We start from the raw sequence: 56,059 nt of genomic DNA on the forward strand, positions 1-56,059 counted from the left end.
CCCTGCAGAACGACCTGTCGAACCAGCAGGTCGCCTACCAGGCCGCGGTCAACACGGTGAACGCGTTGCAGGGCCAGCGGCAGGCCTACGAGGAGTGGCTGGTCCTCAAGGCCGCGGAGGAGGAGCGCCTGCGCAAGGAGGCCGAGGAGGCCGCCCGGAAGGCCGCCGAGGAGGAGGCCGCCCGGCAGGCCGCGGCCGCCGCGGCCGCCGCTGCCGAGGCCGCCCGGGTCGCCGCCGAGCAGGAGGCCCAGCGTCAGGCCGCCGCCGCCGCGGCCGAGCAGGCCGCCGCCGCCGAGCGCCAGGCCGCCCGTAACGCCCAGGCCGCTGCCGCCGCCGCCGCGGCCCAGCGCAGTGCGGACGCCGCCGCCGCGTCGGCGGCCGCCGCGTCGGCCGCCGCCCCGCGGCCCGCCGCCGCCAAGCCCACCACCACCCAGCCCGCGCCGAGCACTCCGACGCCGGCGTACAGCGGCGACATCGGTCAGCAGGTCGTCGCCGCGGCCAAGAAATGGCTGGGCACCAAGTACGTCTGGGCGGGCGGCAACGCCAACGGTCCGACCGGTGGCGGGTTCGACTGCTCCGGTCTGATGCTCTACGCCTACGCCCAGGTCGGCATCAACATGCCGCACTACTCCGGCTACCAGTACTACGAGGGCTCACGGGTCGCGAAGTCCGACCTGCGGCCCGGCGACCTGGTGTTCTACGCCTACGACACGTCCGACCCCAAGACCATCCACCACGTCGCCATGTACATCGGCGACGGTCAGATGATCGAGGCGCCCTACACCGGGTCCTGGGTGCGGATCATGCCCCTGCGGACCAGCGACTACATCGGCGCGTCCCGCCCCTACGCGTGAGCCGACCGCGCTGAATGCCGACCGTCCGCCCTCCGGGGTCCCGGCCCCGGCGGCGGGCATCGTGCTCGCCGGCGGGGCCGGTCGGCGTCTCGGCGGGGTCGACAAGCCGGCGCTCGTCGTCGACGGCCGGCCGCTCCTGGACCGGGCGCTGGACGCGCTGGGCGGGACCGTACCGGCCGTGGTCGTCGGACCGGCCCGGCCGACCGCGCGGCCGGTGACGTTCACCGCCGAGGACCCGCCCGGGTCCGGGCCGGCCGCCGCCCTGCAGGCGGGGGTCGCAGCGCTCCCCGATCTGCCACCCGACGCGGTCGTCGGGGTGCTCGCGGCCGACCTGCCCGCGGTCACCGCCGCGACGCTGCGCCGCCTGACCGGTGCGCTGGCCGGGGCGGCGGACACCGACGGTGCCGTCCTCGTCGAGGACGCCCGCGAACAGCTGCTGCTGAGCGTGTGGCGGGTGGGTGCGCTGGCCGCGGCCTGCTCGCAGCGGCCGTCCTGGGCGGAGGCGTCGGTGCGCTCGCTGCTGGCGCCGCTGCGCCGGGTCGCCGTGTCGGCGGCGGACGACGAGGCCGCCGACATCGACACCCCGGAGCAGTGGGAGCGCTGGTCCCGGGGCTGACCCGGCCGGATCAGGTGTGTCGGGACCGTCACGTACCGTGGGCGCAGGCCTGTGGACCGCCGGCCCGCACTGTCCGGCCGCACGTCGCGGCCGCACCACGAAGGAGAGATGCCGGTGACCCCGGAATCCACCCACGGACACTCCGCCCCGGCTGCGGCGTCGCCGCCGGGATCGGACGCCGCCCTGCTCGAGCGGACCGTGTTCGAGGTCAAACGGGTCATCGTCGGCCAGGACCGGCTGGTGGAGCGCATCCTGGTCGGTCTGCTCGCCAAGGGCCATCTGCTCATCGAAGGTGTCCCCGGCGTCGCCAAGACCCTCGCGGTCGAGTCGTTCGCGCGGACCGTCGGCGGCACCTTCTCGCGCATCCAGTTCACCCCGGACCTCGTGCCGTCCGACCTGCTGGGCACCCGCATCTACCGGGCCGGCCGGGAGGAGTTCGACACCGAGCTGGGCCCGGTGGTGGCCAACTTCGTCCTCGCCGACGAGATCAACCGCGCCCCGGCGAAGGTCCAGTCGGCACTGCTGGAGGTGATGGCCGAGCGTCAGGTGTCCATCGGCGGCACCACCTACAAGATGCCCGACCCGTTCCTGGTGCTGGCCACCCAGAACCCCATCGAGAACGAGGGCGTCTACCCGCTGCCCGAGGCGCAGCGCGACCGCTTCCTGTTCAAGCTGCTCGTCGGCTACCCGGAGCCGGACGAGGAGCGGGAGATCATCTACCGGATGGGCGTCGCCCCGCCCACCGCCACCCAGGTGCTGCCGATCGCCGAGCTCAGCCGGCTGCAGGACGTGGCCGCGGACGTCTTCGTGCACCACGCGCTCGTCGACTACGTCGTCCGGCTGGTCTTCGCCACCCGGACCCCCGCCGAGCACGGCCTCACCGACGTGGCGTCGTGGCTGTCCTACGGGGCCTCGCCGCGGGCGAGCCTGGGCATGATCGCCGCCGCGCGGGCGCTGGCCCTGGTCCGCGGCCGCGACTTCGTCATCCCGCAGGACGTCCTCGACGTCGCCGCCGACGTGCTGCGCCACCGGCTGGTGCTGTCCTACGACGCCCTCGCCGACGGGGTGCAGGTCGAGACCATCCTCACCCGGCTGCTGCAGGCCATCCCGTTGCCGCAGGTCAGTCCGTTCGCGGTCGCGCACTGAGGTCGGCGGTCGTGGTCGAGGGGGCGGCAGTGGTCCGGGCGGGGGACACCCCACCCGGGGCGCCGCCGCGTTTCGCCGACCCGGTCCGGATCGACAGCGCGTTGGCCAACCTCGAGCTGACCGTCCGCCGCCGGCTCGACGGTCTGCTGCAGGGCAACCACCTGGGGCTGGTCCCGGGGCCGGGGTCCGAGCCGGGCGACGCCCGGCCCTACCACCCGGGCGACGACGTCCGGCGGATGGACTGGTCGGTCACCGCCCGCACCACCGAGGCGCACATCCGGCAGACCGTGGCCGACCGGGAGCTGGAGACCTGGATCGTCGCCGACCTCTCGGCGTCACTGGACTTCGGCTCCACCCGCTGCGAGAAGCGCGACCTGGTCATCGCCGCGACGGCGGCCGTCGCCCACCTCACCCAGGGCGGTGGCAACCGGGTCGGGGCGGTGCTCGCGACGGGTGGCGGCATCATCCGGGTGCCCGCCCGCGGGGGTCGCGCGCACCTGCAGTACCTGTTGCGCACCATCGCCGGCACCCCGCGGGCGTCGGTCGGCCGGCGCGGTGACCTGACGTCGGCCATCGAGCAGCTGCGCCGCCCGCCCCGACGTCGCGGGCTCGCCGTGGTGATCTCCGACTTCGTCGGCCCGGTCGACTGGCAGCGGTCGCTGCGGGCGCTGTCCGGCCGGCACGAACTGATCGGCGTCGAGGTGCTGGATCCGCTCGACCTGGCACTGCCCGACATCGGTCTGGCCACCCTGCTCGACCCGGAGAGCGGCCGCAGCCGCGAGGTGCGGACCACGTCCGCGCTGCGCCGCAGTTTCGCCGGCCAGGCCGCCGCCCACCGCGCCGAGGTGGCCACCGCGCTGCGCCGGTCCGGCGCCGGGCACCTGACGCTGCGCACCGACCGCGACTGGATCGCCGACGTGCTCCGCTTCGTGATGGGCCGCAAACGCGGCTGGACCGGCGCCACCGCCACCACCCCGCCGGTGGCCCACGAGGGGGAGGCCTGGTGACCTTCGCGCATCCGCTCTGGTTCCTGCTCGGGCTCGTCGTGGTCGGGTTGCTGGTGGGCTACCTGCTCGTCAACCGGCGGCGCCGGCGGTACCTGCTGCGCTTCGCCTCGCTGGATCTGCTCGACCGGGTGGCGCCCGCCCGCCCCGGCCGGCTCCGGCACGTGCCGACCGCCCTGATGCTGACCGCGATGGTGCTGCTCACGGTGGCCGTCACCGGCCCCACCGAAGAGGTCAGGGTCCCGCGCAACCGGGCCACCGTGGTGCTCGCGATCGACGTCTCGCTGTCGATGATGGCCACCGACGTCGCCCCGAGCCGGCTGGCTGCCGCCCAGGACGCCGCGACCCAGTTCGCCCGCGACCTCACCCCCGGGGTCAATCTCGGCATCATCTCCTTCTCCGGCATCGTCAACGTCCTGGTCTCGCCGACCACCGACCGTGCGGTCGCCGTGCAGGCCATCCAGGACCTCACGCTCGACGAGCGGACCGCCACCGGCGAGGCGATCACCTCGGCGCTGAAGAGCATCGAGACGTTCACCCGGACCATCGCCGGGGCCGAGGGTCCGCCGCCGGCCCGCATCGTGCTGATGTCGGACGGCAAGGAGACCACCGGCCGACCCGCCATGGAGGCCGCCCAGGCGGCCCGCGACGCGGGGGTGCCCATCTCGACGATCTCCTTCGGGACCACCTACGGCACCGTTGAGATCCAGGGCAGTGAGCAGCCGGTGGCCATCGACGAGGCCTCGATGCGCGACATCGCCGCGATCTCGGGCGGCGACTTCCACTCCGCGGCCACCGCGGAGGAGCTCCGCACGGTCTACGCCGAACTCGGCGAACAGATCGGCTACGAGCTCAAGGAGCAGGACAACTCCCGGCCCTGGCTGATCGCCGGCACCCTCCTGGTGCTGCTGGCCGCCGCCGCGTCGCTGGTCGTGACGCAGCGCATCCCCTGAACTGCCAGACTGCTGCGGTGAGTCGAGAGCACCACTACCGGCCGGCCGTCGAGTGGACCGGCAACCAGGGCAGCGGCACCAGCAACTACCGCGCGTTCAGCCGCAACCACACGGTCAGCGCCGAGCACAAGCCGGATCTGCTCGGCTCGTCCGACCCCGCGTTCCGCGGTGACGCCACCCGCTGGACCCCGGAGGACCTGCTGGTGGTGTCGGTGTCGCAGTGCCACATGCTCTGGTATTTGCACCTGTGCGCCGTGGCCGGCGTCGTGGTCACCGCCTATCGCGACGACCCGATCGGGGTGATGGTCGAGGACGACGAGGCCGTCGGCGGGGGCGGGCAGTTCGTCGGGATCACGTTGCGGCCCACCGTCACCGTCCGCGACCCGGAGATGGTCCCCACCGCCGAGGCGGTGCACGGCGACGTCGGCGCCCGCTGCTTCATCGCCCGGTCGCTGAACTTCCCGGTCGCCCACCAGCCACGGGTGAGCGCCGAGCCGGGCCGTTGATCCCGGCCGTACCGGTGCCCGGCGGCGAGCCGTCGGCGGCGGGCCGCGCGCGGCACTACCCTGAGAGGCCGCGCCGCACGGCACCACCCCTGGCGCGTGTCCGACCGACCGCACGACGACGGCCCGTGACCGCGATCCCGCGGCCGGCTACCCAGGAGGACCATCCGTGAGCGAGCAGACCGGCCGATCGGTCCTGGTGACCGGGGGCAACCGGGGCATCGGACTGGCCATCGCGAAGGAGCTGGTCGCCGCCGGCCACCGGGTCACGGTGACCTCGCGCAGTGGTGAGGCGCCGGACGGGCTGACCGCCGTCCGCTGCGACGTCACCGACGCCGCGTCCGTGGACGCCGCCTTCACCGAGGTGGAGGCGAACCAGGGCCCGGTCGAGGTGCTGGTGGCCAACGCCGGCATCACCGACGACACCCTGCTGCTGCGGATGTCGGAGGACCAGTTCACCGGCGTCGTCGACGCCAACCTGACCGGCTCCTACCGGGTGGCCAAGCGGGCCGCGAGCCAGATGCTGCGCAAGCGCTTCGGCCGGATCATCTTCATCTCCTCGGTCGTCGGCCTCTCCGGCGGCGCGGGCCAGGTCAACTACGCCGCGTCCAAGGCCGGCCTGGTCGGGGTGGCCCGCTCCATCGCCCGCGAGCTCGGGTCGCGCAACATCACCGCCAACGTGGTCGCCCCCGGCTTCGTCGACACCGACATGACCCGTGAGCTGTCAGCGACCCGCCGCGCCGACATCGTGAAGCAGGTGCCGCTGGGCCGCTACGCCCACACCGGCGAGATCGCCTCCGTGGTGGCCTTCCTCGCCTCCGACGGGGCCGCCTACATCACCGGCGCGGTGATCCCCGTCGACGGCGGCCTCGGCATGGGGCACTGACCGCACCCGCACGCCGCACCCCGACACCGAACCCACACACCGCACCGACGAAAGAAGCGCACTGACATGACCGGACTCCTCGAAGGCAAGAACGTGCTGATCACCGGGGTGATCACGGAGGCGTCGATGGCCTTCCACGCCGCGCGGATGGCGCAGGAACAGGGCGCCACCGTCGTGCTGACCGGCTTCGGCCGGCTGTCGCTGGTCGAGCGCATCGCCAAGCGGCTGCCGACCCCGGCGCCGGTCGTCGAGCTCGACGTCACCGACCCGGCGCAGGTCGAGTCGCTGGCCGCCCGTGTCGGTGAGCACGTCGACCGGCTGGACGGCGTCCTGCACGCCATCGGGTTCGCCCCCGCCTCGGCCCTGGGCAACAACTTCCTCAACACCCCGTGGGAGGACGTCTCCACCGCGGTCAACGCCTCGACCTTCTCGCTGAAGGCCCTGGCCGTCGGCTGCCTGCCGCTGATGACCGACGGCGGCAGCATCGTCGGTCTGGACTTCGACGCCCGCCAGGCCTGGCCGGCCTACGACTGGATGGGTGTGGCCAAGGCCGGCCTCGAGGCGTGCTCGCGCTACCTGGCCCGTGACCTCGGCGCACGCGGCATCCGGGTCAACCTGATCTCGGCCGGCCCGGTCCGCACCATGGCCGCGAAGTCCATCCCGGGCTTCGGCGACCTCGAGGCCGCGTGGACCTCGCGTGCTCCGCTGGGCTGGGACACCAGCGACCCGACCCCGGTCGCCAAGGCCGTGGTCGCGCTGCTGTCGGACTGGTTCCCGGCGACCAGCGGCTCGATGGTGATGGTCGACGGTGGCTTCCACTCACTCGGCTTCTCGGCCGGCGAGATCAACCAGGCGGTCTGACCCGAGGTTGCGGCCCGGGCGCGGGGCACTCAGTCGCGGACGGTGCGCCGTTCCGGGGCGGGTGCCCGCACCGCGGGCCGGGCCGCTCCCAGCACGTCGACCAGCTCGTTCACCGCGGCGAGCCGGCCGAACCGCACGGCGGAGGCCAGCGGCCGCAGGGCATCGTCCAGGGTGGCGAGCTGGTGCCGGGTCGCGGCGGCCGTCTGGTGGCCGGCGGCCACCTCCAGCAGCGCCTCCAGTGAGACGACCTTGGCCAGCAGCATCGAGCCGTGCCGGTGCGACGGTCCGGTGCCCCGGGGGACGCCGACCGCGCCGGCCCGCATCCGGTCGGCGATCCGGTCACGCACACCGTCGGCGTCGCGGGCGACGTCGAGGCGGGTGAGTTGCAGGGTGGCGGTACGGATGGCGGCGTCCAGATCCCGCTCGGCCTCGAACAGCGTCGGTGCACCGCTCGGCGCAGCCACCGCCGGCTCGGCGGGCGCACCGGGGCGGTCCACGGGGAACACCCGCCAGTGACCGTCGTCGGGGACGACCACGACCTGCTGCTCGGCGAGGACCACGCCGGCGCCCGCGTCCAGGGACGGCACCAGCGCGGGGGAGCGCGGCGGCAACCCGCGGACGTCGCCGGCCACCGGCAGTACGAGCTGCGGCCGGCCGCCGCGGCGGAGCAGATCCAGCAGGGCCACCGTGCCGGTGCCGGCCTCGCCGGGCCCGGGCAGGCCGGTCCGCTCACCGGTGACGGCGTCGGCGGCGCGTACGCCCGCGGTGCGGCCGGTGCCGGCGAGCTCGCCGAGGACCTCGTCGGGGGCGGTGGTGCCGGCGCGGAACGCCGCACCCCACAACGCCAACACGGTGGCGGCCCGCACTCCAGACATGGCGTCACGGTACGCGATCGGCCCGGTGCGGAACCGGGCGTTCCGGACGCCCGGACCCCGGGTGTGGCGGGCGCCACGTCGACGTCGGGCCGGTGGTCGGCGCCGACACCCGGAACCGGTTCCCACCTCCGCGAGCCGGGCGGCCGTAGCCTCGCCGGGTGTCCAACCCCCGCCGCCCGCTGCCCGGCCCCGATCCGCAACCGCGGTCCCGCGTCCGCACCGTCGACCTGAACGCGACCGCGCCGGCGCCGCGGCTGCGCGCCCGCACCGTCGACCTCGACGCTGCCGGGCGCTACGGCGGTGCCGCCGCCCCCCGGGCGCCGCGCACGGTGCCGACCGTTCCGGCCACGCCGGACGTCGTCGCCGAGGACATCGCGTCCGGGTTCTGCGGCGCGGTCACGGTGTGCACCGGGAGCACGGTGACCCTGGAGGACTTCAAGGGCCGTACCCGGACGTTCCCGCTGGACCCGGCGTCGTTCGCCATCGACGGTGAGGTGGTGACGCTGGTGCGGCCGGCTCCCGCCGCCGCCACCGGCCCGACGATCTCGGCGTCCGGATCGGTCACCGTCACGGGCCACACCGCCCGCACCGCCCGGGCGGCCCGGATCTGGGTCGAGGGCATCCACGACGCCGCGCTGGTCGAACGGGTGTGGGGTCACGACCTGCGGGTCGAGGGCATCGTCGTGGAGCCGATCGACGGGCTGGACAATCTCGCCGAGCGGCTGGACGAGTTCCGGCCCTCGCACCACCGGCGGGTCGGGGTGCTGTGCGACCACCTCGTCCCCGGGTCCAAGGAGTCGCGGATCGCCGACGCCATCGGCCGCCGTCCGGACGCCGCCGCCGTGCTGATCACCGGCCACCCCTACATCGACATCTGGCAGGCGGTCCGGCCCGCCGCCGTACGCATCCCCGAATGGCCGGACGTGCCCCGCGGTGAGGACTGGAAGCACGGCGTCTGCGCCCGGCTGGGCATCTCCGACCCGTCGGTGATGTGGGGCCGGGTCAACGGCTCGGTGAAGACCTTCCGCGACGTCCAGACCCCGTTGATCACCGCGGTCGAGCGACTCATCGACTTCGTCACCGCCGTCCCCGAATGACCGTTCCCTCCGCCTGCTGACCCGCGTTCCCGCTGGTCACGGAGTGGTCTCGGTATCGCCGCGACGGCCCGCGCGGCCACGGACGGGGGTGTGCGCTCTGGCAGGATGAGGCCATGCCCGGTTGGATCTGGCTCAGCGCCGCCGTCATCCTCTCCATCGCCGAGGCCCTCGGCGGGGAGTTCGTGCTGCTCATGCTGGGCGGCGGCGCGCTCATCACCGCGGGCACGTCGCTGTTCATGCCGGAGATCCTCTGGCTGCAGCTGCTGGTCTTCGCGATCTCCTCGGTCGCCCTGGTGATGGTGGCCCGGCCGGCCCTGCTCAAGCGCTTCCACACGCAGAACCAGATCAAGAGCGGCGTCGACGCGATCGTCGGCTCCAAGGCCACCGTGATCGCCACCGTCGACTCGCACGGCGGCCAGGTCAAGATCGGCGGCGAGATCTGGTCCGCCACCGGCGTGGACGGCCACCGGCCGCTCCCGCCGGGCACACCCGTCACGGTCGTGGAGGTCCGTGGCGCCACCGCGGTCGTCATCTGGGGCTGACACCCCCGTCGGAGCAGTCCCGTACGCAGTACGTCTTGGGGGTACGAGCAGTGGATCCACTCGCCATCATCGCCATCGTCGTGGCCGTCCTCGCGGTCGTCATCGTCCTGCGCTCGGTCAAGGTGATCCCGCAGGCGCAGGCCGCGGTCATCGAACGGCTGGGCCGCTACAACAAGACGAGCTCCGCCGGCCTGGTCTGGCTGATGCCGTTCCTGGACCGCATCCGCGCCCGCATCGACATGCGTGAGCAGGTCGTGTCGTTCCCGCCGCAGCCGGTCATCACCCAGGACAACCTGACGGTGTCCATCGACACCGTGGTGTACTTCCAGGTCAACGAGCCGCGGGCGGCGGTGTACGAGATCGCCAACTACATCGTGGCCGTGGAACAGCTGACCACCACCACGCTGCGCAACGTGGTCGGCGGCATGACGCTGGAGCAGACGTTGACCTCGCGCGACTCGATCAACGGGCAGCTGCGCGGCGTGCTCGACGAGGCCACCGGCAAGTGGGGCATCCGCGTCGCCCGGGTCGAGCTCAAGTCCATCGACCCGCCGCCGTCCATCCAGGACTCGATGGAGAAGCAGATGCGCGCCGACCGGGACAAGCGCGCCATCATCCTCACCGCCGAGGGCCAGCGGACCGCGGCGATCACCACCGCCGAGGGCCAGAAGCAGGCCGCGGTGCTGTCGGCCGAGGGACAGAAGCAGGCGGCCATCCTGTCCGCGGAGGGCGAGCGGCAGTCGGCGATCCTGCGCGCCGAGGGTGACCGGGCCGCCCGGTACCTGCAGGCCCAGGGCCAGGCCAAGGCCATCGAGAAGGTCTTCACCGCGGTCAAGAACGGCAAGCCGACCCCCGAGCTGCTGGCCTATCAGTACCTGCAGACGCTGCCGCAGCTCGCCCAGGGCGACAGCAACAAGGTGTGGATGATCCCGAGCGGCTTCGACAAGGCGCTCGAGCAGTTCGCCAAGGCGTTCGGCGACAAGGGCGAGGACGGTGTCTTCCGGTACGAGCCGAGCCCGGTCGAGGAGAAGACCACCCCCGCGGGCGCCATGGACGACGACGTCAAGGACTGGTTCGAGGGCGACTCGAGCTCCGACCTCGCCGAGATGGACCGGCAGCGGGCCGCCGAGGCCGCCGAGCAGGCCGCGGAGATGCTCGCCGCCGCCCAGCTCAGCGCCGCATCCCCGATCAGCCTGCCGTCGCTGAGCCACGACTCCCCACGCCCGGCACCGCAGCTCGCGTCCCGGCCGGAGCGCCGGGACGATCCGCTGTCCGCGCCGGGCCGAGCGCCGCAGGGGCCGCCGCCCGGTGACCAGCAGGGCCCCCGGCTCGGTCACCAGGCTCCGCCCGGGTACCAGCAGGGACCGCCGCCCGGCTACCCGCAGCAGCCGCCGTACCCGCCGTCCGGTCCCGACCAGCGCTGACCAGGGCCGGTCGATCCCGACCGCCCCGGTGGGAGTTCCGCCCGGACGCCGGGCCTAGAGTGTTGCCACGTCGTCCACCGAAGGAGATCCGATGAGGGGCAAGCGATTCGCGGCGTTGACGGTCGGGCTGCTGGTGGCGACGCTGGCCGCGTGCTCCGCCGGCTCCACCACCACACCGGGGACGTCGGGTCAGACCGCGGGACCGTCGACCACCGCGGCGCCCGGGTCGTCGACCGGTACCGGCCCCACGGGCTCCGATCCCACCGGCTCCGCGTCACCGGCCCCGGCCGGTGACGGCGCGCTGGCCATCGGCTTCGTCCTCGAGCCGACCAGCCTGGACTTCACCCAGACCGACGGCGCCCCCATCACCCAGGCGCTGCTGCTCAACGTCTACGAGACACTGGTCAAGACCGACCAGAACGGCGACATCGTGCCGCTGCTGGCGGAGAGCTACGACGTCTCCGACGACGGGCTGACGTACACCTTCCAGCTGCGCGACGGGGTGACGTTCTCCAACGGCACCCCGTTCACCGCCGAGGACGCGGTGTTCTCCATCGAGCGGGTCAAGACCGACTGGAAGCCGTCGGTCAAGGCCGGGATGGACGTGGTGGCCAGCGCCACCGCGACCTCGCCGACCGAACTGACCGTGGTGCTGAGTCAGCCGTCCCGATCGTGGTTGTTCGACATGACCACCCGGATCGGCGCGATGTTCTCCCGCACCGGCGTGGACGATCTGGCGAACACGCCGATCGGCACCGGCCCGTACACCCTGCAGGCATGGAACAAGGGCGACTCCATCGTCATGGAGCGCAACACCGCCTACTGGGGCACCCCGCCGCCCACCAAGACGGTGACCCTGAAGTACTTCGCCGACCCCAACGCCATGAACAACGCGCTGCTCACCGGCGGCATCCAGGTCGTGTCCACCGTGCAGACCCCCGAGGCCCTGGGCCAGTTCGCCGACACGTCGAAGTACCAGGTCATCGACGGCAGCAGCACCGGCGAGGTGCTGCTCTCCATGAACAACCGCACCGGGCCGCTGTCCGACCTCCGGGTGCGGCAGGCGATCTCCTACGCGCTGGACCGCGAGACGATCCTGGACGCCGCCTGGAGCGGCTACGGCACGCTCATCGGCACCCACGAGGCACCGACCGACCCGTGGTTCACCGACGTGGACACGTACCCCTACGACCCGCAGAAGGCCCGCGACCTGCTGGCCGAGGCCGGCCAGAGCGACCTGACGCTGCGGCTCACGCTGCCGCCGGTCGGGTACGCCGCCGCCGCCGCGCCGATCGTCATCTCCCAGCTCGCCGAGGTCGGCATCACCGTCCAGGACAGCGACGTCGACTTCGCCACCTGGATCAGCAACGTCTTCACCAACCACGACTTCGACCTGACGATCATCAACCACGTGGAGCCGCGGGACGCCCCGACGCTGTTCGGCAACCCCGACTACTACATCGGCTACGACAACGCCACGGTCCGCGACCTGTTCACCAAGGCCGACGGCGAGCTGACCGACGAGGCCGCGAACACCGACTACCAGCAGGCGCTGGACCAGATCGCCGCCGACGCCCCCGTGGTGTGGCTGTGGTCGTTCCCGAACCTGATCGTCGCCGACGCGGACGTGCAGGGCATCGTGCAGAACCAGATCAGCGCCGCCTTCGAGCTCGCCACCATCTCGCAGGGCTGATGGTCTGGTCCCTGCTCCGACGGGCGCTGATCTTCGTCGCCAGCGTCCTCGTGGCGTCGCTGCTGGTGTTCTGGGTGCTCGACAACGGCTGTGAACCGGCGCGCAACGCGCTGGGGGTCAGCGGCACCCCGGAGTCCGTGGCCGCGCTGTGCAGCGACATGGGACTGGACCGCCCGCTGGTGGTGCAGTACGTCGACTGGCTCGGCGGTGCCGTCCGCGGCGATTTCGGCGTGTCCTACGTCAGCAACGCCCCCATCGGACCCACGCTGTTCGACCAGCTCACGGTCACCCTGTGGCTGGTCGCCGGCAGCATGGTGGTGGCGCTGCTGATCGCGGTGCCGCTGGGCATGCTGTCCGCGCTGCGCAACGGCCGGCCGCTGGGCTACCTGTTGTCCGGCATCTCGCAGATCGGGGTGGCGGTACCGGCCTTCCTGGCCGCGATCCTGCTGGTGCTGGTGTTCGCGGTCCGGCTCGGCTGGCTGCCCGCCAACGGCTACGTCGTGCCGGCCGCCGACCCGGTCGACTTCCTGCGCCACATGGTGCTGCCGTGGATCTCGCTGGGTGTGGTGCAGGGGGCGGTGCTCGCCCGCTACGTCCGCAGCGCCGTGCTCGACGAACTCGGGCAGGACTACCTGCGCACCGCCCGGTCGAAGGGTCTGACCCCGTTCCGGGCGCTGCGCCGGCACGGGCTGCGCAACGCCTCCATCCCGGTGCTCACTGTCGTCGGGGTCAACCTGGTGACGGTGCTGGTCGGGGCGGTCATCATCGAGCGGATCTTCACCGTCCCCGGCATCGGCAAGGGCCTCGCCGACGCCGCCGAACGCCGTGACCTGCTCACCGTGCAGGCCATCGTGGTGACGCTGGTGCTGGTCGCGCTGCTGATCTCGTTCCTGGTCGACGTCGCCTACGCCCTCATCGACCCGCGGCTGCGGACCCGGGCCGGCGCATGACCGCGCCCGCACCGGTGGTCACCCCGGGCCCGGCGCGCCGCCGGTTCGGCCCGCTGATCGTGGTCGGCGCGGTACTCGTCGCGGCCATCGCGATCGCCGCGGTGGTGTCGTTCTTCTGGACGCCGTTCGACCTGCTGAACCTCGACTACCGCAACCGCAGCGCGGGCCCCGGGGTCAACGGCCACTGGCTGGGCACCGATCTGCGCGGCCGGGACATCGCCACCCGGCTGATGGTCGGTGCCCGGACGACGCTGTACGTCGGCATCGTCGCGGTCGGCATCGCCGCGGTCGTCGGCACCCCCATCGGCATCCTCGCCGGCATGGTCCGGCCCGGGGTGTCGGAGTTCGTGATGCGCGCCAACGACATCCTGCTGGCCTTCCCGGCGCTGCTGGTGGCGATCATCCTGGCCGCGAAGTACGGCGGATCCGTCACCACCGCGATGGTGGCCATCGGCGTGGCGTCCATCCCCGGTTTCGTGCGGGTCATCCGGGCGGGGACGATGCAGGTGATGAGCACCGACTACGTGCGTGCCGCCCGGGTCGCCGGACGCAGCGGACCGGCCATCGCCGTCCGGCACGTGCTGCCCAACGTCGGCGGCCTGATCATCGTGCAGGCGTCCTCGGCCTACGCGATCGCCGTCCTCGCCGAGGCCGGCCTGTCGTTCCTGGGGCTCGGGGCGCCGGCCAGCGTGCCGTCGTGGGGGCGGATGCTGTCGGAGGCGCAGTCCCAGCTGACGACCGCGCCGCTCACCGCGGTGTGGCCGGGCCTGGCCATCGCCCTGGCGGTACTGGGGTTCAACCTGCTCGGGGACGGCCTGCGGGACCGGCTCGACCCGCGGCTGCTGGGCCGCTGATGGGCACCCTGCTGAGCGTCTCCCGGCTCACCGTGACCGCCGGGATCGAACTGGTCCACGGCGTCGACCTGGAGCTGGCCGCCGGTGAGCGCGTCGGCATCATCGGCGCGTCCGGCTCGGGCAAGACGCTGACCTGCCTGGCCGTCGCCGGGTTGCTGCCGCCGGAACTGCGGGTCGCGGGCTCCATCCGGCTGGACGGCGTCGACCACGACCTCGTCGACGCCGGCGAGCGGCGGCTCGCGAAGCTCCGCGGCAGCCGGGTGGGAATGGTCTTCCAGGAGCCGATGACCGCGCTGAACCCCACGATGCGCATCGGCCGTCAGGTCGCCGAGGTGATGCGGCTGCACACCCCGGTCGGCCGCCGGGAAGCCGCCGCGGCGACGCTCACGCTGCTGGACGCCACCGGGCTGCCCGACCCCGCCCGGATCGCGCGCAGCTACCCCCACCAGCTGTCCGGCGGTCAGCGGCAGCGCATCATGCTGGCGATCGCGCTGGCGAACTCGCCGGACCTGCTGATCTGCGACGAACCGACCACCGCGCTGGACGTCACCGTCCAGGCCACCGTGCTGGCGCTGATCGACCGCCGGGTCCGCGAGGAGAACGCCGCCCTGCTGTTCATCTCGCACAACCTGGCCGTCGTCGCCGAGGTCTGCGACCGGGTGCTGGTGATGTTCGAGGGGCGGATCGTGGAGGCGGGCACCGTCGAACAGGTGCTCACCGACCCGCAGCACCCGCACACCCGGTCCCTGCTGGCCGACGCCGAACTGAGCGCGACGTGAGCAGCCCGGTCGTGCCGGCTCCTGGGGACGCGGTGGTGCTCGACGACGTCAGCCGGGTGTTCCGCCGTCGGGCGGCGCCGTTCCGGGCACCGTCGGAGACCCGGGCGCTGGATCACGTCTCGTTGACCGTCCCGCGGCGGTCGAGGTTCGGCATCGTCGGCGAGAGCGGCTCCGGCAAGACCACCCTGGTGCGGCTCGTCGCCGCCCTCGACCGGCCCACCGACGGCACCGTGACCGTCGACGGCACCGACATCACCGCGCTGCCGGAGAGCGGGCTGCGGCCGCTGCGGCGCCGGCTGCAGCTGGTGTTCCAGGACCCGATGGGCTCCCTGGACCCGCGGATGCGGATCGGCGACATCGTCGCCGAGCCGCTGCACGCCCAGGGTGCGTCCGGTGTCGACGGCCGTGTCCGGGAGGTCCTCGCCGAGGTCGGACTCGACGACGGGGTGCTGCGGCGCTATCCCCACCAGTTCTCCGGGGGCCAACGGCAGCGGATCTCCATCGCCCGGGCCATCGCTCCGCGGCCCAGCATCCTGCTGGCCGACGAGGCGGTGTCGGCGCTGGACGTGTCCAGCCGTGGCCAGGTCCTGGAGTTGCTGGACCGGCTCGCCGCCACCGAGGACTTCACGCTGATCTTCGTCTCGCACGACCTGTCGGTGATCCGGCGGGTCTGCGACCGGGTCGCCGTGCTCCGGCAGGGGCAGGTGGTCGAGACCGGGACGACCGCGCAGGTCTACGCCGACCCGCAGCATCCGTACACCCGCGAGCTGCTGGCGGCGGTGCCGACCCTGGACCGCGGGCTGGCGGCGGCCCGGCGGCGGCACCAGCCGTGAGCGCCCCACGGTCGTCGGGCAGGATCGCAGGCATGACCGCCGTGGACACCGCCGTGCTGGACCATCTCGACACCGACGCCGTCGTCGCGCTCACCCAGCAGCTGGTGCGCATCCGGTCGGTCAACGACCACGGTGCCACCGTGGTCGAGGCGCCGGTGGCCGACGTCGTCGCCGACCTGATGCGCGGCTTCGGCTGGCCGGTGACGGTGACCGAGGTGGCGCCGGGGCGGCCCAACGTGGTCGCCGTCGTCCAGGGGTCCGCACCCGGCCGGACGCTGATGTTCGAGGGCCACAGCGACGTCGTCACCCCGGGCGACGACACGGACTGGACGTTCGACCCGTTCGCCGGTGACATCGTCGACGGCCGGCTGCGCGGCCGGGGCGCGGCGGACATGAAGTCGGGGGTGGCGGCGATGATCCACGCCGCGCGGGCCGTCGAGCTGGCCGGGTTCACCGGCCGCCTCGTCGTCGGGGTGCTGGCCGACGAGGAGGGCATGATGCGCGGCGCCAAGCACTTCGCCGCCTCCCCGGCCGCGTACGGCGTGGACGGACCGATCGACGGGGTCATCGTCTGCGAACCCGAGGGCGGCGAGATCTGCCCGGTCACCAAGGGTGCGGTCCGCCTGCGCGTGGACATCCACGGCCGGATGGCCCACGGCGCCATGCCGCAGATGGGCCGCAACCCGGTGCCGGTGGTCGCCCGGCTCATCCTGGGGCTGGCCGAACTGGAACAGCAGCTCGGTGAGCGGTACCCGGCGCATCCCGACCTCGGGCCGTTCTACCTGACCCCGACCGTGCTCGCGGCCGGCAGCGCCGAGCAGGTCAACGTCATCCCGGCGCTGGCCTCGGTGTACCTGGACCTGCGCACCCTGCCCGGAATGGAGCACGAGGGCCTCGTCCAGGTCATCGGGTTGCTCGCCGACCAGGTCGCCGACGAGTCCGGGGTCACCGCGCGGGTCACCGTCATCGACGACCGCCCGCCGGTCGACACCGACCGGGACGCCCCCGTGGTGCAGGCCCTGGTCACCGCGCACGCGGCGGTCGGGGAGTCGCCCGTCGTCTTCGGCGGCGTGCCCGGCAGCACCGACGGCACCATCCTCACCCGGGACGCGGGCCTGGAGACCGTCGTCTACGGCCCCGGTGGCAAGTGGATCGCCCACCAGGCCGACGAGTACGCCGACGTGAGCGACATCCTCCGCTGCGCCCGCGTGTTCGCCGTCGCCGCGGCGGGATTCCTGGCGGCACCGTGAGTCGCACCGGCGGTCTGGCCGACGTCGTCGGGCTGCGGGTCGGGCACCGCACCGCCGCCGGGGACGGCTGGCTCACGGGCACCACCGTGGTGCTCGCCCCACCCGGCGGGATGGTGGCCGGGGTGGACATCCGCGGCGGCGCGCCCGGCACCCGGGAGACCGACCTGCTGGACCCGACGGCCACCGTCGACCGGGTGCACGCGCTCGTGCTGACCGGCGGGTCGGCCTACGGTCTCGCCGCGGCCGACGGGGTGACGGCCGAGCTGGGGGAGCGCGGGGTCGGGGTGCAGGTCGGGCCGGACCCCTCCTTCGTGGTGCCGATCGTGCCCGCGGCGGTGGTGTTCGACCTGGCCCGCGGGGGGGCGTTCGCGGCCCGTCCGGACGCCGGGTTCGGCCGTGACGCCGTCCGGGACGCGCTGGCCGCCGACCCGCGGGCGATGGCCGCGGAAGGATCGATCGGCGCCGGCACCGGCGCCTGCACCGGGCGGCTCAAGGGCGGCGTGGGACAGGCGTCGGCGGTGCTGCCCAGTGGCGCCACCGTGTCGGCACTGGTGGTGGCCAACGCCACCGGTCCGGCGTACGACCCGCGGACCGGCGAGCTGTGGGCGGCGCGGCTGTGGACCGATGCCGACGGCCCGGTGCCGGGGCGGCCCGTCGCCGCCGAACGGGACGTGCTGGCGGAGATCGCCGGCCGGATCGGTGCGGGGCTGGACACCACCCCCAGCGGCGCGCCGGCGGCGGTCGAGGTGATGGTCGCCGACCGGTCCGGCCCCACCTTCCCCGACGAGGAGTCGGCCGGGATCCGGCACACCACCCTCGGTGTGGTCGCCACCGACGCGGTCCTGACCAAGGCGCAGTGCACCAAGCTGGCCGCGATGGCCCACGACGGGCTCGCCCGGGCGGTGAACCCGGTGCACACGATGTTCGACGGCGACCTGTTCTTCGGCGTCAGCACCGGGACCGGACCGGAGCTGGACGCGCTGGGCCTGTTCAACCTGCTCACGGCCACCGCGGACGTCGTCACCCGGGCGCTGGGCCGTGCGGTGCTCGCCGCCGACCCCGTCACCACCCCGGGCGGCAGCTGGCCTTCCTACCGGGACCTGGCTCCGTCGGCCGTTCCCGCCGCGGGTTAGTCTGCGGCCATGACCGATGCCGCTCGGACCCCGACGTCCTACGCCGACCTGTTCTCGCTCACCGGACGGCACGCCGTCGTCGTCGGCGGCGGCAGCGGGATCGGCCGTGAGGTGGCCCGCGGGCTGGCCGCGGCCGGCGCCACGGTGACCGTCGCCGACGTGAACGCCGCCGCCGCCGCGCAGACCGCCGCGCTGATCGGTGACGCGGCCACCGCGACCGAACTGGACGTCGTGGACAAGGACGCGGTCGACGCGCTGGCCGCGGCGCGGCCCGCCGACATCGCGGTCACCACCGTCGGGGTCAACGTGCGCAAGAGGCTCGCCGACCTCACCGACGCCGACTACGACCGGGTGCTGGACGTCAACCTGCGCAGCGTCTTCCGCATCATCCAGGCGTTCGCGCCGGGGATGGCCGAGCGCCGCCGGGGCAGCGTGCTGGCGTTCGCGTCGATCCGGGCGCAGACGGTGGAGCCGGGGCAGGGCCTGTACGCCGCCACCAAGGCCGGCCTGATCCAGCTGCTGCGCACCGCGGCCGCGGAATACGGCCCCGACAACGTGCGCTTCAACGCGGTCGCCCCGGGCGTGGTCGCCACCGACCTGACCGGCCCGATCCGCGCCGACACCGCCTGGTCGGACGCCTACGCCCGCAAGGGGGCGCTGGCCCGGTGGGCCGACCCGTCGGAGATGGTCGGCGCCGCGGTGTTCCTCGCCTCCGACGCGGCGTCGTACATGACCGGCAGCGTGGTCACCGTGGACGGCGGCTGGACCGCCGTGGACGGCCGGTTCGACCCGTTCGCCCCGCGCTGACCCACCTGCCCCTGCCGGTCAGCCCGCGGCCGACAGCTCGGCGTCGCCCCGCCACACCTCGGCGACCTCGGCGAGGTCCAGGCCGAGCGCGTCGCAGAGCCCGACGACGGTGCCGAAGCTCGGGCTGGGGATGCGCCCCACCTCGATCTTGCGCAGCGTCTCCGGGGAGATCGCGGCGGCGCGGGCGACGGCGGCCGGTTCCCGGCCCGCCCGGGCCGCCCGGAGCAGTCCGCCGAGCCGCTGGCCGGCACGGACCTGGGCGGGTGAGAGCGGTTCGCGGACCATGCCCACCACGATAGCGGTATTGCTATACCGACGCTGGTACCGTGTGTCCGGTACAGAAATACCGGTGGAGGCGGCGACATGATCGAACTGAAGACCCGACGCGAGATCGACCAGATGGCGGTGACCGGGCGGTTCGTCGCCGAGGTGCTGTCGACGCTGTCCGCCCGCGCCGAGCCCGGGGTGAACCTGATGGACCTCGAGCAGCGGGCCCGCACGATGATCGCCGACCGGGGCGCCACGTCCTGCTACTGGGACTACGCCCCGGCCACGTTCGGCCGTGGGCCCTTCCGCAACGTCATCTGCCTGTCGGTGAACGACGCGGTGCTGCACGGCAAGCCGCACGACGCGGTGCTCGCCGACGGTGACGTGCTGAGCCTGGACCTCGCGGTGTCCATCGACGGCTGGGTGGCCGACTCGGCCGTCACGGTGATCGTCGGTGAGCCGCGGGAGGCCGCCGACGTCGCGCTGGTGGAGTCCACCCGCACCGCGCTCGCCGCCGGGATCGCCGCCGCCCAGGCGGGCGGTCACCTCGGCGACATCTCGGCGGCCATCGGTGCGGTGGCGAAGGCGACCGGCCACGGGGTCAACACGGAGTTCGGCGGCCACGGGCTGGGCCGGACGATGCACGAGGACCCGCACGTCTCCAACACCGGGAAGGCCGGCCGCGGCATGCGTCTGCGGCCCGGCCTCACGGTGGCTCTGGAGCCCTGGTGGTCGCGCGGATCCGACCGGCTGGCGGTGGACCCCGACGGCTGGACCCTGCGGTCCGCGGACGGATCGACGACGGCGCACTCCGAGCACACCATCGCGATCACCGACGACGGCCCCCGGGTGCTCACCGCCCTGGACTGACCGGTCAGCGCAGCAGCGCGAAGTCCGCGTCGTCGAGGACGTGGTCCAGGACCGACAGCCCCTCCTGGATCTCGTCCGCGGTGGCGGTCAGCGGCGGCGCGATGTGGATCCGGTTGCCGGCGATCAACGGCCACACGCCGGCGTCGCGGCAACCGGCCCCGATCGCGTTCATCGGCGCCGTCGCCGCGCCGGTGGCGTTGAAGGGCACGAGGGGCTCACGGGTCGCCTGGTCCCGCACCAGCTCGACCGCCCAGAAGGCGCCGACGCCGCGGACCTCACCGACGCACGGGTGCCGGTCGGCCAGCCGCTCCAGGCCGGGGCGGAGCACCTCGTCGGCGAGGTCGCGCACCGCCGCCAGGATCCCGTCGCGCTCGATGACCTCGATGGCGGCCAGCCCGACGGCGCAGGCCAGCGGGTGACCCGAGTAGGTCAGCCCACCGGGGTAGGCGCGGGTGCGGAACGAGTCCACCACCGCGGCGCTGATGATCACCCCGCCGAGCGGCACGTAGCCGCACGTGGAGCCCTTCGCGAAGGTGACCAGGTCGGGGACGACCGGGGTCGTGCTGCACGCCTGGTAGCCGAACCATTCACCGAGCCGGCCGAAGCCGACCATCACCTCGTCGGCAATCCACAGGATGCCGAACTCGTCGCAGAGTGCGCGCACCCCGGCGAGGTAGCCGGGCGGTGGGGGCAGCACCCCGGACCCACCCACCATCGACTCCAGGGTGACGGCGGCGATGCCGGACGGTCCCTCGAACTCGATGATCTGGCGCAGGTGGGCCAGGCAGCGCGCGGTCTCCTCCGCCGGGGTCGTCGCGCCGAACGCCGACCGGTAGAGGTACGGCCCGAGGAAGTGCACGGTGCCGGGGGTCCCGGGTTCGGCCCCCCAGCGGCGCGGATCGCCGGTGAGGCTCGCCGAGCCCGCGGTCGACCCGTGGTAGCTGCGGTAGGCCGACAGCACCTTGTGCCGCCCGGTGTGCAGCCGGGCCATCCGCACCGCGTGTTCCACGGCGTCGGTGCCGCCGTTGGTGAAGAAGACGTGACTGAATCCGGCGCCGGCCCGCTCGACGACGAGTTCGGCGAGCCGCCCGCGGACGTCGTTGGCGAAGGCCGGCTGCACGGTGGCGAGCCGGTGCGCCTGCGCGGTGATCGCGGCGATGAGGTCGGGGTGACCGTGACCGAGGTTGAGGTTGACCAGTTGCGAGCTGAAGTCCAGGTAGCGCCGGCCCGCGTAGTCGAAGAAGTAGGAGCCGGCACCGCCCGCGACGGGCAGCGGGTCGATGGCGTCCTGGGCGGACCAGGAGTGGAAGACGTGGCCCCGGTCGTTCCCCCGGGTGGCGGCATCGGCGGCCGGATCGGTCACCGGACCGGTGACCGGTGGCACCGCCAGCAGGTCCGTCGGTCGGTCGGTGGTCTGCGCCGGTGTCGGTGTCACCCGAACATGCTAATGGCGGCCGCCCCGACCGAGCAGTCGCCGGACGGGCGACGGGGCGACCACGGACGCAGCGTCGGGAGTGGCCGGCTCAGAAGACCCGGTGCGCGCCGCGGGCCACCTGGAACCCGTGGCCGCTGCCCAGGTCTGCGCAGGTCACGCCGTCCTCCGCGGCGTGACAGACGAGGTCCCCGGCACCGGCGTTGCTGCCGTAGGGCAGCACCACGGCGTTCGGATCGATGACCGTGTCGCTCACGCAACCGCCCACGACCGCGGTGCCGTTCCCGTCGAGGGTGGCGGTCCCCGCGACGAAGTCACCGCTGTCGCAGGGCACCGGGGCGAGGTCGGGGTAGTCGGCCTCGATGAGGTCGCAGCGGACACCGGCCGCCCCCTCGACGCCGTTGAGGCTGCAGAAGATGTTGCCGCTCGGCGCCTGGAAGACGAGATAGCCCTCCGGGCCCGGGGTGAGAACCACCGGACCGAGCAGCACGTCGGGCACGGTCGGGGTGTCGTCGGTCGACGGCGGTGGTTGCGTCGTGCCGGTCGGTGCCGGGGACGCGACCGTGGGGGACGACGTCGATGTCGGGTCGGCGGTGGTGGTCGTGCTGCGCGATGTCGTCGCGTCGGGGGTCTCCGGCGCCCGGGTCAGCGGGCCGTCCGCGCTCGGCGTGGACAGGGTGCGGCCGGTGGGCCCGACCGTGCCCGGCTGGGCGCTGCCGCGGCCGTCCACCGGGGTGGTGCAGCCGGCCAGCAGCGCGCACACCGCGATCGCGGTCACCAGCAGACGGTTGCGCACGATGCGCAGCGTAGCGAGCATCGGCGTCGTCGGCCGGACGGGCACGGCAGCCGTCGGCGGCGCCCGCGGACGGGGCACAATGCGGTCGTGAAGAGCTGGTGGCGGGCCGGAGTGGCCCTCGCGGTGGTGAGTACGGTCGCCGCGATCGCGATGCAGGCCGTGGCCGGGCAGTGGTTCCCGCCGCCGGTGTCGGTCAGTCAGTACGGGATCGGGCCGTGGGGATGGCTGTTCAGCGTCTTCGTGGTCACCATGAGCGCTGCGCCGTTGGTGCTGGAACGGTGTTCACCGCGGCCGTCGCCGGCCGTCCGGGGGTTCCTGTGGACGGGCCTGGCCGGCGCGTTGGTGATGGCCGTGGTGCGCACCGACACCGGCGGCGCGCAGGCCAGCTGGAACGCCAAGGTGCACATGATCGGGTCGATCTTCTGCCTGGCGTTCGTGCCGCTCGGCATGGTGACGGCGCTCTGGCTGCGCGGTGGCGCCGCCCGCGTCGTCGGTCTGCTGGAGATCGCCGTGGTCGAGGTGGCGATCGTGCTGCTCCTCGCGGCCGCGGCCGGGCTGGACACCGCCGGCCTGGGGCCGACGCGGTCCTGGGCGTTCTGGCAGGCCGTCGCCTCGGTGGTCTGTGTGCTGATGGTGGTGACGATGGCGGTGGCGCTGCGGCCACCCGGAGGCGGCCGGCGAGAGCTCCTCGAGGATCACACCCGGCCGGACGCGCCGGTCGGCGGTGATGCTTCTATACTGGTACAGGAAGATCCCGTGTCGACAAGGGCGTTGCGCGAGCACCACTGACCCACCCGACCCGAATCGAGGCGCCAGGTTGTCTGGCCGCACTGCCGCCGTTCCCGCTCCCACCGCGGGTGCCGGCTCCCGTCCCGCCGGCGCTCCGCTGGCGACCGCGAAGAACACCGCGCTGGCCATCCTCGCGATGGCCCTCGGTGGTTTCGCCATCGGCACCACCGAGTTCGCCTCGATGGGTCTGCTGCCCAACATCAGCCGGTCCCTCGGCGTCACCGAGGTCCAGACCGGCCATCTCATCACCGCCTACGCCCTCGGCGTGGTCGTCGGCGCACCGATCCTGGCCGTGCTCGGCAGCCGCATGCAGAAGCGCAACCTGCTGCTCGTCCTGATGGCGATCATCGTCGCGGGTCATCTGTTCTCCGCGTTCGCGCCCGGGTTCGGCAGTCTGTTCGCGGCCCGGTTCGTCTCCGGTCTGCCGCACGGCGCCTACTTCGGGGTGGCCTCGGTGCTGGCCGCGTCACTGGTGCCGGCCAACAAGCGGGGCAGTGCCGTCGCCGGGATCATGATGGGCCTGTCCGTGGCCAACATCGCCGGCGTCCCGCTGACCACCGCGATCGGCCAGGCGATGGGCTGGCGGACCGCGTATCTGCTGGTGGCCGTGCTCGGCCTGCTCACCGTGTTGCTGGTCCGCATCTTCGTGCCCGCGGTGCCCGTGGCCGAGGGCGCCGGCGTGAAGACCGAGCTGGGCGCGATGCGCAACGGCCGGATCTGGTTCATCCTGCTGCTGGGTGCCATCGGATTCGGCGGCATGTTCGCCGTCTACACCTTCATCTCGCCGATCATGACGAACCTGGCCGGGATCGCCGAGAGCGCGATGCCCTGGGTGCTGGCCGCGTTCGGCGTCGGGGGCACGGTGGGGATCGTCTTCGGCGGCCGGCTGGCCGACCGCAGCCCGACCCGCGGCATCCTGGTCGGCTTCGTGCTGACCATCCTGACGTTCGCGGCGTTCTCGGTGACCTCCACCTCCGTGTGGGCGTCCTTCGTCAACGTCTTCTTCCTCGGCTTCTCCGGGTCGCTGCTGATCCCGTCGGTGCAGACCCGGCTGATGATCATCGCGCAGGGCGCGGAGTCGCTCGCCGCGTCGATGAGCCACTCCGCCTTCAACCTCGCCAACGCGGTGGGGGCCTGGCTGGGCGGTGCGGTGATCGCCGCCGGCTGGGGCTACCTCGGACCGTCCCGCGTCGCGGTGCTGCTGGGCTCCCTGGGCCTGTCGATGTTCGTCGCGTCGCTGCTGGTCGACCGGCGCAGACGGGCCCACCGGGCACCGTCCGCCGCGCTGCCGGCGCTTTCGCCTGTGAATGCCGGGGTATCCCGGTAGGCGTTAAGGTGGGGCGCGAGTTCAGCGCCGAGCCGATCGCTTTTCCGTTGCACAGTCCGTCCCGAAACGTGGAGACGGCGAGTTCACCTTCGAGACCGCGAGGAATCTCCATGACCGTTCAGCCCGCCGCGCCCCGACCGGCCACCGCCGGCCGCCGTCGCCCGCACGTCGTGATCCTGGGCGGCGGCTTCGCCGGGCTCGGCGCCGTCCGTGCGCTGCGCAACGCCGACGTCGACGTGACCCTGGTCGACCAGCGCACGTACAACACGTTCCAGCCCCTGCTGTACCAGGTCGCCACCGCAGGCCTGAACGCCGGCGACGTCACCTTCTTCCTGCGTGCGACCCGGATGAAGCAGCTGAACCTGTCGTTCCGGCACGGCGAGGTCGACAGCATCGACAGCGACGGCAACTCCGTGCACTTCACCGACGGCAGCACGCTGGACTACGACTACCTGGTCATCTGCACCGGTGTCACCACCAACTACTTCAACACCCCCGGCGCCGAGGAGAACACCCTCGCGATCTACTCCCGCGCCCAGGCGCTGACGCTGCGGGACCGCATCTTCACCCAGCTCGAGCACGCGGCGGCGTCCGGTGAGTTCATCGGCTCGCCCGAGCTCACCATGGTCGTCGTGGGCGCAGGTGCCACCGGCGTGGAGACCGCCGGTGCGCTGGCCGAGATGCGCAACGACGCGATGGCCGTCGTGTACCCGGAGCTGGACCCGCGCCGTACGCACATCGTGCTGGTCGAGATGGGCGGCGTCGTGCTGCCGCCGTTCGACAACACGCTGCGGGAGTACGCCGCCAAGGAGCTGCGCGAGCGTGGTGTCGAGCTGCGGCTGAACACCTCGGTCAAGGAGGTCAGCGCCGAAGGTGTGACCCTCGGCAACGGCGAGTTCCTGCCCGCCCGCGTGGTCATCTGGGCCACCGGCGTCACCGCCCCCAAGGTGGTCGCGAAGTGGGGCGTGCCGCAGGGCCGCGGCGGTCGCATCACGGTCGACGCCGACATGCGCGTGCACGGGTTCACCAACATCTTCGCCGCCGGCGACGTCGCGGTCACCCCGGACGCGCTCCCGCAGCTGGCCCAGCCCGCGCTGCAGGGCGGCAAGCAGGCCGGCAAGAACATCAAGCACCTGGTCGCCGGTGAGCCCACCACCGACTTCCACTACAAGGACAAGGGCACGATGGCCACCATCGGCCGCCGCGCGGCGATCGCCGACATCGCCCTGCCGTTCGGCAAGTCGCTGAAGCTGACCGGCACCCTGGCCTGGCTGATCTGGCTGTACGTCCACATCGCCACCCTGCTGGGCAACCGCAACCGGATGGCCACCTTCGTCAACCTGGTGACCAAGTACCTGGCGCCGTCGCGGCGGACCAACCCGATCGTCGGCGACGTGCCGGTCTTCGACCGGGAAGCGGTCAAGAAGCAGTAGCACGGCCACGACAGGGCGGTGCCGTTCCCCGGAGCGGCACCGCCCTTTCGCGTCCTTCAGGCCGCCGGTGGCCGGTCCACCACGTCGAGGCCGCCGAGATCGGGCAGCACCAACCGGTTCCCGTCGAACTCGACCGGGATCGCCGCCACCACCGCGTCTGCGGGCACCGGCCCGTAGACGTGCGGGAAGAGCTCGCCCTCGGCGGGGTCCCAGCGCACCGGTGAGCCGGCCGCTTCGGTGGCGGCGATGTCGATCACCAGCAGCAGCAACGGTTCCGGGTCGTCGGCGTAGAACCGCTGCGCCACCATGGGCAGCTGGCCGGCGGTGCTGGTGTGGATGAAGCCTTCCTGGGCCAGCGTCCGGCCGCGGGTGGAGCGGTCGAACCAGCCGGTCAGCAGGGTCTGGTTCCACTCGTCGACGTGGGCCAGGTGCAGGATCCGGCCGGCGGTCCCGGTCATGGTCATCTCCTCGGGTCGGGCTGTCGATCCTGCCAGAGCCGGATTTCGCCGGCGGCGCCGGAGCTGGGAGGATGGCGACCCGTGACCGATCCCCGCACCACCCCGCTCGCCCCGCTGTCCGGAATCGACGCCGCCGCCGGACACGGCCGACGGGGCATCTACGACCTCGTCATCATGGCGTTCTGCGTCTTCCTGCTGCTGAGCAACATCGGCGCCACGAAGCTCATCGAGTTCGGCCCGATCCTCACCGACGGCGGCGCCATCCTGTTCCCCCTGACGTACATCCTCGGGGACGTCCTCACCGAGGTGTACGGGCTGCGCGGCGCGCGCCGGGCGATCATCGCCGGGTTCGCGGTCTCGATCCTGGCGTCGCTGACGTTCTGGCTCGTGCAGATCGCCCCCGCGGCCGCGGACTACCCCAACCAGGCCGCGTTCGAGGCGGTACTGGGCGTCGTGCCGCGGTTCGTGCTCGCCAGCATCTGCGGCTACCTGGTCGGGCAGTTCCTCAACGCCTGGGTGCTGGTGAAGATCAAGTCCCGCACCGGCGAGAAGGCGCTCTGGGCCCGACTTCTCGGGTCCACGGTGGTCGGCGAGTTCGCCGACACACTGGTCTTCGCCGCGGTCGCCTGGATCGGTGTGCTGGCCGCGCCGGAGTTCATCCAGTTCGTGCTCATCGGGTTCGTCTACAAGACCGCTGTCGAGGTCGTCATGCTGCCGGTCACCTACCGGGTCATCGCGGTCATCAAGCGGCAGGAAGGCATCGCGGTCCGCTGAGCCCGCCACCGCGGGCCGTCAGCGCGCCGGGTAGTACCGCCGCAGCGTCTCGGTGCGCAGCTCGTCGAACCACCCGCCGTCGATGCTCGCCCGGATGTCGTCGACCATCCGCACGATGAAGCGCTCGTTGTGGATGGTGGCCAGCGTGAAGCCGGTCATCTCCTTGGCCTTGAACAGATGGTGCAGGTACGCCCGGCTGTAGTGCGTGCAGGTGTAGCAGTCGCAGCCGTCGGCGAGCGGCCCGAAGTCGCGCTTGTAGCGGGCCCCGGTGAGGTTGTAGCGGCCGTCGGGGGAGTAGATCGCGGCGTTACGGGCCACCCGGGACGGCGACACGCAGTCGAAGGTGTCCACGCCGTGCTCGATGGCGGCGAACATGTCGTCCGGTTCGCTGATGCCCAGCAGGTGCCGGGGTTTGTCGCGGGGCAGCTCCTCGGCGACCCACGACACGATGGTCCCCAGGTGCTGCTTCTCCAGCGCCCCGCCGATACCGAAGCCGTCGAAGTCCATGGCCCCGAGATCACGGGCGGCCTTGCGCCGCAGGTCCTCGTACTGCGCGCCCTGCAGCACCCCGAACAGCGCCTGCGGCGGCCGGTGGGTGCGCTCGGCGGCGAGCCGCTGGTGTTCGGCGACGCAGCGCTCGGCCCAGCGCCGGGTGCGCTCCAGCGACTCCTCCTGGTACCCCCGGGTGTTCATCAGGGTGGTGAGCTCGTCGAAGGCGAAGATGATGTCGGCGCCCAGTCGGTGCTGGATCTGCATCGACACCTCGGGGGTGAAGCGGTGCACGTCCCCGTTGAGGTGGGACTTGAACGTCACGCCGTCCTCGTCGACGTGGGCCAGCCGGGTCTTGCCCTCGGCGATCACGTCGTCGGCCCGGGCCGTGGTCGAGTCCATCGACAGCACCTTCTTGAAGCCGGCGCCCAGCGAGAGCACCTGGAAGCCGCCGCTGTCGGTGAAGGTCGGCCCGTCCCAGTGCATGAACGCCCCGAGACCGCCCGCCTCGTCGACGATGTCGGCACCGGGCTGGAGGAACAGGTGGTAGGCGTTGGCCAGCACCGCCTGGGCGCCGAGGTCACGGACCGACTCGGGCAGCAGCGTCTTGACCGTCGCCTTGGTGCCCACGGCGATGAACGCCGGGGTGCGGATCTCGCCGTGCGGCGTGGCGATCACTCCTGAGCGGCCGCCGCGGCCGCCGTCCAGTTCCGACGTCACGGTGAACACGTCCTCCACCCCACCACACCGGACGCCCGGGGACCGCATCGGGCGTCCGGGGGACGGTGCCGCCGGGCGGCGACCGGGCCCGCGGTAGGCAAGGATGTGGCCATGATCAACGCTCCGTTCCCCGCCGCCCCGGCCGGAGACGCCCCCGTCGGTACCGGGCCGTCGCCCAGTTCGATGCCCGCGGTCAGCGCGGATTCCACCGACGTGCACCCGGACGCCGACCGGCGGCAACGGATGCGGGCGGTCGCCGCGGAGGTGCTGGCCGGAGAGCCGGACCACCGGCGGGAGCTGTTCGACGTCCGGTTGACCAAGTGGTGGCCCGACCTGTGGGAGGGGCTCGCCGAGCTGTACCCGGCGGCGCAGGCCGACGACCTGGGCCGCCGGCTGGTGACGTCGGCCGCGTCGGCGTTCGCCCGGCGCGAGCCGGAGCTGCAGCACCTGGACCTCGTGCGCACCCTGAGCCCCGACTGGTTCCAGAGTCAGTCGATGCTCGGGTACGCCGCCTACGCCGAGCGCTTCGCCGGGAACCTGGCCGGTGTCGCCGGCAGGATCGACTACCTGCACGAGCTGGGTGTCACCTACCTGCACCTGATGCCGCTGCTGACACCCCGGCAGGGCGACTCCGACGGCGGGTACGCCGTGGCCGACTACCGCAGTGTGCGCAGCGATCTCGGTACCACCGAGGATCTGCGGGCGCTGGCCGGGCAGCTGCGGCGGGCCGGGATCAGCCTCGTGCTGGACCTGGTGCTCAACCACGTCGCCCGCGAGCACGAGTGGGCGGTGAAGGCCCGGCAGGGCGACCCGAAGTACCGCGACTACTTCTACGTCTTCGCCGACCGCGACCAGGTCGACGCCTTCGAGGCGACGCTGCCCGAGGTGTTCCCCGACTTCGCGCCGGGCAACTTCACCTGGGACGACGAGCTGCAGGGCTGGGTGTGGACGACGTTCAACGAGTTCCAGTGGGACGTCAACTGGAGCAATCCCGACGTGCTGTTCGAGTACGCCGACATCGTCCTGTTCCTGGCCGGTCTCGGCGTGGAGGTGCTCCGGATGGACGCCATCGCGTTCATGTGGAAGCGGCTGGACACCAACTCCCAGAACCAGCCGGAGGTGCACGCGATCGCCCGGACGTTGCGTGCGCTGGCCCGGATCGCGTGCCCGGCCCTGGCGTTCAAGGCGGAGGCGATCGTCGCGCCGCAGGACCTGGTTCAGTACCTCGGGCAGGGCCGCCACTACGGCAAGGTCAGCGACATCGCGTACCACAACTCGCTGATGGTGCAGCTGTGGTCGATGCTGGCCGCCGGCGACGTGCGGCTGGCGGTCGAGGCGCTGCGCGGGTTGCCGCCGGTCCCACCGACGACGTCCTGGGTCACCTACGTGCGCTGCCACGACGACATCGGCTGGGCCATCGACGACACCGACGCCTGGCGGTCGGGCCTCAACGGCTGGGACCATCGCCGTTTCCTGTCCGACTTCTACAGCGGCGAGTACCCCGGCACGCCCGCCCGCGGGCTGGTGTTCCAGAGCAACCCGGCCACCGGCGACCGCCGGATCAGCGGAACCACCGCGAGTCTCGTCGGGTTGGAGGCGGCGCTGGCCGCCGGCGACGGGGCCGCGGTGGACACCGCGATCGCCCGGATCTCGCTGTCACATGCCCTCATCATGGGCTGGGGAGGGATCCCGGTCATCTGGTCCGGCGACGAGCTGGCGCAGCTGAACGACCCGGCGTGGGCGACGGAGCCGGGGCACGAGGCCGACAACCGCTGGGCGCACCGGCCGCGGCTGGACTGGGAGCTGGCGCGACGGCGGCGCGAGCCCTACAGCGTCCAGCAACGGGTGTTCGACGCGTTGGCGCACCTGCAGCGGATCCGCGCGACGCTGCCGCAGTTCCACGCCTCGGTGCCGCCGCGGATCACCGAGGTGTACGACACCGCGGTGCTGCCGGTGCTGCGGGAGCATCCGCTCGGGCCGCTGCTGGGGCTGTACAACGTCAGCGACAGCTGGCGGCCCTACCCGCGGGAGGCACTGGCCGCGCTGGGTCTCGACGGCGGAGTGGACCGCGTCAGCGGTGAGCCGCTGTCGTGGGGTGACGACGGTGACCTGTGGTTGTCGCCCTACGGCTTCCGCTGGATCAGCGCCCGCTGACCCGGGTCCGGCCGGCGGCGGGATCGTGGTCGTGCCGGTGGGTGCGGGGCGCCGGCAGGGTGGCCGCGGCGTCCGGGTCGGCGCCGGTGGTCCCGTCGCCGGGCAGGGCGGCGGACACCTGCGCCATCCGACGCAGCGCGGTGAAGAGGGCGTCGTCGAGGACGGCGGCCAGGACGGCACGCTCAGGGTCCGGCCCGTGGTCCCGCTCGTCCGCCCGGGAGTCGGCGGTGAGGGTGGCCGCCGCGGCGTAGGCGCGCATCGTGGCCGACGTGTGGTGCAGGTCCAGTTCGTGCATCATCCCGAGCAGGGTGGCGGCCGCGAGCCGGTGTTCGTCGTTGTCGGTCAGGCGCCAGCCGCGCTCGCGCATCACGGCGTCGACCAGCGTGAAGCGGGGTTCGACCCCGGCGGCGGGTCGTTCGCTGACCCGGGCGGTGACCGTGCGCGAGAGCAGGGCGAACAACTCCTCCGGTCCCGGTCCGCCGTCCTCGGCCAGCCGGAGCAGCTCGCCCACGGTGTTCAGTGAGTACCCGCCGAGCTCGGTGAGGCTGCGGATCAGGGCGAGCCGGCGGACGTGGTGCTCGTCGTACTGCGACTGGTTGGGGCTGGTGCGGTGTCCGGGCGGCAGCAGACCTTCCCGCAGATAGAACTTGATGGTGGGCACCGGCACGCCGGAGGCCCTGCTCAACGCCGCCATCCGCATGCCGGGAGTGTAGTCAGCAGGGGACTTCCGCACTCCCCGTTCAGGGCGAATGCATGGTGACGCGGAGTGATGCGGTGGGCGGCGCCGCCGGATCCGGGAACGTCGGCCACCCGATCGGGTCCGACTCGGGGCCGGCCGGTGGCCGCGACGACGACCCCGGCGGAGCCCGGGAGGTACGCCCGGACGCCGCCGCGAGTGACCGTTCATACTGACCGGATGCCGGAGCTTCCCGAGATCACCGCGTTGGGCGCCTTCCTCACCGAGCACGCCGCGGACGACCCGATCGCGTTCGTGCAGCCCGCAGCCATGGGGCTGCTGGCGACGGTGCAGCCCCCGATCGGTGCGCTGGTCGGGGGCACGATCACCGCGGTGGGTCGGCACGGGAAGTTCCTGGACATCACGGTGACCGGCGGCGCGTCGCCGGAGCCGCTGCACCTGATCCTGCACCTGGCCCGCGCGGGGTGGCTGCGGTGGTCGGACGCGATGTCCACGGCGATGATCAAGCTGGGCGGGCCGATCGCCCTGCGGGTGCGGCTGACGTCCGGGTCGGGGTTCGACGTCACCGAGGCGGGGACCAAGAAGTCGGTGACCGCCTGGGTGGTGGCCGATCCGATGACGGTGCCCGGGGTGGCGCGGCTCGGACCGGACGCCCTGGAGATCACCTTCGACGAGTTCGCCGCGCTCGCCTCGGCGTCGGCGGCCCAGCTCAAGTCGTTCCTGCGCGACCAGAACCTGATCGCCGGTATCGGCAACGCCTATTCCGACGAGATCCTGCACACCGCGAAGCTGTCGCCCTACCAGGCCGGCAAGCGGCTGACCGAGGAGGAGACGCACCGGCTGTACGACGCGATGCGGTCCGTGCTCACCGAGGCCATCGAGCGGTCCGTCGGGCAGGAGGCGGCCCGGCTCAAGGGGGAGAAGCGCACCGGCCTGCGGGTGCACGCGCGGTTCGGTCAGAAGTGCCCGGTGTGCGGGGACACGATCGCCCAGGTCGAGTTCGCCGACCGGACGTTCCAGTACTGCCCGACCTGCCAGACCGGTGGACGCACGCTCGCCGACCGGGCGATGTCGCGACTGCTGAAGTGACGCCGGGTGCGGTGCTCCGACCGGTGATGCGGTTGGATGGGGGTATGACCTCACCGCAGAAGCCCACCGTCGACGCCCCCACCGGCCCGGCCCCGACCGAACTCGAGATCACCGACATCACCGTCGGTGACGGCGCCGAGGCCCAGGCCGGCTCGACCGTCGACGTGCACTACCTCGGCGTCTCGTTCGACTCCGGCGAGGAGTTCGACTCGTCGTGGAGCCGCAACCAGTCCATCAACTTCCCGCTGCGCAGCCTGATCGCCGGCTGGCAGCAGGGCATTCCCGGCATGAAGGTCGGCGGCCGCCGGCAGCTGGTCTGCCCGCCGCAGCTGGCCTACGGTCCCAAGGGCGGCGGTCACCCGCTCTCCGGCCAGACCCTCATCTTCGTCATCGACCTGCTGGGCGTGAAGTAACCGCGCACCGCCGTGTGAACCACGCCATGCTCGCGGACGGCGCCGGTGGGGTGACCCGCCGCCGCTGTTCGGGCAGGTGACAGTCATGACCTTCCCGCACGTCCCGCCCCGGCTGCCCCGGCCGGTCGTCTTCGACCAGGTCTGGGCCGACCTGACGTTCCTGCACTGGGCGGTCGACCCGGCGGACGTCGCCCCCTACCTCCCGCCCGGCACCCGCCCCGACGTCTGGTCCGACGGCGCCACCCACGTCGGACTGGTCCCGTTCCGGATGGCCTCGGCCGGCCCGGGAACGGGTCTGCCCGTGCCGTTCTTCGGGCGCTTTCTGGAGACCAACATCCGGCTCTACTCGGTCGACGACGCCGGCCGCCACGGCGTGGTGTTCCGGTCGCTGGACGCCACCCGCCTCGCCGTCGTCCTGCTGGCGCGGTGGGGCATCCGCATCCCGTACCAGTGGTCGTCGATCTCGCTGTCCGCGGCGGGTCCCGTCCGGGTGTACCGCACCGCCCGCCGCTGGCCTCGCCCCCGCGTCACCAGCGAGGTGGCCGTGGAGATCGGCGCCCCCACCGAGGCCACCCCGGTCGAGGAGTTCCTCACCCGCCGGTGGGGGATGCACAGCCGGTTCGGCCGCCGCACGATGTGGACCCCGAACCGGCACGACCCGTGGGTGCTGCACGAGGCGTCCCTCCGGCATCTCGACGACGGGCTCGGTGCCTCCGCCGGCTTCCCGCTGTCCGGAGCACCCACCCTGCGTCCGCTGTGGACGGCGGGGGTCCGCACCCAGTTCGGCCGCCCGACGCTGATCTGAGCCGCTGCCCGGCGGGGCGCGCGCGCCCCGGGACGGCGGTGTCCGCATACTGGCGTCGCACCGCGCGTCGCGGCCGCCGGGAGGAGTGTCGTGAACCTCGAGAAGGTCGTCTTCGGGTTCTTCGTGTTGCTCGCCGCCACCCTGAACTTCGGGTTCTTCATCGGCGACATCTCACGGCCGGAGCTGCACAACATCTACGAGCTGGTCGCGGCGCTGGTGGTCAGCCTGATCGCCACCGTGCTCAAGTTCGGTGACCGGACCCAGATCGGTGCCGTGCACCTGGCCACGAGCCTGGTCGCGGACCTGCAGCTGATCGCCGCCGGGGTGGTGTGGGCGGTGGCCACCAAGATGAGCGAGCACGGGTTGAGTGAGGGGGCGACGGCGGCGATGGTGTCGCTGTCCGGCGGTGCCCTCGTGGCCAACATGGTGTCGGTGGTCCTGCTGGTCGTCGAGACCGCCTCGTTCCGGCGGAGCTGAGCCGGTCCGGCGTGAGGACACTGCTGCGGGTCTTCTGGAACCAGCTCTTCGGCCGCGACGAACGCGCCCGCGGGGTGCAGCGGTGGCACACCTCGATCGCCCCCGGCACGGCCACGTCGACCAGCTTCTTCCTGATCATGCGGCGGATGCGGGCGCCGCTGATCACCCTGATCGTCATCTTCGCGATCAGCGTCGTGGGGTTCACGTTCGTCCCCGGGCAGGACGCGAGCGGCGCCCCGGCCCGGATGGACGTCTTCGACGCCTTCTACTTCATGAGCTACACGGCGACCACCATCGGTTTCGGCGAGCTGCCCAACGCCTTCACCGCCGCCCAGCGGATGTGGGCGATGGTGACGATCTACCTGACCGTGGTCGGGTGGGCCTACGCGATCGGATCGCTGCTGACCCTGTTGCAGGACCGCGCCTTCCGGCAGGCACTGGCCACCCGCCGGGTGGTCCGGCAGGTCGCCCGGATGCGGGAGCCGTTCCTGCTGCTGGCCGGGTACGGCCGGACCGGTGAACTGCTCGGCCGGGCGTTCGACGCGCTCGGGCAGCAGCTAGTGGTGATCGACAAGGACCCGGACCGGATCGACGCGCTCAACCTCGCCGCCTTCCGGGCGACGGCGCCCGGGCTGGCCGCCGACGCCCGCAACCCCCACCACCTCGGGCTGACCGGGCTGGACCATCCCTACTGCACGGGCGTGCTCGCCCTCACCGACGACGACGAGGCCAACCTCGCGATCGCCATGACGGCCGCCCTGCTGCGACCGGAGCTGACCGTCATCACCCGGACGCTCTCCCGGGTGACCGCCGCGCGGATGCACGAGTTCGGGACCCCGACGGTGGTGAACCCGTTCGACCGCTTCGGCGACCACCTGCGGCTGGCGTTGCGGTCGCCGGCGGCCTACCAGCTGCTGTCCTGGCTGGAGGCGGGCCCCGGTGCTCCGCTGCCGGACCGGGCGGACCCGCCGCAACACGGGCGCTGGGTGATGTGCGGCTACGGGCGCTTCGGGCGGGAGCTCACCGCCGACCTGCGCGCCGAAGGGCTCGAGGTCACGGTCATCGACTCGACCCGTCCGGTGCCCACCACGGGGGAGGGACCGGAGGAGTCCGAACTCGACGACGTCGACGTGGAGACCGCGGTCGGCCTCGTCGCGGGCACCAGCAACGACATCGCGAACCTGTCGCTGCTGGCGTCGGCGCGGGAGCGCAACCCCCGGCTGTTCCTCGCCGCGCGGCAGAACCGCCCGGAGAACGCCCCGCTGTACACCGCTCTCGGGGTCGACTCGCTGCTCGTCCCCACCGAGGTGATCGCCCACGAGGTGTACGCGCAGCTGTCCACCCCGTTGCTGTGGCGCTTCCTGCACGAGATGCCCGCACGCGGCAACGACGACGCGGTCGCCCTGATCGCCCGTCTGCGCGACGACTGCGGTCCCGACCTGCCACCGCTGTGGCGCACCGACCTCAGTCCCGCCGTGGCACCCGCGCTCGCCGACTGGATCGCCGCCGGTGGGGCCACCCTCGGCGCCCTCCTGCGCAGCCCCGAGGACCGGGCGCAGCCGCTGAAGGTCGTGGCCCTGATGGTGCTGCGGGACGGGACCGCGACCGTCACGCCGGGCCCCGACTTCGTCCTGGCGGCCGGCGACCAGCTGCTGATGGCCGGCCGTCCCGCGGCCCGCCGGGTCATGGAGGCGCTGCTGTTCGACGACTCGCTCGTCGCCTACCTGCTGACCGGCCGGCACGTGCCGTCGGGCTGGATCGGGCGTCGGCTGCTGCAGCGATCCTGACGCGGCCCGTCGTCCGCCCCGCCGCCCCGGGGGGCGCCCCACCCGTGGCCGCCCCGAGTGCGCCGCCGATACTGGTCCCGCCCGCCGACCCGAGGAGACCCGTGACACGACCCGACACCGCCCCCGTCGACAAGGACGCCGTCGGGCGCGACGAGCGCCAGTACCACATCGGCGTCGCGCCCGGTGAGGTCAGCACGGTGGCGCTGCTGCCCGGCGATCCGTTCCGGGTGCCGATGATCGCCGAGTTCCTCACCGACGTGGTCGAGGTCGCCCACCAACGCGAGCACCGCACCATGACCGGCTGGTACCGCGGTCGGCACATCACCGCCACCTCCACGGGGATGGGCTGCCCGTCGACGGCCATCGCGGTGGAGGAGCTCGCCCGGGTCGGGGTGACGTCGTTCATCCGGGTCGGCAGTTCGGCCGGCCTGCAGGAGCGGGTGCAGCCGGGCGACCTGCTGGTCAGCGAGGGCAGCCTGCGCAACGACGGCACCACCGCCGCCTACGTGCACCCCGGATATCCCGCTGTCCCGGACCTGCCGATCACCCTGTCGCTGCGCCGGCAGGCCGACCGCATCGCCGAGGAACGCGGCATGGCGGTGCATTCCGGCATCAACGCCAGCGACGACGCCTTCTACGCCGAGACGCCCGAGTGGATCGCGCAGCTGAACCGCATCGGGGTGCTGAACGTGGAGATGGAGAGCTCGGCGATGTTCGTCGTCGCGCGGTTGCGCGGGCTGCGCGCCGGGATGATCTGCGCCGCCTCGTCGAACCTCGTGTCCGGGGCGAGCCTGTACTCGGGCATCAAACCGGCGCTGCAGCGCGGCTGGACCGCGAGCATCGAGGCCGCCCTGAACACGGCCGTGGAACTGGAGCTGTAGATGGCCCTGCTGCTCAACCTGCACAGTCACCTGGAGGGGCGGGTGCGCCCGGACACCGCCGCGGAGCTGGGGTCCCGCCTGGGCCTGCCGGATCCGCCGGGCGGCTGGGCGGACGCCCTCGAACTGGACGCGCCCGCCGATCTCACCGTCTACCTCGCGAAGGTGGCGAGCACCTACCCGTTCTTCGGCGACCCGGAGTCGTTGGCGCGCATCACCTCCGAAGCCGTCCAGGACGCCGCGGCCGACGGGCTGTCCTACCTGGAGCTGCGGTTCGGCCCGGCCACCCACGTCCGGCCCGGGTTCGACCTGGACGCGGTCATCCGGGCGGCGTGCGCGGGTGCCCGTGACGGGACCACCCGCAGCGGGATGCCTGCCGGCATCGTCGTCGCGGCGCTGCGGCACCACGACGAGGCGATCAACACCGCCGTCGCCCACGCGGCCGCCCGCGCGGCCGGGGACGGCGTGGTCGGTTTCGACCTGGCCGGCGACGAGCTGCGGTTCCCCGACCTCGCGCCCTACGCCGAGGCATTCGCCATCGCCGCGGCCGCCGATCTCGGTCTCACCTGCCACGCCGCCGAGGCCGCCCCCGGGCCGGCCGCCCGTGAGGCGGTCGAACGGTTCGGGGTCCGCCGCATCGGCCACGGCACCCACGTCGCCGACGACGCCGACACCCTGGACTGGATCGCCGACCACGGCGTCGTGGTCGAGGTCTGCCCGACGTCCAACCTCTACACCGGCGGCATCACCCGCATCGCCGACCACCCGGCCCGTACGTTCCTCGACCACGGGGTGCCCATCGTGCTCGGCGACGACAACCCACGCCAGACCCGGTCGCCGTTGTCGGCCGAGAGTGCGCTGTTGCAGACCGTTCTCGGGCTGGACGCGGCCGACCTGGCCGGGATCGAGGCGACGGCGGTCGAGGTGGCGTTCGCCGGCGACGCGGTCCGCGCGGCCTGGCGGGACCACTGATGCGCGCGGTCGTCTTCGACGCCTACGGTGCGACGCCGACGCTGCGTGACGTCCCGCCACCGGTCTGCCCGCCCGACGGCGTCGTGGTGGCGGTCGGCGCGACCGGCGTCTGCCGCTCGGACTGGCACGCCTGGCGCGGTCACGACCCGGTGGCGATGCCGCACGTCCCCGGTCACGAGCTGGCCGGCACCGTCGTCGAGATCGGTCCGCTGGTCGGTCGTCTCGCCGTCGGTGACCGGGTCACGGTGCCGTTCGTGTGCGGTTGCGGGCGCTGCGGGGTGTGTCTGGCCGGTGATCCGCAGGTCTGCCCCGACCAGCGGCAGCCGGGTTTCACCGACGCCGGGTCGTTCGCCGAGCTGGTCGCGTTGCACGCCGCCGACCACAACGTGGTCCGGCTGCCGGACACGGTCGACGTGGTGACCGCCGCGGCGCTGGGCTGCCGGTTCGCGACGGCGTTCCGCGGGCTGACCGTGCACGGGCATCCGGCGCCGGGGAGCTGGGTCGCGGTGCACGGCTGCGGCGGGGTGGGGCTGTCCGCGGTGATGATCGCCGTGGCGCTGGGCTGCCGGGTGCTGGCGGTCGACATCTCCGCCGCGGCGCTGGCCCGCGCCGCCGACCTGGGTGCCGAGATCATCCTCGACAGCACGGATCTCGGCGGTGCGGACGCCGTCGGTGCGCAGATCCAGCGGCTCACCGGCGGGGCCGAGGTCTCGATCGACGCGCTCGGCTCGCAGGCGACCGCGGTGGCGTCGGTCCTCGGACTCCGACGCCGGGGCCGGCACGTACAGATCGGGCTGCTGCTCGGCGACCGCGCGCGGCCCGCGCTGCCGATGGACCGGGTCATCTCCTGGGAGCTGTCGCTGCACGGTTCCCACGGGATGGCCGCCGCCGACTACCCGGCGATGCTCGCCCTGATCGAGGACGGCCGGCTGGATCCGAAGCGGCTGGTGGGTCGCCAGATCACCCTCGACGAGGCAGGTGCGGCCCTCGCCGCGATGGACGCCCCGCAGGCCGACGGCATGACGGTGGTGGTGGTGTGACGGCGGTCAGCACGGTGGGTCGAGCGCCGGATGGTCGTACAGGAACCGCTCCACCTGCTCCTCGACCCGGAAGTCGGCGACGGTCACGTCGTCCCACACCCGATGGGGCCGGCCGTCGCCGACGTCCCCGCCGCGCAGTCGCAGCACCGTCCGGGGGTAGCTGTCGGACGCCACGACCGACCAGCCGGCCCCGGCCCACCGCGCGTTCAGCGCGGCCACCAGCTCCGCCTCCAGCGATGTCGCCCGGGCCCGGGTCCGCGGGTCGCACCGTCGCCGCGCGGTGAGCGCGAGGTCGAGGAACATCCGGTCCCCGTCGTCGGCCCAGTGCTCGCACAGCCGGACGAGCACCGGCATCAACGCCGGATGAGCGAGTTCGGCGGCCGCCTCGAGGTCGAGGCGGAACACGTCGTCCGGATCGCCGCCGAGGCGGTCCAGCAGTGGGCGCAGCACCCGGCCGTCACCGCGTCGGGCCAGCCCCACCGTCGCTTCGTGCCGGATGTCCCCCGCGTCGTCGTTCAACCGCGCCGCCAGGGCCGCGCGGATCGCCGGGCTGTCGCGGTCGTTGAGAGTGGCCAGGCTGAAGACCGCGGCGTCACGGACCTCCGCGTCCGCGTCGGCGGACAGGCCGATCAGCGTCGCGACACACCGGTCGCCCGGCGGATCCTCCATGAGCACCAGGTTCCGGGCCAGGGCCAGGCGCACCGGCGGGTACGGGTCGTCGGCGTACCGGCACGCCTCGGCGGTCCAGCGGGCGCCGCCGGCGGCCGTCAGACCCCAGACGAAGACCTCGCGGTCGTCGTCGTCGGCCGTCCGGGCGGCGGCGGCCAGGGCCGCCGCGATTACTCCCTCGAACGGCGAGCCGTCGTCGTACCCGAGCTGGGCCAGCACCCGGGCCGCGAGGTGCCGACGTCCGGTGGCCGGGTCGGCGAGGACCGGCAGGGCCAGGTCCAGCACCCGCGGTCCGCCGTCGCGCTGCAGCACCGCCACCAGCCGCGAGGTCCGCTCCTCGAGGTCGTCCCCGTCGTGGGCGTCGCCGCGTGCGTCGGCCAGGGTCAACAGCTCCTCCCACACGCCGTCGGGGTCGACGGTGTCGTCCGACCCGGGCCGGGCACCGCCGCCGCCCGTGGGTCCGGGACCGTCCACCACTCAGGCCCCCCGCGGCGCGAACACGATGACGCCCACGCCGGCCAGACACACCAGTGCTCCGATGACGTCCCACCGATCGGGGCGGAAGCCGTCGAGCACCACACCCCAGACCAGCGAGCCGGCGACGAACACCCCACCGTAGGCGGCGAGGATCCGGCCGAAGTGCGGGTCGGACTGGAACGCCGCGACGAAACCGTACAGGCCCAGCGCGACCACGCCGGCCCCGGCCCACAGCCAACCGCGCGACTCCCGGACCGACTGCCACACCAGCCAGGCCCCACCGATCTCGAACACCGCGGCGACGGCGAACAGCAGGACCGTCCGCAGCACGCTCACCCGCGACGACGCGGCGTCAACCGCAGCGGCGGCAACGGTGGCGCGGGGATGCGCTCGTCGCCGTGCCCGTCGACCGGCCCGAACCGCGGATCGTGAGCCTCCCAGTCGTCGCGCGCCGCGACGATCTCCTCGTGGGTGCGCCCGACGAAGTTCCACCACATCACCAGCTCGTCGGCGAACGGTTCGCCGCCGAGCAGCACCAGCCGGGCCCCCTCGGTGGTCGACACGTCCAGCGACGTCCGTCCGGGCGCCAGGTACAGCAGCGGCCCGGGCTCCAGTGTCCGCCCGTCGACCTCGACGGTGCCGCCGACCACCAGGACGCCGTACTCGAAGTCCGCACGCAACGGCAGCGCCGCCGACCCCGGCTCGACCACCAGCTCCGCGCCGACCAGCGGGCTGAAGATCGTCGCGGGGGAGCGCACCTCGCCGAGCTCGCCGACGAAGACCACGCCCCGCACCCCGGCCGCCGTGAACACCGGCAGCTCCCGGTGCTGTTCGAACAGCGACGTCCCGCCCGCCGCGTCCGCGGGCAGTGCGACCCACAGCTGCAGGCCGTGCAGTACCACCCCGGGTGCGGTGACCTCGGAGTGTGCGATGCCGCGGCCGCTCGTCATGATGTTCAGCTCGCCCGGTCGCAGGACCACGTCACTGCCCAGGCCGTCCCGATGCCGGATCTCGCCGCTCAGCGGCCAGGTCACGGTCTGCAGCCCGATGTGCGGATGGGGCAGCACGGTCATCCCGGCCGACTCCGGACCCATCTCGTCCAGGAAGCACCAGGCGCCGATCAGCGGGATCTCCCGGGACGGCAGCGTCCGCCGCACGGTCATCGCCCGGACCCCGCCCAGCGGCACCGCGCGCGCCTTCAGCAGCCGGCTCCCGCAGGTCGGCCGGTCGACGTCGTGCTCGACTGGTGCGCTCTCGAGATTGCTCAACGCTCTCCTCCGACCGGGCGGCGGGTGGTCCGCGGTGCCGTGCGGCCTCCAGCGTAGGTTCCCTGCATGACCCGGCAGCCACCCCCGGCGTCCGGTCACCGGGAGCGCCCCGACGACGTGGACGCGCTGCCGCCCACGCCGTCGACGGGGTCGGTGCTCGCGGTCGTCGCGGTCGGTGGCGTCATCGGTGCTCTCGCGCGCCACCAGGTCGGCCGGAGCTGGCCCGCCCCGCCCACGAACTTCCCGTGGTCCACGCTGGCGGTCAACGTCTCCGGCTGCCTGCTCATCGGCGTCCTGCTCGGCGTGCTGGCCGATCGGCCCCGCGCGCACCCGCTGCTGCGCCCGCTGCTCGGCACCGGCGTGCTCGGCGGGTACACCACGTTCTCCACCTACACCGTCGACCTCCACCGGCTGCTCACCACCGGGCACGTGGGCACCGCGGCGATGTACCTGCTCGGGACGCTCGCCGCGGCGCTCACCGCCACCGTCACGGGGATGTGTCTCGGCCGCCGCCGGGGGCGGCGGTGACCTATCTGTGGGTGGCGCTGGGCGCGGCGATCGGTGCACCGCTGCGCTACCTGACCGACCGGTTCGTCACGGTGCGCGTCGAGAGCCGCTTCCCCGTCGGCACTCTCGTGGTCAACGTGGCGGGATCGCTGATCCTGGGACTCCTCGCCGGGGCGGGCCTGGCCGGCGACGATCCGTGGCAGCTCGTCGTCGGCACCGGCTTCTGCGGCGCCCTCACCACCTACTCGACCTTCGCCTGGGAGACCGTGCGGCTGGCCGCATCCGGGGGTCGGCTGCTGGCCGCAGCCAACGCGGTCGGCAGCCTGGTCGTGGGGACGGGTGCCGCCACGGCAGGATTCCTGGTCATGGACGCGGTGGTGCGGTGAACTGGGGCGAGCGGCTGCGCAGCCTCCCGACGGGGACGCGGGTGGTGATCCGGTACCTCATCGAGGGGGGCGCGACGGACGCCCTGGGCGATCTGCTGGAGGTCGGCGAGGACCGCTGCACGGTGCGGACGCGCCGCGGTGACGTCGTCATCGCGCTGGCGGGCATCGTCGCGGCGAAGCCGGTGCCGCCGCCGCCGGTCCGCCGGCCCCCGCGCGCGCCGCGCGGGTCCGACCCGCCGTAGGCGGCAGCGCCGTCTCCGACCCGCCGTAGGCGGCAGCGCCGCTTCCGACCCGCCGTAGGCGGCAGCGCCGCTTCCGACCCGCCGTAGGCGGCAGCGCCGCACGGTGGGAAGCTCGAGGCATCATCCCGGCGAAAGGAACCCCCATGTCGTCGTTCACCCGTGGCTTCGGTGGCCGCGCCCGGCGCGAGCGTGACCCGCGGCTGCCACCCGGTCAGTACGACACCGGGGCCGACTGGCCGGTGCTGACCGCCGAGGTGACCCCGCACTTCACCCTCGACCGCTGGAGCTTCACCCTCGACGGCCTGGTCGACCGGGCGAAGACGTGGACCTGGGCCGACATCCAGGCGCTGCCGTCCTCGGACTACCACGGCGACATCCACTGCGTCACCACCTGGTCGAAGTTCGACACCCACTTCCACGGCATCAGTCTCGACGTCCTGCTGGACCAGGTGACGATCCAGCCGGAGGCGAGGTTCATCCTGGCCACCTCCACCACCGGCTACACCACCAACATGGGCCTGGACGACATCCGCGGCGGGAAGGCCTGGCTCGCCTGGGAGTTCGGTGGCAAGCCGCTGCCCCGCGAGCACGGCGGGCCGATCCGGTTGCTGGTCCCGCACCTGTACTTCTGGAAGAGCGCGAAGTGGGTCGACCGCATCACCCTGCTGCACGCCGACGAGCCCGGTTTCTGGGAGCGCAACGGCTATCACGACCACGGTGACCCGTGGACCGAACAGCGGTACCAGGGTGACTGAGACCCCAGCTCCGGCCGGTTGTTTCCCGCCTGACGCCGGCTCCGCACCCACCGCCTGGCAGCGCGCCACCGTGCGTGAGGTGACCCGTCCGACCGGTCGCCTGGTGACGATCCGTCTGGAACCGAGCCACCGGCAGCAGCAGTACGCCGGTCAGCACTTCGTCGTCCGGCTGACCGCCGACGACGGTTACACCGCGACCCGGTCGTACTCGGTGGCGTCCGATCCCGACGACGACCTGGTCGAGATCTGCGTCGAGAAGCTGCCCGACGGCGAGGTGTCCGGGTACCTGTACGACGTCGTCGAACCCGGCGACACCCTCGAGGTACGGGGCCCGATCGGCGGCTGGTTCGTCTGGGACGGCAGCTGCCCGGCGGTCGCCGTGGGCGGTGGCACCGGGGTGGTGCCGTTGGTCGCCATGCTGCGGCAGGCGCAGCGGCTCGGGGTGACCGACCGGTTGCGGCTGGCCGTCTCCGGCCGTACCGCCGGTCACATCCCCTACGTCGAGGAGCTGCGGGCCGCCGGCGCGACCGTCGCACTGACCGGCGCGGGCCACCGGCTGTCCGCCGACGATCTGCGGCCCCTTGCCGACGGCGCCGACCTCGGCTTCGTCTGTGGCTCGGCACGCTTCGCCGAGGCACTCAGCTCGACGCTGGTCACCGTCGGGCTGCCGGTCGACCACGTCCGGGTCGAGCGCTTCGGTCCCACCGGCTGAGCGGTTTCAGCCGCGCACCACGGCCGCCAGCGCGGCGACCCGCCCGCTGGTGAACACGTCCTCCAGCGCCATCACCACACCGTCGGGCCCGGTCAGCGGGACCCGCCAGTTCGGGTACTCGTCGGTGGTGCCGGGCTGGTTCTGGGTGCGGCGGTCGCCGACCGCGTCGGTCAGGGAGACGCACAGCAGCCGCGACGGCGTCCACGTCAGGTAGCGGTGCAGCTCGGCCACGGTGGCCTCCACGTCGGCGTCGTCGGGAAGCGACCCGCGACGGCGCAGCGTCGACAGCCAGGCGTCCCGCTCGGCCGCGTCGGTGGCGAGCTCGTCGGCCAGTGACCGCGTCAAGAGACCCAGTTCGTGGCGCAGCCGGACGTGCTCGCCGGCCAGGTAGCCCGCGGTCGGTGGCAGGTCGTGGGTCGTCACCGAGGCCAGGCAGTACTCCCGCCAGCGTTCGGGCGGCAGCGGGGCGCCGCTCTCGTCGAACTCGAACCACAGGATGGACGTCCCGAGAATTCCCCGCTCGCGCAGGTAGCTCCGCGCCGAGGGCTCGACGACCCCGAGGTCCTCGCCGACGACGAGCGCGCCGGCGCGGTGCGCCTCCAGGGCCAGGATGCCGATCAGCGCCTCGTGGTCGTAGCGGACGTAGGTGCCGGTGGTCGGGAGTTGGCCCGTAGGGGTCCACCACAGCCGGAACAGACCGATGATGTGGTCGACCCGGACGCCGCCGGAGTGCCGCAGGACGGTGGCCACCAGCTGCCGGAACGGCGTGTAGGCGACCTCGGCGAGCCGGTCCGGCCGCCACGGCGGCTGCGTCCAGTCCTGGCCGTTCTGGTTGAACGGATCCGGCGGCGCGCCCACCGACACGCCCTGGGCGAAGACGTCCTGCAGGCCCCAGGCGTCGGCGCCGCCCGGGTGCACCCCGACCGCGAGGTCGTGCACGATGCCCAGAGTGGCGCCCGCGGTGGTCGCGGCGCGCTGCGCGGTGTCGAGCTGGTCGTCCAGCACCCACTGCAGCCAGCAGTGGAAGTCGATCTCGTCACCGTGCGCCTCGCGGAACGCGACCACGGCCGGGTCGGTGGGCGAGCGGAGCTCGGCCGGCCAGCGGCGCCAGTCGGGACCGTGAGTCTCGGCGAGCGCCGACCAGGTCGCGTAGTCGAGCAGGCCGGAACCTTCCCGCTGCCGGTAGGCGCGGTAGGCGATCTCCCGGCCCGCGGAGCGTTCCACGCGGTGCACCCGCTGCAGCGCCGCGCGTTTCGCCGTCCACGAGGTGTCCCGGTCGATCGCGTCGACGCCGTCCAGGGCGGCCGCCAGGTCGGTGCGCAGGGCGGCGACCGCCGTCCGGTCGGTGTCGTCGAGGTCGGCGTACTCGGGGATGCGCTCGACCCGCAGGTAGATCGGGTGGGCGAACCGGCGGCTCGTCGGCAGGTACGGGGACGGCTCCAGCGGCGCCACCGGCTCACCGGCGTGCAGCGGATTGACCAGCACATAAGCAGCGCCCTGCTCGGCGGCGGCCCACACCGCGAGGTCGGTGAGATCGGTCAGATCCCCGACACCCCACGACCTTTCGGACCGGACGCTGTACAGCTGGGCGGCCAGTCCCCAGGCGCGGTGGTCACCCATCCGCGCGGGGAAACCGAGCCACGGCGGGGTGACGATGACGGCGGCGGCGGCCTCGCGGTCACCGCTGCGGGCCCGCAGCGTGTGGTAGCCCAGGGGCAGGTCGTCCGGGAGGCGGAACCGCGCCCGTCCCGTCCACTCCCCGTCGATCTCCTGCGCCGGGGAGTTGTCCTCGGTCTGCACGACGTCGTCCCGGAAGCCGCCGGTCTCCAGGTCGATCCACACCTGCACCGGCGCCCCCGCCGGGACGTGCACGGGGAAATCCGGACGGTGCCCCTGCCGGGTGACCAGGCACGGTGGCAGCATCCGGCGCCAGCCGGACCGGTGGTACTCCTCGAGCGCGGCGCGCGCGGCGTCGGGGGTCGACGCGTCCAGGTCGAGCGCGGCCAGCACCGCGGTCACCGTCTGGGCGGGAACGGGCTGGTGGTGACCCTGCCAGTCCCAGTACTCGGTGGCGATGCCGAGCGCGTCGGCCAGTTGCTGCACGGCGGGATCGAGGTGTGACATGGCAGGTCCTCAGGGAGTCGGTACGGCTGGTGTCGAACCGTCAAGGCCCGAGCCATTCCAGCACAACGGGTCACCCTGTGCCGCACGCGGGAATGCCGGGCCGCCCGGAGCTGTCGTTATGGTGACCACCGACCCGCGCCGTAGGCGCCGCACCCTTCCGGGAGTTCCCGTGTCACTGCAGGACAAGGCCACCACGTTCCTCGAGCTGCACCGCGCTGGTGACCCGGTGGTGCTGCCCACCGTGTGGGACGCCTGGAGCGCGACGCTCGCCGCGGACGCCGGCTTCGCCGGGTTGACCGTCGGTAGCCACCCCGTGGCCGACGCCCTCGGGCGCGCCGACAACGAAGGTCTGACCTTCGACGAGGTGCTGGGCCAGGTCGCCCGGATCACCGCCACGGTGGACCTGCCGGTGTCGGTGGACATCGAGTCCGGGTACGGGCTGGAGCCGGCCCGGCTGGTCGAGGGGCTGGTCTCGGTCGGAGCCGTCGGCTTCAACATCGAGGACACCGTGCACAGCCAGGGCGGCCGGCTGCGCTCCGGGCAGGAACACGCGGACCTGGTCGGCGCGTTGCGTGCCGCGTCGGACGCGGCCGGCGTGCACCTGGTCATCAACGCCCGTACCGACGTCTTCATCAAGCAGACCGGGCCGGCGGAGTCCCGGGTCGACCTGGCGGTCGAGCGCCTGACGCTGGCGGCGCAGGCCGGCGCGGACGTGCTGTACCCGGTGGGTGGGCACGACGCCGACACCTGGGCGCAACTGGCCGCGGCGCTCCCGCTGCCGGTCAACGCGATCGCCTTCCCCGAGCAGCAGACGCTGGCCGACTTCGCGCCGCTCGGGGTCGGCCGGATCAGCTTCGGCCCGCGCCTGCAGGGAGCGCTCGGCGCCTACGCCGGTCGGCTGTTCGCAGCCTGGAAGTAGTGCCGCCGCCGCCGCTGCCGATCCGGGACGGGCTCAACCCGACCCGGCTGCACCTCCCGCCGGACGAAACGTGGCCGACGGTGCTGAGCTACCTGCTGCACCGCTTCCCCGCGGACGAGGCCCGGTTGCTGGAGAAGATGGACGCGGCCGAGGTGGTCGACGGTGACGGCGTTCCGGTCACCCGCGATACCCCCTACCGGCACCGGACGTTCGTGTACCTGTACCGGGACCCGCAGGTCGAACAGCGGGTGCCGTTCGAGATCGACATCCTGCACCGCGACGACACCCTGCTCGTGGTCGACAAGCCGCATTTCCTGTCGACGATGGCGCGCGGGCGCTACGTGGTGGAGTCGGCGCTGGTGCGGCTGCGCCGGGACCTGGACCTGCCGACGCTGAGCCCCGCCCACCGTCTGGACCGGGTGACCGCGGGCGTGCTGATGTTCACCGTCGACCCGGCGGTCCGCGGGGCCTACCAGACGATGTTCGCCGCCGGCACGGTGGCCAAGGAGTACCAGGCCATCGCCGGGGTCGACCCGGCGCGGACCTGGCCGGTGACCGTGCGGAGTCGCATCGTGAAGCACCGGGGCGTGCCCCGGGCCGAGGAGGTCCCCGGCGAGCCGAACGCCCGCAGCTGGATCGACCTGGTCGATCGACGCGGGGCGTGGGGGCGGTACCGGCTGCGGCCGGCGACCGGCAAGACCCACCAGCTGCGGCTGCACATGAACGCCCTGGGTCTGCCGATCCGCAACGACAACTTCTATCCCGAGCTGCTCGACACCGCGCACGACGACTACGCGGCGCCGCTGCAGTTGCTGGCCAGGTCCATGACGTTCACCGATCCGCTGTCCGGGCGCGAGCGGCACTTCCAGACCCGGCGGGTGCTGGAGCTGCCCGCCGGGTGACGCGGGGCCGGTGCGGGGTGGGGGTCGTGGCTCACACCGCGACCGTTCCGTGCGCCGAGGGTCACCGGCCGTGACAGACTCCCACCGTGGCTTTCGAGATCATCGACATGGACGTGCAGCACACCGCGATCGACGACCTGGTCGTGGTGACGCTGAAGCAGGTGACCGACGACCGCGGCACCGTTCGGGAGTTCTTCCGCGCCAGCGCCTACACCGACGGCCCGTTCGCCGGGCTGGGGGAGTGGCGGCAGATCAACGTCACCGAGACGAAGCAGGGTGCCGTTCGTGGCCTGCACGGGGAGGCGATGGTCAAGCTGGTCAGCTGCGTCTCGGGTGCGGCACACGGGGTGTACCTGGACGCCCGCGAGGACTCCGCGACCTACGGTGCCGTGGTCACGGTGCCGCTGGTGCCCGGCACCCAGGTGCTGGTTCCGGCGGGCGTCTGCAATGCCTTCCAGTCGGTGTCCGACGGCGGCACCCAGTACGTGTACTGCTTCACCGAGGAGTGGACGCCGGGGATGGCGGGCATCGCCTTCAGCCCGATCGACGAGGGGCTGGGAATCTCCTGGCCGCTGCCCATCGACGAGAACGACCCCGCGCAGATCTCCGCGAAGGATCTCGGTGCCCCCCGGTTCAGCGAGTCCGCGCGGCGCTGACCGGGGCCGGCGGTGCGACCGGGCTGACCGCGGCCGACCCGGGCCGACCGGGGTGGCCGTGCAGGCCGGGGTGACCAGTGCTCACCGGCGCTGCCCGGGGTGGCGGTGCGGACGGGGTTCTTGCGGCCGGCCAGGGCTAAAGGACCAGGGCCGACGAGGGTGGCGGTGCGGATCGGGGGTGGCGGGCGACCGGATCGACCGCGGCCGACCAGGCCCGGCCGGCCGGTCGATGGACGCTCAGCCGATCCGGACGCCGTTCTCCAGGAACGTGACCCGCAGCAGGAACGCGGCTTCCGCGCCCATCACCACATCGACCAGGTCCACGAGCCGCGCCACGAACGCACCGCCGTGGGCAGGCTCCACCTCGTCGGCGAGGTGGTGCGCGAGCTCGTGGAGCACCACCAGCTCGCGCAACGCCCACTGACTGCCGTGGGTGGCCCCGGGCACCGCGATCACCGCGTCGGCGCGCTCGTAGTGCGCCATGCCGCCACCCTGCCGTTCCCGGGCGGTCGCCGGCACCGCCGCCCGGGGCCACCGCTGCCGCACCGTGGGCAGCGCCCGCACCCGGTCGAGGTAGTGCTGCACCGCGTCCAGGGACGCGAACCGCCGTTCCACCGGCAGCGTGATCCGTGAACCGGCCACCTCGACGACCGGGAAGTCGGCGGAGCGGTCCAGCAGCCGGTGCACCAGATGTTCGGCGTCGTAGACCAGACTCCGCTGCCCGTCGCGGATCTCGGGCACGGTCAGGTACCCAGGGCGGGGCGCCGCCCCCCGAGGGCCTGCTCGGCGCCCAACCGGGCGGTGCGCCCGGCCCGGTCGCCGGCCCGCCGCGACGCCTCGGAGTACCCCGCGGACGCGCGGTTGCCGGCCCAGCTGCCGCGGGCGTTGCTGTGGGTGCTGTAGTGGTCGGTCAACTCGAGCTCACGGTCCCGCAGCGCCAACGCCACCCCGGTGCCGCGGTCACCGGCCGCCGTGTCGGCCGCCACCGCCTCCTCCCGCGCGGCGGTCCGGGCCTCCTGCAACCGTTGACCGATCCGCGCGGCGAACGCCTCCTGGAAGTTGATCCGCGCGGTGGTGGCGTGCACCGGGCGGCGTTCGTGCACGACCGTGGTCACGATGCGGCCGCGGCGGGTGGGCACCTCGACCCGCACCGGCCGCACCACCGTCTCGGCGGCGTGGGCGCCGGTCTTGATGAAACCGTCCGACGCACGCACCATCTGCACCACCAGAGAGGCGTACAGCGCCTCCGTCGCGTCGATGTCGGCGGCGAAACCGTAGGCGAAGACCCTCGTCGAGTTGCGGGCCACGTCGCAGATCAGGTCGTTGGCCCGCCCGATGGCGAGGAACAGCTGCACGTAGGTGCGCAGGCCGCGCTTGCCCGCCGCACCGATTTCGACCGTGCGCTGGGTGGGGGCCACCCGCTGTTCACGGGCGTTCGTGTGGGCGCGGGCGACCGCCAGATCCACCGACGCCAGGGTCGCGAGCCGCTGGGCGGCCTGCAGGTAGGCGTCCGCTTCGTGTTCGTTGTCCGTGCCCTCGGCCTTGCGCAGCAGCGCCGCGATGCGGCTGAGGTTCTTGTCGACCATGACCGGAGACGGTAGCGGCCGCCACCGACACCGCGCCCCGCCCGCGGCGGTGGAACGCGGGGGTTCACCGCCCGTTGACCGAGAAGTGCTGGTAGTCGGTCGGGCTCGTCCACGACCCGCCCCATTCCCAGCCGGCGGCGGCGAACGCGGTGACGACGGCGTCGCCGGCGTGCAGCACGGCGGGCCGGTCCGGACGGGTGCGGAACTCCCGGCCGGCGGGTGGCAGTACCGTGTCGCCGCGGACGTAGGGGTTCGCGACCGGGTTGAGGTCGATGGCCGTCCCGTAGGAGTGCTCCGAGAACCCGCCGCCGCCGGTGACCGGCCGGCAGTTGAACGCCGACGTGTTGTCGGCCGCCATCGAGGCGTCGTCGTCGCCGCCGAAGTCGTCGACCACGCGCATGGACGTGATCGGGTAACCGGCGTCGTACACCTGCCGGAGCACCGCCACCACGTCGTCGGCCACGGAGGCGGCGACGACCATCCCGCCGGTGTGATCGGAGCCGTCCGCCCCGCGGTGGGTGACCGTCAGGTAGCGCAGCTCGGCCAGGGCCACCGGGCAACCGGGTCGCCACGAGGTGGCCATCCGGGCGGCGAGGGCGTCGTCGATCGGCGAGACCGTGGCCACGAACCCGCTGCCGGCGACCGGGGGGTGCGCCGCCGCGGTCCGGAGGGCGACGGACGGCCCCGCGCCGGTGGTCCCCGTCGGGCCGGGCGCCGGATCCGACGGCGGGGGGCCCGGCGCGCTGGTGTCCCGGGGCGCCGGTCCGGCCGCGGCGGGGTCGGTGGGGTCGGCGCCCGACGGCACCGCGGCCGGACGCGGGGATGTCGGGACAGCGCCGACGGACGGTGTCGTCCGGATCGCGGCGGTCGGCGGCGGCCCGGTGACCGTGCCGCTCGTTCCGTCCGGGCCGGGGCCGGGGCCGGGGTGGGTGCCGGTGCCGCAGCCCGCGAGCAGCAGGCAGACGCCCAGGACCGCCCCGCGCCGGGTACCTGCGGCCGGGCGCCGGTGTCCCGCGGCCGGGCGTCTGCGCACCACCCCATTCTGCGACGGCGTCGGGGGTATCGGGCCGGCGCCGGGAGCCGCCACGGGATCGCCCGGAGCCGGAGCCGGATGCGGCCGGATCCGGAACCGACCGGCGACCGGTGGTCACTCCGCGGGCACCGCCTCCACGAGGAGATGCACCGCCATCGAACGGCCCAGCAGGCGTTGCACCCCCGGGCGGGACAGCAGCCGGGTGGCCTCCCTGGACGGGACGGTGCCGCTGGCCTCGAAGCGCAGCCGGTGGGCCGACTCGCCGCGGCAGTGCAGCGCGAGCCGGATCAAGCAGATGCCGCGTGCCGTGCGCAGCGTGCCGTCGAGCTCCCAGCCGTCGCCGGCCGGCCGCAGGGTGCGCGACGCGAAGGCGATGGTCGGGCACGTCTGGGTGTCCACCAGTCCCGCGGCGTGCAGCACGTCGTCCCAGTGCGAACTGCCGCTGCTGAGTGACGCGCTCGCGACCTCCACCCGGATCGAGCTGGCCTCCCGCGGGACGGCCAGCCGCACCTCACCCACGACGTCGGTGAACCGGCCCCGCACGGTGGCCACGAAGCCGACGCCCACGCTGATCTGCAGCGTGGAGGCCGCGGCGTCGATGCGCCACCGGCCGGGCGCGGCCGCACCGGCGGACGCGGTGTGGCGCGCGACCGGACGGGCCGGACGGTCCAGGGCGGGGGCGGGCGGCGTGGCGGGCATCGTGGTTCCTTCGGTCAGCCGGGCGGTGAGGTCAGCCACCGTGGGAGTGCCGCCGGACCCGGAAAGTTCCCGCGGCGCGCGACCCGCGCCGGCGGATCACCGATCCCTTCCACTCAGCGTCATCGATGGCTACTCTTCGTCGAACGGTGGCGGCGCTCGGGCACCGGGACGGGCCGGCTCCGGTGCTACCGGCCCCGAGTCGCGGCCAGCGGCTCCCGAAAGGTCACGACGTGGCCTCGATCGGGCGTCCACACCTCCGGAGCGGCGACGGCCGATGCGATGATCGGTCGCGGGGCGGCGGTCGTACGGCCGGCGGCCCACCGGACGGTGGGCACAGGGGCACTCGAGGTGGGGAACGGTATGGGACACGGGATGCGCACCGCGCGGACGCTGATCGCGGCGGCGGCGGTGGCGCTGTTGGTCGTCGGGTGCGGGCCGGCCGGCAGCGAGAGCACGCCGACGACCGCGGGGCCCACGACAGCGGCGGTGCAGGACACCACGCTCGAGGTGCACGCCGCCGACACGTCCGTGGCCTACGGATCCGGCGTCGAGGTGACGTTCGCGCTGGCCGCCGCCGGCGGGCCGGTACCCGCCACCGCGACCGCCGCCGTCAGCATCGGGTCGACCGTGGTGGAGCGCCGCGTGCCGGTCGGCGCCGACGGCGCCGGTTCGGTCGTGCTGGACGCGGCCGATCTCACCCCCGGTACCCACGTCGTGTCCGTCGCCTACGCCGGAGACCCGGCCTTCGCCGCCGCTGCCGCCCGGACCACCCTGACCGTCCAACCCGCGACGAGCAGCATCGAGCTGGCGCTGACCCCGCTCGGGTCCGGGGCCACGACGGCCGCCGCGACCGTCGGCACCGCCACCGGGGTCCCGGCCGAGGGCACGGTCGCCTTCACGATCGACGGTGCCCGGGTCGGCGAGACCACCGTGACGGACGGGGTGGCCGCGATGGAGGTCGCGCCGGGACTGGGCATCGGCACCCATCAGATGGACGCGGTGTTCACGCCTGCCGTCCCCGGCCGGCTCATCGCCGCGGGGACCAGCGCCGTGCTCACCGTCAGCAGGACCACCACCAGCGTGATGGCCACCGGCAGCTCCGAGGCCGTCCGCTACGGCGACTCCTCGGTGGTCACCGTCGCGGTGACCCCGACCGGGCCTCCCGCCGATCTCACCGGCGCGGTGACCGTCGTCGTCGGCGGGACCACGGTCGCCGAGGGCACCACCGACGCGGCGGGCACCGCCGCCCTCGAGTTCACCACCACCGTCGACCCGGGCACCCAGAGCTACACCGTCAGCTACGCCGGTAACGACCGTGTCGAGCCGGCGCAGACCGAGATGGCACTCACCACCACCCGGACCTCCGTCGACATCGGTATCGACACCCCGAACCTGAAGTCCGGGGAGAGCGGCACGGTCCGGATCTCGGTCATCGGCTCTCCGCAGAACCCCACCGGTACCGCCACCGTCACCTACGACGGCGCCGTGGTCGCCGAGGGGACGCTGGACGCCGACGGCGATCTCAGCGCGCGCCTCGGCCCGGTCACCCCCGGCACGCACACCATTGCCGTCACCTACGGCGGGGACGTGCGTTTCGACGGTGCGCAGGCCTCGGAGACGCTCAAGGTCAAGGAACCGGTCGTCAACCCCAACGCCGACGGGGCCGCCGCGATCAATGCGAGCAACCCGTGCCCGGCGAAGGCCGCGGCCTGTGTCGACCTCGCCAACGAGAAGGCGTGGCTGCAGAGCGGCGGCCAGGTGACTTACGGCCCCGTGTCGATCACCTCGGGGCGCGCCGGCTACCGGACCCCGGCCGGCACGTACTCGGCGTACTGGTTCCACAAGGACCACAAGTCGAGCATCTACGACGACGCGCCCATGCCGAACTCGGTGTTCTTCAACGGCGACATCGCCTTCCACCAAGGCAGCCTCTCCCAGCAGTCGCACGGGTGCATCCATCTCGGTGCCAACGCCTCGGCGACGTTCTTCGACACCCTGTCGGTGGGCGACACGGTCTACGTCTGGGGCTCGGCACCGTACTAGGAGCCCGAACGCCGTGAGAACGGCCGCTCCCGGGAAGTGCCGGCTCAGTCGGGAAGCATCGGGACCGACATGCCCTCATCGCGGTGGAGCAGCACGGCCCGGGTGACCGCCGCGGTGCCGAATTTCGTCCGGACGTCGTCCAGGGCGAGATCCAGGCCCAGACCGGGCTGCCCGTCGAAGGGCAGTTCCAGCTGCACGGCGTTGTCGCCGTCGAGGTTGCCCACCGACAGGCCGAGCAGGGTGAGGCCGCGCTCACCGATCATCGGCATCGCCGCGGCCAGCAGCAGCCGCACCGCGGTGAGTACGTCGGCGGTCTGCGCGGTGGCCTCGGCCAGGGTGCGCGAACGCGTCGCCCGGGTGTAGTCGTCGAAGCGGAACCGCACCACCACGGTCCGGCCGACGCGGTGCGCCGCGCGCATCCGCCGGGTCACCCGGTCAACCAGACCGACCGCGATGGTGTCGATCTCGTCGGCCGACCGCCGCGCCCGGCCCAGCGCCCGCTGCGAGCCGATGGACCCGCGCCGCCGGCCGACCACGACCGGGCGCGGGTCCCGGTTGTGGGCCAGCCGGTGCAGATGGTGCCCGGCGCCCCGGCCCAGCAGCGACACCAGCATGGACTCGCCGGCGTCGGCGACGTCACCCACCGTGGACAGCCCGACCGCGTGCAGCTTGCCGGCCGTCACCGCGCCCACGCCCCACAGGCGCTCGACGGGGAGCGGGTGCAGGAAGGACAACTCGTGGCCGGGGGAGACGACGAGCAACCCGTCCGGTTTCGCCACGCCGCTGGCCACCTTGGCCAGGAATTTCGTGCGGGCCACCCCCACCGTGATGTTGAGACCGACCTCGCGGGCCACCCGGGCCCGCAACGCGGCGGCGATCGCGGACGGCGTCCCCACCAGCCGGCGCAAGCCACCGACGTCGAGGAACGCCTCGTCGATCGAGATGCCCTCGACCAGCGGGGTGGTGTCGCGGAAGATGTCGAACACCGCACGGCTCGCCGTCACGTACGCCTCGAACCGTGGTTCGGCCACGACCAGATCAGGGCACAGCCGCCGGGCCTGGGTGCCCGACATCGCCGTCCGCACCCCCCGCGCCTTGGCCTCGTAGCTGGCGGCCAGGATCACGCCGCCGCTGACGACCACGGGCCGGCCCCGCAGGCGGGGGTCGTCCCGCTGCTCGACCGAGGCGTAGAAGGCGTCGAGGTCGGCGTGCAGGATCGCGGCCTCGTCCGGGGCGGCACGGGAGTCGGAACGGCGCACGGAATCGGACACGAACACATGTTCGCATCGACCACCGACAGTGTCGACGCCCCGGCCCACGGCGGCCACCGCCCGTCCGCGGCGGCTCGGAACGGGGGGGCGTTCGGTGACCGTCGGCGCAGTGGGCGAGCGGCCGCGACGTGGCGGCTGCCGACACGGCTCCGGCGGCCACCACCGCGAGCGTGGTGCGCGCCGGGGAAGGTCCGACCGGGTTTCCCCGACCGGAATCAGCGACGCGATCAGAGGTTCAGCGCGACGACGGCGACCACCGCGGCGAGCAGGAACAACCCGAGCGCCACCGGGACGGACCGGGCCTGCACGCGTTCGGCACCGAGGCGCTCGTAGACGCGTCGGAGCCGGGTGGTGATGTGGTCCCGCCACACCACGCCGGCGACCAGCAGCACCAGGCAGGGCAGGCAGTACACGAGTGCGTAGCCGGCCAGCACGCCCAGGCCCGGTCCGACCGGGACGTCGGCGGCGTTGAGGCGTTCGATGGCCAGCAGGTAGGGGAACGCGTTGGGAAGATCCGCGCCGGTGGCCACGACGCCCAGCGGAGCCGCGGTCCACGGGCCGAACCAGGACGGCAGCAGGACGGCAGCCCGCGTCCTGGTCCGTAGCCGCCGCACGGCGCTGACCGCCAGGATGAGGGCGGCGAGTAGGAGTGCGCCGCGCCGCACCCACGCCGCCGCGCCGCTGACCGCGTCCCCGAGCGCGTCGCTGCCGATGAACAGGGCACCACCCGCCAGCAGCACCACCGCGTAGGCGCCCAGTACGAACGCCAGGGCGGTGACGCCCGGCCTCCGCAGCGGGGCCAGCAGGATCAGGGTCACCCCGGCGATGGTCACGGGGTTGAGTGAATCCAGCGCGGCCAGGCCGGCGATCGTCCCGAGGAGCCCCAGAGTCAGCATGAGTCGACCGTATCTCATATGAGACGGTTGCGTCTCATGGTCTAGGCTCCGGCGATGCCTGTCGAGCCGCCGCCGCCCTCGAAGCCCGGCGACCCGTCGGTGGCCGTGTTCGGTGACGGACTGGCCGCCGCTGCCGCGCGTCACCTCGCGCTGGCCCCGGCTGCGTCGATGCAGGACCTCGCGGCCG

Annotated in this window: 60 protein-coding genes (2 of these 60 only partly in view); 43 read left to right on the forward strand and 17 right to left on the reverse strand. The window is 73.2% G+C overall.

The window, feature by feature from the left end:
* The 8 genes from DB033_RS04330 to fabI form a co-directional block, all read left to right on the forward strand.
* Positions 1–854 carry the 3' portion of a C40 family peptidase gene (locus DB033_RS04330; RefSeq protein ID WP_157970500.1) on the forward strand. Its footprint begins 691 nt before the window's first position, so the window shows 854 of its 1,545 coding nt (coding positions 692–1,545); its start codon lies beyond the left edge, outside the window; it ends in the stop codon at positions 852–854.
* A 61-nt stretch (positions 855–915) separates the two neighbouring features.
* Complete coding sequence (gene mobA, locus DB033_RS04335; RefSeq protein ID WP_240615723.1) at positions 916–1,470, forward strand: molybdenum cofactor guanylyltransferase; 555 nt, start codon at positions 916–918, stop codon at positions 1,468–1,470.
* 108 nt (positions 1,471–1,578) lie between these two features.
* Positions 1,579–2,616, forward strand: coding sequence for an AAA family ATPase (locus DB033_RS04340; RefSeq protein WP_111765612.1), 1,038 nt, complete (start codon positions 1,579–1,581; stop codon positions 2,614–2,616).
* A gap of 11 nt (positions 2,617–2,627) precedes the next feature.
* On the forward strand, positions 2,628–3,623 hold the full coding sequence (locus tag DB033_RS04345; protein WP_111765613.1) for a DUF58 domain-containing protein: 996 nt from the start codon (positions 2,628–2,630) through the stop codon (positions 3,621–3,623).
* Complete coding sequence (locus DB033_RS04350) at positions 3,620–4,573, forward strand: VWA domain-containing protein (RefSeq protein WP_111765614.1); 954 nt, start codon at positions 3,620–3,622, stop codon at positions 4,571–4,573. Before DB033_RS04345 ends, DB033_RS04350 begins: the two co-directional genes overlap by 4 nt.
* Positions 4,574–4,590: 17 nt before the next feature.
* Positions 4,591–5,079: an OsmC family protein gene (locus DB033_RS04355; RefSeq protein WP_111765615.1), complete on the forward strand. Its 489-nt coding sequence runs from the start codon at positions 4,591–4,593 to the stop codon at positions 5,077–5,079.
* A gap of 166 nt (positions 5,080–5,245) precedes the next feature.
* Entirely contained in the window at positions 5,246–5,962 is a 717-nt protein-coding gene (fabG, locus tag DB033_RS04360; protein WP_111765616.1) for a 3-oxoacyl-ACP reductase FabG, read from the forward strand.
* Between the two features lie 66 nt (positions 5,963–6,028).
* Entirely contained in the window at positions 6,029–6,823 is a 795-nt protein-coding gene (gene fabI / locus DB033_RS04365; RefSeq protein WP_111765617.1) for an enoyl-ACP reductase FabI, read from the forward strand.
* Positions 6,824–6,852: 29 nt separating this feature from the next.
* Here the strand turns inward: fabI and DB033_RS04370 are convergent, their stop codons facing one another.
* Complete coding sequence (locus tag DB033_RS04370) at positions 6,853–7,698, reverse strand: hypothetical protein (RefSeq protein ID WP_157970501.1); 846 nt, start codon at positions 7,696–7,698, stop codon at positions 6,853–6,855.
* A 329-nt stretch (positions 7,699–8,027) separates the two neighbouring features.
* Here DB033_RS04370 and DB033_RS04375 point away from each other — a divergent pair, with 329 nt between their 5' ends.
* From DB033_RS04375 to DB033_RS04425, 11 genes are all read left to right on the forward strand, one after another.
* Positions 8,028–8,795 carry a DUF3097 family protein gene (locus tag DB033_RS04375; RefSeq protein ID WP_420814047.1) on the forward strand — a complete coding sequence of 256 codons (768 nt, stop codon included), beginning with the start codon at positions 8,028–8,030 and terminating at the stop codon, positions 8,793–8,795.
* Between the two features lie 113 nt (positions 8,796–8,908).
* Entirely contained in the window at positions 8,909–9,337 is a 429-nt protein-coding gene (locus DB033_RS04380; protein ID WP_111765619.1) for an NfeD family protein, read from the forward strand.
* 50 nt (positions 9,338–9,387) lie between these two features.
* Positions 9,388–10,761 (forward strand): SPFH domain-containing protein, encoded by a 1,374-nt coding sequence (locus tag DB033_RS04385; RefSeq protein WP_111765620.1) that lies wholly within the window; start codon positions 9,388–9,390, stop codon positions 10,759–10,761.
* Positions 10,762–10,852: 91 nt separating this feature from the next.
* Positions 10,853–12,454 (forward strand): ABC transporter substrate-binding protein, encoded by a 1,602-nt coding sequence (locus DB033_RS04390; RefSeq protein ID WP_111765621.1) that lies wholly within the window; start codon positions 10,853–10,855, stop codon positions 12,452–12,454.
* Positions 12,454–13,404, forward strand: a complete 951-nt coding sequence (locus tag DB033_RS04395) for an ABC transporter permease (protein WP_111765622.1) — start codon at positions 12,454–12,456, stop codon at positions 13,402–13,404. Before DB033_RS04390 ends, DB033_RS04395 begins: the two co-directional genes overlap by 1 nt.
* Positions 13,401–14,258, forward strand: coding sequence for an ABC transporter permease (locus tag DB033_RS04400; RefSeq protein WP_111765623.1), 858 nt, complete (start codon positions 13,401–13,403; stop codon positions 14,256–14,258). Before DB033_RS04395 ends, DB033_RS04400 begins: the two co-directional genes overlap by 4 nt.
* Positions 14,258–15,037, forward strand: a complete 780-nt coding sequence (locus tag DB033_RS04405; RefSeq protein WP_111765624.1) for an ABC transporter ATP-binding protein — start codon at positions 14,258–14,260, stop codon at positions 15,035–15,037. The genes DB033_RS04400 and DB033_RS04405 overlap by 1 nt, the downstream gene beginning before the upstream one ends.
* Positions 15,034–15,870, forward strand: coding sequence for an ABC transporter ATP-binding protein (locus DB033_RS04410; RefSeq protein WP_240615726.1), 837 nt, complete (start codon positions 15,034–15,036; stop codon positions 15,868–15,870). Before DB033_RS04405 ends, DB033_RS04410 begins: the two co-directional genes overlap by 4 nt.
* 32 nt (positions 15,871–15,902) lie before the next feature.
* Positions 15,903–17,120 carry a M20 family metallopeptidase gene (locus tag DB033_RS04415; RefSeq protein WP_111765625.1) on the forward strand — a complete coding sequence of 406 codons (1,218 nt, stop codon included), beginning with the start codon at positions 15,903–15,905 and terminating at the stop codon, positions 17,118–17,120.
* Positions 17,117–18,253 (forward strand): P1 family peptidase, encoded by a 1,137-nt coding sequence (locus DB033_RS04420; RefSeq protein ID WP_111765626.1) that lies wholly within the window; start codon positions 17,117–17,119, stop codon positions 18,251–18,253. The genes DB033_RS04415 and DB033_RS04420 overlap by 4 nt, the downstream gene beginning before the upstream one ends.
* Before the next feature lie 9 nt (positions 18,254–18,262).
* Positions 18,263–19,060, forward strand: a complete 798-nt coding sequence (locus tag DB033_RS04425) for an SDR family NAD(P)-dependent oxidoreductase (RefSeq protein ID WP_111765627.1) — start codon at positions 18,263–18,265, stop codon at positions 19,058–19,060.
* Between the two features lie 18 nt (positions 19,061–19,078).
* On the opposite strand, the gene DB033_RS04430 is transcribed toward DB033_RS04425, so the two are convergent.
* Positions 19,079–19,345, reverse strand: a complete 267-nt coding sequence (locus DB033_RS04430; RefSeq protein WP_111767230.1) for a helix-turn-helix domain-containing protein — start codon at positions 19,343–19,345, stop codon at positions 19,079–19,081.
* Positions 19,346–19,423: 78 nt separating this feature from the next.
* Here DB033_RS04430 and map point away from each other — a divergent pair, with 78 nt between their 5' ends.
* Positions 19,424–20,197, forward strand: a complete 774-nt coding sequence (map, locus tag DB033_RS04435) for a type I methionyl aminopeptidase (protein ID WP_111765628.1) — start codon at positions 19,424–19,426, stop codon at positions 20,195–20,197.
* Positions 20,198–20,201: 4 nt separating this feature from the next.
* Here map and DB033_RS04440 read toward each other — a convergent pair whose 3' ends face one another.
* Positions 20,202–21,590, reverse strand: coding sequence for an aspartate aminotransferase family protein (locus tag DB033_RS04440; protein WP_205843833.1), 1,389 nt, complete (start codon positions 21,588–21,590; stop codon positions 20,202–20,204).
* Positions 21,591–21,720: 130 nt separating this feature from the next.
* Positions 21,721–22,425, reverse strand: coding sequence for a DUF6636 domain-containing protein (locus tag DB033_RS04445; protein WP_157970502.1), 705 nt, complete (start codon positions 22,423–22,425; stop codon positions 21,721–21,723).
* An 87-nt stretch (positions 22,426–22,512) separates the two neighbouring features.
* Between DB033_RS04445 and DB033_RS04450 the strand changes: the two genes are divergently transcribed.
* The 3 genes from DB033_RS04450 (at position 22,513) to DB033_RS04460 (ending at position 25,974) form a co-directional block, all read left to right on the forward strand.
* Positions 22,513–23,214: a DUF998 domain-containing protein gene (locus DB033_RS04450; RefSeq protein ID WP_111765630.1), complete on the forward strand. Its 702-nt coding sequence runs from the start codon at positions 22,513–22,515 to the stop codon at positions 23,212–23,214.
* 28 nt (positions 23,215–23,242) lie between these two features.
* Positions 23,243–24,541, forward strand: coding sequence for an MFS transporter (locus tag DB033_RS04455; protein WP_205843642.1), 1,299 nt, complete (start codon positions 23,243–23,245; stop codon positions 24,539–24,541).
* A 110-nt stretch (positions 24,542–24,651) separates the two neighbouring features.
* The gene (locus DB033_RS04460; protein ID WP_111765631.1) at positions 24,652–25,974 is read left to right on the forward strand and encodes an NAD(P)/FAD-dependent oxidoreductase; all 1,323 of its coding nucleotides are present in this window, start codon (positions 24,652–24,654) and stop codon (positions 25,972–25,974) included.
* Positions 25,975–26,030: 56 nt separating this feature from the next.
* Here DB033_RS04460 and DB033_RS04465 read toward each other — a convergent pair whose 3' ends face one another.
* Positions 26,031–26,432, reverse strand: coding sequence for a DUF952 domain-containing protein (locus tag DB033_RS04465; protein WP_111767233.1), 402 nt, complete (start codon positions 26,430–26,432; stop codon positions 26,031–26,033).
* Positions 26,433–26,513: 81 nt separating this feature from the next.
* Between DB033_RS04465 and DB033_RS04470 the strand changes: the two genes are divergently transcribed.
* Positions 26,514–27,206, forward strand: coding sequence for a queuosine precursor transporter (locus DB033_RS04470; protein WP_240615727.1), 693 nt, complete (start codon positions 26,514–26,516; stop codon positions 27,204–27,206).
* A gap of 18 nt (positions 27,207–27,224) precedes the next feature.
* Here the strand turns inward: DB033_RS04470 and tgt are convergent, their stop codons facing one another.
* Positions 27,225–28,463, reverse strand: coding sequence for a tRNA guanosine(34) transglycosylase Tgt (gene tgt, locus DB033_RS04475; RefSeq protein WP_111765632.1), 1,239 nt, complete (start codon positions 28,461–28,463; stop codon positions 27,225–27,227).
* Positions 28,464–28,658: 195 nt separating this feature from the next.
* Between tgt and DB033_RS21625 the strand changes: the two genes are divergently transcribed.
* Positions 28,659–30,569, forward strand: coding sequence for an alpha-amylase family protein (locus tag DB033_RS21625; RefSeq protein WP_111767235.1), 1,911 nt, complete (start codon positions 28,659–28,661; stop codon positions 30,567–30,569).
* On the opposite strand, the gene DB033_RS04485 is transcribed toward DB033_RS21625, so the two are convergent.
* On the reverse strand, positions 30,556–31,269 hold the full coding sequence (locus DB033_RS04485) for a MerR family transcriptional regulator (protein ID WP_157970503.1): 714 nt from the start codon (positions 31,267–31,269) through the stop codon (positions 30,556–30,558). The two genes, DB033_RS21625 and DB033_RS04485, sit on opposite strands and share 14 nt — an antisense overlap.
* 216 nt (positions 31,270–31,485) lie before the next feature.
* Here DB033_RS04485 and DB033_RS04490 point away from each other — a divergent pair, with 216 nt between their 5' ends.
* The 8 genes from DB033_RS04490 to DB033_RS04525 all read left to right on the forward strand — a co-directional run bounded on the left by DB033_RS04490 (position 31,486) and on the right by DB033_RS04525 (position 38,727).
* Positions 31,486–32,355, forward strand: coding sequence for a DNA-formamidopyrimidine glycosylase family protein (locus DB033_RS04490; protein WP_111765634.1), 870 nt, complete (start codon positions 31,486–31,488; stop codon positions 32,353–32,355).
* Between the two features lie 44 nt (positions 32,356–32,399).
* On the forward strand, positions 32,400–32,768 hold the full coding sequence (locus DB033_RS04495) for an FKBP-type peptidyl-prolyl cis-trans isomerase (RefSeq protein WP_111765635.1): 369 nt from the start codon (positions 32,400–32,402) through the stop codon (positions 32,766–32,768).
* Positions 32,769–32,853: 85 nt separating this feature from the next.
* Positions 32,854–33,573, forward strand: coding sequence for a YqjF family protein (locus DB033_RS04500; RefSeq protein WP_111765636.1), 720 nt, complete (start codon positions 32,854–32,856; stop codon positions 33,571–33,573).
* Between the two features lie 90 nt (positions 33,574–33,663).
* Complete coding sequence (locus tag DB033_RS04505) at positions 33,664–34,050, forward strand: DUF6394 family protein (RefSeq protein WP_111765637.1); 387 nt, start codon at positions 33,664–33,666, stop codon at positions 34,048–34,050.
* A gap of 11 nt (positions 34,051–34,061) precedes the next feature.
* A complete protein-coding gene (locus DB033_RS04510; protein ID WP_111765638.1) occupies positions 34,062–35,837 on the forward strand; it encodes a potassium channel family protein in 1,776 nt (591 codons plus the stop codon).
* Between the two features lie 101 nt (positions 35,838–35,938).
* The gene (locus DB033_RS04515; protein WP_111765639.1) at positions 35,939–36,718 is read left to right on the forward strand and encodes a nucleoside phosphorylase; all 780 of its coding nucleotides are present in this window, start codon (positions 35,939–35,941) and stop codon (positions 36,716–36,718) included.
* Complete coding sequence (add, locus tag DB033_RS04520; protein WP_111765640.1) at positions 36,719–37,687, forward strand: adenosine deaminase; 969 nt, start codon at positions 36,719–36,721, stop codon at positions 37,685–37,687. It begins immediately after the preceding gene.
* Positions 37,687–38,727 (forward strand): alcohol dehydrogenase catalytic domain-containing protein, encoded by a 1,041-nt coding sequence (locus DB033_RS04525; protein ID WP_111765641.1) that lies wholly within the window; start codon positions 37,687–37,689, stop codon positions 38,725–38,727. The genes add and DB033_RS04525 overlap by 1 nt, the downstream gene beginning before the upstream one ends.
* Positions 38,728–38,733: 6 nt before the next feature.
* Here DB033_RS04525 and DB033_RS04530 read toward each other — a convergent pair whose 3' ends face one another.
* The 3 genes from DB033_RS04530 to DB033_RS04540 are packed head-to-tail and all read right to left on the reverse strand — an operon-like array spanning position 38,734 to position 41,141.
* The gene (locus DB033_RS04530; protein ID WP_111765642.1) at positions 38,734–39,873 is read right to left on the reverse strand and encodes a HEAT repeat domain-containing protein; all 1,140 of its coding nucleotides are present in this window, start codon (positions 39,871–39,873) and stop codon (positions 38,734–38,736) included.
* On the reverse strand, positions 39,874–40,209 hold the full coding sequence (locus tag DB033_RS04535; protein ID WP_111765643.1) for a YnfA family protein: 336 nt from the start codon (positions 40,207–40,209) through the stop codon (positions 39,874–39,876).
* Positions 40,206–41,141: a pirin family protein gene (locus DB033_RS04540; RefSeq protein WP_205843643.1), complete on the reverse strand. Its 936-nt coding sequence runs from the start codon at positions 41,139–41,141 to the stop codon at positions 40,206–40,208. The genes DB033_RS04535 and DB033_RS04540 overlap by 4 nt, the downstream gene beginning before the upstream one ends.
* Positions 41,142–41,207: 66 nt before the next feature.
* Here DB033_RS04540 and crcB (DB033_RS04545) point away from each other — a divergent pair, with 66 nt between their 5' ends.
* The 5 genes from crcB (DB033_RS04545) (at position 41,208) to DB033_RS04565 (ending at position 43,743) form a co-directional block, all read left to right on the forward strand.
* Positions 41,208–41,669 (forward strand): fluoride efflux transporter CrcB, encoded by a 462-nt coding sequence (gene crcB, locus DB033_RS04545; RefSeq protein ID WP_111765644.1) that lies wholly within the window; start codon positions 41,208–41,210, stop codon positions 41,667–41,669.
* Complete coding sequence (gene crcB, locus DB033_RS04550; RefSeq protein WP_111767237.1) at positions 41,666–42,034, forward strand: fluoride efflux transporter CrcB; 369 nt, start codon at positions 41,666–41,668, stop codon at positions 42,032–42,034. Before crcB (DB033_RS04545) ends, crcB (DB033_RS04550) begins: the two co-directional genes overlap by 4 nt.
* Positions 42,031–42,276, forward strand: coding sequence for a putative acetyltransferase (locus tag DB033_RS04555; protein ID WP_111765645.1), 246 nt, complete (start codon positions 42,031–42,033; stop codon positions 42,274–42,276). The genes crcB (DB033_RS04550) and DB033_RS04555 overlap by 4 nt, the downstream gene beginning before the upstream one ends.
* 143 nt (positions 42,277–42,419) lie before the next feature.
* On the forward strand, positions 42,420–43,031 hold the full coding sequence (locus tag DB033_RS04560) for a sulfite oxidase-like oxidoreductase (RefSeq protein ID WP_111765646.1): 612 nt from the start codon (positions 42,420–42,422) through the stop codon (positions 43,029–43,031).
* A gap of 79 nt (positions 43,032–43,110) precedes the next feature.
* Positions 43,111–43,743, forward strand: coding sequence for an FAD-binding oxidoreductase (locus DB033_RS04565; protein WP_240615729.1), 633 nt, complete (start codon positions 43,111–43,113; stop codon positions 43,741–43,743).
* Between the two features lie 6 nt (positions 43,744–43,749).
* Here DB033_RS04565 and malQ read toward each other — a convergent pair whose 3' ends face one another.
* On the reverse strand, positions 43,750–45,867 hold the full coding sequence (gene malQ / locus DB033_RS04570) for a 4-alpha-glucanotransferase (RefSeq protein ID WP_111765647.1): 2,118 nt from the start codon (positions 45,865–45,867) through the stop codon (positions 43,750–43,752).
* A 169-nt stretch (positions 45,868–46,036) separates the two neighbouring features.
* Here malQ and DB033_RS04575 point away from each other — a divergent pair, with 169 nt between their 5' ends.
* The 3 genes from DB033_RS04575 to DB033_RS04585 all read left to right on the forward strand — a co-directional run bounded on the left by DB033_RS04575 (position 46,037) and on the right by DB033_RS04585 (position 48,344).
* Complete coding sequence (locus DB033_RS04575; RefSeq protein WP_240615730.1) at positions 46,037–46,786, forward strand: isocitrate lyase/PEP mutase family protein; 750 nt, start codon at positions 46,037–46,039, stop codon at positions 46,784–46,786.
* Positions 46,786–47,688 carry a pseudouridine synthase gene (locus tag DB033_RS04580; RefSeq protein WP_111765649.1) on the forward strand — a complete coding sequence of 301 codons (903 nt, stop codon included), beginning with the start codon at positions 46,786–46,788 and terminating at the stop codon, positions 47,686–47,688. The genes DB033_RS04575 and DB033_RS04580 overlap by 1 nt, the downstream gene beginning before the upstream one ends.
* Positions 47,689–47,774: 86 nt before the next feature.
* The gene (locus tag DB033_RS04585) at positions 47,775–48,344 is read left to right on the forward strand and encodes a dTDP-4-dehydrorhamnose 3,5-epimerase family protein (RefSeq protein WP_205843644.1); all 570 of its coding nucleotides are present in this window, start codon (positions 47,775–47,777) and stop codon (positions 48,342–48,344) included.
* A 237-nt stretch (positions 48,345–48,581) separates the two neighbouring features.
* On the opposite strand, the gene DB033_RS04590 is transcribed toward DB033_RS04585, so the two are convergent.
* The 4 genes from DB033_RS04590 to DB033_RS04605 form a co-directional block, all read right to left on the reverse strand.
* Complete coding sequence (locus tag DB033_RS04590; protein ID WP_111765650.1) at positions 48,582–49,085, reverse strand: TIGR04338 family metallohydrolase; 504 nt, start codon at positions 49,083–49,085, stop codon at positions 48,582–48,584.
* A gap of 2 nt (positions 49,086–49,087) precedes the next feature.
* On the reverse strand, positions 49,088–49,930 hold the full coding sequence (locus tag DB033_RS04595) for a DUF2786 domain-containing protein (RefSeq protein WP_111765651.1): 843 nt from the start codon (positions 49,928–49,930) through the stop codon (positions 49,088–49,090).
* 64 nt (positions 49,931–49,994) lie between these two features.
* The gene (locus DB033_RS04600) at positions 49,995–50,963 is read right to left on the reverse strand and encodes a M15 family metallopeptidase (protein ID WP_240615731.1); all 969 of its coding nucleotides are present in this window, start codon (positions 50,961–50,963) and stop codon (positions 49,995–49,997) included.
* Between the two features lie 114 nt (positions 50,964–51,077).
* Positions 51,078–51,701, reverse strand: coding sequence for a YceI family protein (locus DB033_RS04605; protein WP_157970504.1), 624 nt, complete (start codon positions 51,699–51,701; stop codon positions 51,078–51,080).
* 333 nt (positions 51,702–52,034) lie between these two features.
* Here DB033_RS04605 and DB033_RS04610 point away from each other — a divergent pair, with 333 nt between their 5' ends.
* The gene (locus DB033_RS04610; protein WP_170315474.1) at positions 52,035–53,705 is read left to right on the forward strand and encodes an Ig-like domain repeat protein; all 1,671 of its coding nucleotides are present in this window, start codon (positions 52,035–52,037) and stop codon (positions 53,703–53,705) included.
* Between the two features lie 44 nt (positions 53,706–53,749).
* On the opposite strand, the gene dinB is transcribed toward DB033_RS04610, so the two are convergent.
* Both dinB and DB033_RS04620 read right to left on the reverse strand, forming a co-directional pair.
* Positions 53,750–54,976 (reverse strand): DNA polymerase IV, encoded by a 1,227-nt coding sequence (dinB, locus tag DB033_RS04615; RefSeq protein WP_240615733.1) that lies wholly within the window; start codon positions 54,974–54,976, stop codon positions 53,750–53,752.
* 227 nt (positions 54,977–55,203) lie between these two features.
* Complete coding sequence (locus DB033_RS04620) at positions 55,204–55,872, reverse strand: GAP family protein (protein ID WP_157970505.1); 669 nt, start codon at positions 55,870–55,872, stop codon at positions 55,204–55,206.
* A gap of 54 nt (positions 55,873–55,926) precedes the next feature.
* Between DB033_RS04620 and DB033_RS04625 the strand changes: the two genes are divergently transcribed.
* A protein-coding gene (locus DB033_RS04625) for a TetR/AcrR family transcriptional regulator (RefSeq protein WP_111765655.1) crosses the window boundary here: on the forward strand, positions 55,927–56,059 show its beginning. It continues 458 nt past the right edge of the window; 133 of the gene's 591 nt are visible here — the first part of the coding sequence; its start codon is at positions 55,927–55,929; the stop codon falls past the right edge of the window.

This window comes from Nakamurella deserti, from assembly GCF_003260015.1.
Lineage (GTDB): Bacteria > Actinomycetota > Actinomycetes > Mycobacteriales > Nakamurellaceae > Nakamurella > Nakamurella deserti.

Excerpts from the sequence above, each read along its gene's own strand:
- DB033_RS04370 (WP_157970501.1), bottom strand. The coding sequence starts at position 7,698 with ATGTCTGGAGTGCGGGCCGCCACCGTGTTGGCGTTGTGGGGTGCGGCG.
- DB033_RS04405 (WP_111765624.1), top strand. The coding sequence starts at position 14,258 with ATGGGCACCCTGCTGAGCGTCTCCCGGCTCACCGTGACCGCCGGGATC.
- DB033_RS04525 (WP_111765641.1), top strand. The coding sequence starts at position 37,687 with ATGCGCGCGGTCGTCTTCGACGCCTACGGTGCGACGCCGACGCTGCGT.
- DB033_RS04430 (WP_111767230.1), bottom strand. The coding sequence starts at position 19,345 with ATGGTCCGCGAACCGCTCTCACCCGCCCAGGTCCGTGCCGGCCAGCGG.
- DB033_RS04340 (WP_111765612.1), top strand. The coding sequence starts at position 1,579 with ATGCCGGTGACCCCGGAATCCACCCACGGACACTCCGCCCCGGCTGCG.
- DB033_RS04395 (WP_111765622.1), top strand. The coding sequence starts at position 12,454 with ATGGTCTGGTCCCTGCTCCGACGGGCGCTGATCTTCGTCGCCAGCGTC.
- DB033_RS21625 (WP_111767235.1), top strand. The coding sequence starts at position 28,659 with ATGCGGGCGGTCGCCGCGGAGGTGCTGGCCGGAGAGCCGGACCACCGG.
- crcB (WP_111765644.1), top strand. The coding sequence starts at position 41,208 with ATGACCCGGCAGCCACCCCCGGCGTCCGGTCACCGGGAGCGCCCCGAC.
- DB033_RS04380 (WP_111765619.1), top strand. The coding sequence starts at position 8,909 with ATGCCCGGTTGGATCTGGCTCAGCGCCGCCGTCATCCTCTCCATCGCC.
- DB033_RS04465 (WP_111767233.1), bottom strand. The coding sequence starts at position 26,432 with ATGACCGGGACCGCCGGCCGGATCCTGCACCTGGCCCACGTCGACGAG.
- DB033_RS04460 (WP_111765631.1), top strand. The coding sequence starts at position 24,652 with ATGACCGTTCAGCCCGCCGCGCCCCGACCGGCCACCGCCGGCCGCCGT.
- DB033_RS04595 (WP_111765651.1), bottom strand. The coding sequence starts at position 49,930 with ATGGTCGACAAGAACCTCAGCCGCATCGCGGCGCTGCTGCGCAAGGCC.
- DB033_RS04485 (WP_157970503.1), bottom strand. The coding sequence starts at position 31,269 with ATGCGGATGGCGGCGTTGAGCAGGGCCTCCGGCGTGCCGGTGCCCACC.
- DB033_RS04425 (WP_111765627.1), top strand. The coding sequence starts at position 18,263 with ATGACCGATGCCGCTCGGACCCCGACGTCCTACGCCGACCTGTTCTCG.
- DB033_RS04415 (WP_111765625.1), top strand. The coding sequence starts at position 15,903 with ATGACCGCCGTGGACACCGCCGTGCTGGACCATCTCGACACCGACGCC.
- add (WP_111765640.1), top strand. The coding sequence starts at position 36,719 with ATGGCCCTGCTGCTCAACCTGCACAGTCACCTGGAGGGGCGGGTGCGC.
- tgt (WP_111765632.1), bottom strand. The coding sequence starts at position 28,463 with ATGCGGTCCCCGGGCGTCCGGTGTGGTGGGGTGGAGGACGTGTTCACC.
- malQ (WP_111765647.1), bottom strand. The coding sequence starts at position 45,867 with ATGTCACACCTCGATCCCGCCGTGCAGCAACTGGCCGACGCGCTCGGC.
- DB033_RS04500 (WP_111765636.1), top strand. The coding sequence starts at position 32,854 with ATGACCTTCCCGCACGTCCCGCCCCGGCTGCCCCGGCCGGTCGTCTTC.
- DB033_RS04400 (WP_111765623.1), top strand. The coding sequence starts at position 13,401 with ATGACCGCGCCCGCACCGGTGGTCACCCCGGGCCCGGCGCGCCGCCGG.
- DB033_RS04560 (WP_111765646.1), top strand. The coding sequence starts at position 42,420 with ATGTCGTCGTTCACCCGTGGCTTCGGTGGCCGCGCCCGGCGCGAGCGT.
- DB033_RS04620 (WP_157970505.1), bottom strand. The coding sequence starts at position 55,872 with ATGCTGACTCTGGGGCTCCTCGGGACGATCGCCGGCCTGGCCGCGCTG.
- DB033_RS04390 (WP_111765621.1), top strand. The coding sequence starts at position 10,853 with ATGAGGGGCAAGCGATTCGCGGCGTTGACGGTCGGGCTGCTGGTGGCG.
- DB033_RS04610 (WP_170315474.1), top strand. The coding sequence starts at position 52,035 with ATGCGCACCGCGCGGACGCTGATCGCGGCGGCGGCGGTGGCGCTGTTG.
- map (WP_111765628.1), top strand. The coding sequence starts at position 19,424 with ATGATCGAACTGAAGACCCGACGCGAGATCGACCAGATGGCGGTGACC.
- fabI (WP_111765617.1), top strand. The coding sequence starts at position 6,029 with ATGACCGGACTCCTCGAAGGCAAGAACGTGCTGATCACCGGGGTGATC.
- DB033_RS04490 (WP_111765634.1), top strand. The coding sequence starts at position 31,486 with ATGCCGGAGCTTCCCGAGATCACCGCGTTGGGCGCCTTCCTCACCGAG.
- DB033_RS04495 (WP_111765635.1), top strand. The coding sequence starts at position 32,400 with ATGACCTCACCGCAGAAGCCCACCGTCGACGCCCCCACCGGCCCGGCC.